The organism is Alistipes sp. CHKCI003, from assembly GCF_900021155.1.
GTDB lineage: Bacteria > Bacteroidota > Bacteroidia > Bacteroidales > Rikenellaceae > Alistipes > Alistipes excrementavium.
The window spans coordinates 1-50,199 of record NZ_FCNT01000042.1; the positions used below are offsets into that span (position 1 = coordinate 1).

General features: G+C 47.7%; 82 protein-coding genes, 2 tRNA genes and 1 pseudogene. 29 read left to right on the forward strand and 56 right to left on the reverse strand.

Annotation, left to right across the window (positions count from 1 at the left end; genetic code table 11):
• The 22 genes and pseudogenes from BN3659_RS05090 to BN3659_RS05195 form a co-directional block, all read right to left on the reverse strand.
• Nucleotides 1–346 (reverse strand): annotated as a pseudogene (locus BN3659_RS05090) (hypothetical protein); the annotation flags it as partial.
• The gene (locus BN3659_RS05095) at nt 343–597 is read right to left on the reverse strand and encodes a hypothetical protein (protein ID WP_091535096.1); all 255 of its coding nucleotides are present in this window, start codon (nt 595–597) and stop codon (nt 343–345) included. The gene BN3659_RS05095 and the pseudogene BN3659_RS05090, both read right to left, overlap by 4 nt.
• Before the next feature lie 4 nt (nt 598–601).
• Nucleotides 602–1,075, reverse strand: a complete 474-nt coding sequence (locus BN3659_RS05100) for a class I SAM-dependent methyltransferase (RefSeq protein ID WP_091535098.1) — start codon at nt 1,073–1,075, stop codon at nt 602–604.
• A 117-nt stretch (nt 1,076–1,192) separates the two neighbouring features.
• Entirely contained in the window at nt 1,193–1,510 is a 318-nt protein-coding gene (locus BN3659_RS05105; RefSeq protein WP_091535099.1) for a hypothetical protein, read from the reverse strand.
• A gap of 79 nt (nt 1,511–1,589) precedes the next feature.
• Nucleotides 1,590–2,468, reverse strand: coding sequence for a phosphoadenosine phosphosulfate reductase family protein (locus BN3659_RS05110; RefSeq protein WP_091535101.1), 879 nt, complete (start codon nt 2,466–2,468; stop codon nt 1,590–1,592).
• A gap of 10 nt (nt 2,469–2,478) precedes the next feature.
• Complete coding sequence (locus BN3659_RS05115) at nt 2,479–3,123, reverse strand: fibrobacter succinogenes major paralogous domain-containing protein (RefSeq protein WP_091535102.1); 645 nt, start codon at nt 3,121–3,123, stop codon at nt 2,479–2,481.
• Entirely contained in the window at nt 3,120–3,977 is an 858-nt protein-coding gene (locus tag BN3659_RS05120) for a radical SAM protein (protein ID WP_317041647.1), read from the reverse strand. The genes BN3659_RS05115 and BN3659_RS05120 overlap by 4 nt, the downstream gene beginning before the upstream one ends.
• Nucleotides 3,978–3,988: 11 nt before the next feature.
• Nucleotides 3,989–4,234 carry a hypothetical protein gene (locus tag BN3659_RS05125; RefSeq protein WP_141682498.1) on the reverse strand — a complete coding sequence of 82 codons (246 nt, stop codon included), beginning with the start codon at nt 4,232–4,234 and terminating at the stop codon, nt 3,989–3,991.
• Nucleotides 4,235–4,324: 90 nt separating this feature from the next.
• Complete coding sequence (locus BN3659_RS05130; protein WP_091535107.1) at nt 4,325–5,203, reverse strand: phosphoadenosine phosphosulfate reductase domain-containing protein; 879 nt, start codon at nt 5,201–5,203, stop codon at nt 4,325–4,327.
• 44 nt (nt 5,204–5,247) lie between these two features.
• On the reverse strand, nt 5,248–5,946 hold the full coding sequence (locus BN3659_RS05135) for a hypothetical protein (RefSeq protein ID WP_091535108.1): 699 nt from the start codon (nt 5,944–5,946) through the stop codon (nt 5,248–5,250).
• Nucleotides 5,947–5,949: 3 nt separating this feature from the next.
• Nucleotides 5,950–6,306 carry a nuclease gene (locus BN3659_RS05140; RefSeq protein WP_091535110.1) on the reverse strand — a complete coding sequence of 119 codons (357 nt, stop codon included), beginning with the start codon at nt 6,304–6,306 and terminating at the stop codon, nt 5,950–5,952.
• Nucleotides 6,303–6,638, reverse strand: a complete 336-nt coding sequence (locus BN3659_RS05145) for a hypothetical protein (protein WP_091535112.1) — start codon at nt 6,636–6,638, stop codon at nt 6,303–6,305. Before BN3659_RS05145 ends, BN3659_RS05140 begins: the two co-directional genes overlap by 4 nt.
• 55 nt (nt 6,639–6,693) lie before the next feature.
• A complete protein-coding gene (locus BN3659_RS05150) occupies nt 6,694–7,587 on the reverse strand; it encodes a DUF4373 domain-containing protein (RefSeq protein WP_091535113.1) in 894 nt (297 codons plus the stop codon).
• Between the two features lie 236 nt (nt 7,588–7,823).
• A complete protein-coding gene (locus BN3659_RS05155) occupies nt 7,824–8,195 on the reverse strand; it encodes a hypothetical protein (RefSeq protein WP_141682500.1) in 372 nt (123 codons plus the stop codon).
• A 163-nt stretch (nt 8,196–8,358) separates the two neighbouring features.
• Complete coding sequence (locus BN3659_RS05165) at nt 8,359–8,655, reverse strand: hypothetical protein (RefSeq protein ID WP_091535119.1); 297 nt, start codon at nt 8,653–8,655, stop codon at nt 8,359–8,361.
• A 2-nt stretch (nt 8,656–8,657) separates the two neighbouring features.
• Complete coding sequence (locus tag BN3659_RS05170; protein WP_091535120.1) at nt 8,658–9,116, reverse strand: hypothetical protein; 459 nt, start codon at nt 9,114–9,116, stop codon at nt 8,658–8,660.
• A 2-nt stretch (nt 9,117–9,118) separates the two neighbouring features.
• The gene (locus BN3659_RS05175) at nt 9,119–9,766 is read right to left on the reverse strand and encodes a Rad52/Rad22 family DNA repair protein (protein WP_091535122.1); all 648 of its coding nucleotides are present in this window, start codon (nt 9,764–9,766) and stop codon (nt 9,119–9,121) included.
• Nucleotides 9,767–9,771: 5 nt separating this feature from the next.
• Nucleotides 9,772–9,939, reverse strand: coding sequence for a hypothetical protein (locus tag BN3659_RS13110; RefSeq protein ID WP_171847709.1), 168 nt, complete (start codon nt 9,937–9,939; stop codon nt 9,772–9,774).
• Between the two features lie 23 nt (nt 9,940–9,962).
• The gene (locus BN3659_RS05185; RefSeq protein WP_091535126.1) at nt 9,963–10,421 is read right to left on the reverse strand and encodes a hypothetical protein; all 459 of its coding nucleotides are present in this window, start codon (nt 10,419–10,421) and stop codon (nt 9,963–9,965) included.
• A gap of 4 nt (nt 10,422–10,425) precedes the next feature.
• Nucleotides 10,426–10,548, reverse strand: a complete 123-nt coding sequence (locus BN3659_RS13595) for a hypothetical protein (protein WP_262480982.1) — start codon at nt 10,546–10,548, stop codon at nt 10,426–10,428.
• Nucleotides 10,549–10,743: 195 nt separating this feature from the next.
• Nucleotides 10,744–11,034: a hypothetical protein gene (locus tag BN3659_RS05190; RefSeq protein WP_091535128.1), complete on the reverse strand. Its 291-nt coding sequence runs from the start codon at nt 11,032–11,034 to the stop codon at nt 10,744–10,746.
• An 833-nt stretch (nt 11,035–11,867) separates the two neighbouring features.
• Nucleotides 11,868–12,998 carry an RNA-guided endonuclease InsQ/TnpB family protein gene (locus tag BN3659_RS05195; protein ID WP_091535129.1) on the reverse strand — a complete coding sequence of 377 codons (1,131 nt, stop codon included), beginning with the start codon at nt 12,996–12,998 and terminating at the stop codon, nt 11,868–11,870.
• Between the two features lie 67 nt (nt 12,999–13,065).
• On the opposite strand from BN3659_RS05195, the gene tnpA reads away from it, so the two are divergent.
• Nucleotides 13,066–13,470 carry an IS200/IS605 family transposase gene (tnpA, locus tag BN3659_RS05200; protein WP_091535131.1) on the forward strand — a complete coding sequence of 135 codons (405 nt, stop codon included), beginning with the start codon at nt 13,066–13,068 and terminating at the stop codon, nt 13,468–13,470.
• A gap of 185 nt (nt 13,471–13,655) precedes the next feature.
• Here the strand turns inward: tnpA and BN3659_RS05205 are convergent, their stop codons facing one another.
• The 8 genes from BN3659_RS05205 to BN3659_RS13115 all read right to left on the reverse strand — a co-directional run bounded on the left by BN3659_RS05205 (nt 13,656) and on the right by BN3659_RS13115 (nt 19,558).
• A complete protein-coding gene (locus tag BN3659_RS05205) occupies nt 13,656–14,096 on the reverse strand; it encodes a Panacea domain-containing protein (RefSeq protein ID WP_091535133.1) in 441 nt (146 codons plus the stop codon).
• Nucleotides 14,097–14,343: 247 nt separating this feature from the next.
• Entirely contained in the window at nt 14,344–14,961 is a 618-nt protein-coding gene (locus BN3659_RS13310; protein ID WP_216092792.1) for a BRO-N domain-containing protein, read from the reverse strand.
• A gap of 147 nt (nt 14,962–15,108) precedes the next feature.
• Complete coding sequence (locus BN3659_RS05215; protein WP_091535135.1) at nt 15,109–15,507, reverse strand: hypothetical protein; 399 nt, start codon at nt 15,505–15,507, stop codon at nt 15,109–15,111.
• Nucleotides 15,504–16,049: a Panacea domain-containing protein gene (locus BN3659_RS05220; protein ID WP_091535136.1), complete on the reverse strand. Its 546-nt coding sequence runs from the start codon at nt 16,047–16,049 to the stop codon at nt 15,504–15,506. The genes BN3659_RS05215 and BN3659_RS05220 overlap by 4 nt, the downstream gene beginning before the upstream one ends.
• A 98-nt stretch (nt 16,050–16,147) precedes the next feature.
• Nucleotides 16,148–16,218 (reverse strand) — tRNA-Gln (locus BN3659_RS05225).
• Between the two features lie 556 nt (nt 16,219–16,774).
• Nucleotides 16,775–18,289 (reverse strand): A1S_2505 family phage non-structural protein, encoded by a 1,515-nt coding sequence (locus BN3659_RS05235; RefSeq protein ID WP_091535139.1) that lies wholly within the window; start codon nt 18,287–18,289, stop codon nt 16,775–16,777.
• Between the two features lie 255 nt (nt 18,290–18,544).
• Nucleotides 18,545–18,814, reverse strand: coding sequence for a helix-turn-helix domain-containing protein (locus BN3659_RS05240; RefSeq protein WP_091535141.1), 270 nt, complete (start codon nt 18,812–18,814; stop codon nt 18,545–18,547).
• Between the two features lie 567 nt (nt 18,815–19,381).
• Nucleotides 19,382–19,558, reverse strand: a complete 177-nt coding sequence (locus BN3659_RS13115) for a hypothetical protein (protein ID WP_171847710.1) — start codon at nt 19,556–19,558, stop codon at nt 19,382–19,384.
• Nucleotides 19,559–19,724: 166 nt separating this feature from the next.
• On the opposite strand from BN3659_RS13115, the gene BN3659_RS12820 reads away from it, so the two are divergent.
• Both BN3659_RS12820 and BN3659_RS12825 read left to right on the forward strand, forming a co-directional pair.
• Entirely contained in the window at nt 19,725–20,312 is a 588-nt protein-coding gene (locus BN3659_RS12820; protein WP_141682502.1) for a TIR domain-containing protein, read from the forward strand.
• A complete protein-coding gene (locus tag BN3659_RS12825; RefSeq protein WP_141682503.1) occupies nt 20,305–20,574 on the forward strand; it encodes a hypothetical protein in 270 nt (89 codons plus the stop codon). The genes BN3659_RS12820 and BN3659_RS12825 overlap by 8 nt, the downstream gene beginning before the upstream one ends.
• Nucleotides 20,575–20,809: 235 nt before the next feature.
• Here BN3659_RS12825 and BN3659_RS13120 read toward each other — a convergent pair whose 3' ends face one another.
• Nucleotides 20,810–20,971, reverse strand: coding sequence for a hypothetical protein (locus tag BN3659_RS13120; protein WP_171847711.1), 162 nt, complete (start codon nt 20,969–20,971; stop codon nt 20,810–20,812).
• A gap of 120 nt (nt 20,972–21,091) precedes the next feature.
• Here BN3659_RS13120 and BN3659_RS05245 point away from each other — a divergent pair, with 120 nt between their 5' ends.
• Nucleotides 21,092–22,294 carry an Ig-like domain-containing protein gene (locus BN3659_RS05245; RefSeq protein ID WP_091535143.1) on the forward strand — a complete coding sequence of 401 codons (1,203 nt, stop codon included), beginning with the start codon at nt 21,092–21,094 and terminating at the stop codon, nt 22,292–22,294.
• A gap of 129 nt (nt 22,295–22,423) precedes the next feature.
• Here the strand turns inward: BN3659_RS05245 and BN3659_RS05250 are convergent, their stop codons facing one another.
• Together BN3659_RS05250 and BN3659_RS13125 are read right to left on the reverse strand one after the other, a co-directional pair.
• Entirely contained in the window at nt 22,424–22,669 is a 246-nt protein-coding gene (locus BN3659_RS05250; RefSeq protein ID WP_091535145.1) for a DUF5053 domain-containing protein, read from the reverse strand.
• A 45-nt stretch (nt 22,670–22,714) separates the two neighbouring features.
• Entirely contained in the window at nt 22,715–22,852 is a 138-nt protein-coding gene (locus BN3659_RS13125) for a hypothetical protein (protein ID WP_171847712.1), read from the reverse strand.
• 262 nt (nt 22,853–23,114) lie between these two features.
• Between BN3659_RS13125 and BN3659_RS05260 the strand changes: the two genes are divergently transcribed.
• The gene (locus BN3659_RS05260) at nt 23,115–23,390 is read left to right on the forward strand and encodes a hypothetical protein (protein ID WP_091535148.1); all 276 of its coding nucleotides are present in this window, start codon (nt 23,115–23,117) and stop codon (nt 23,388–23,390) included.
• A 53-nt stretch (nt 23,391–23,443) separates the two neighbouring features.
• Here the strand turns inward: BN3659_RS05260 and BN3659_RS05265 are convergent, their stop codons facing one another.
• From BN3659_RS05265 to BN3659_RS05280, 4 genes are all read right to left on the reverse strand, one after another.
• A complete protein-coding gene (locus BN3659_RS05265; RefSeq protein WP_091535150.1) occupies nt 23,444–24,034 on the reverse strand; it encodes an NYN domain-containing protein in 591 nt (196 codons plus the stop codon).
• A gap of 334 nt (nt 24,035–24,368) precedes the next feature.
• On the reverse strand, nt 24,369–25,289 hold the full coding sequence (locus BN3659_RS05270) for a P63C domain-containing protein (protein WP_091535151.1): 921 nt from the start codon (nt 25,287–25,289) through the stop codon (nt 24,369–24,371).
• Between the two features lie 92 nt (nt 25,290–25,381).
• Nucleotides 25,382–26,239: a KilA-N domain-containing protein gene (locus tag BN3659_RS05275; RefSeq protein WP_253181065.1), complete on the reverse strand. Its 858-nt coding sequence runs from the start codon at nt 26,237–26,239 to the stop codon at nt 25,382–25,384.
• An 11-nt stretch (nt 26,240–26,250) separates the two neighbouring features.
• A complete protein-coding gene (locus BN3659_RS05280) occupies nt 26,251–26,511 on the reverse strand; it encodes a helix-turn-helix domain-containing protein (RefSeq protein ID WP_171847713.1) in 261 nt (86 codons plus the stop codon).
• 164 nt (nt 26,512–26,675) lie between these two features.
• On the opposite strand from BN3659_RS05280, the gene BN3659_RS12830 reads away from it, so the two are divergent.
• The 21 genes from BN3659_RS12830 to BN3659_RS05375 all read left to right on the forward strand — a co-directional run bounded on the left by BN3659_RS12830 (nt 26,676) and on the right by BN3659_RS05375 (nt 40,073).
• Nucleotides 26,676–26,945: a hypothetical protein gene (locus tag BN3659_RS12830; RefSeq protein ID WP_141682504.1), complete on the forward strand. Its 270-nt coding sequence runs from the start codon at nt 26,676–26,678 to the stop codon at nt 26,943–26,945.
• Nucleotides 26,946–27,104: 159 nt separating this feature from the next.
• Nucleotides 27,105–27,260 carry a hypothetical protein gene (locus BN3659_RS13130; protein ID WP_171847714.1) on the forward strand — a complete coding sequence of 52 codons (156 nt, stop codon included), beginning with the start codon at nt 27,105–27,107 and terminating at the stop codon, nt 27,258–27,260.
• A gap of 8 nt (nt 27,261–27,268) precedes the next feature.
• A complete protein-coding gene (locus tag BN3659_RS05285; RefSeq protein WP_216092793.1) occupies nt 27,269–27,595 on the forward strand; it encodes an SH3 beta-barrel fold-containing protein in 327 nt (108 codons plus the stop codon).
• A gap of 1 nt (nt 27,596) precedes the next feature.
• Nucleotides 27,597–27,815, forward strand: coding sequence for a hypothetical protein (locus BN3659_RS05290; protein ID WP_091535154.1), 219 nt, complete (start codon nt 27,597–27,599; stop codon nt 27,813–27,815).
• Between the two features lie 104 nt (nt 27,816–27,919).
• Nucleotides 27,920–27,990, forward strand: a tRNA-Thr gene (locus tag BN3659_RS05295).
• Nucleotides 27,991–28,005: 15 nt separating this feature from the next.
• The gene (locus tag BN3659_RS05300) at nt 28,006–28,416 is read left to right on the forward strand and encodes an ASCH domain-containing protein (RefSeq protein ID WP_091535156.1); all 411 of its coding nucleotides are present in this window, start codon (nt 28,006–28,008) and stop codon (nt 28,414–28,416) included.
• Nucleotides 28,417–28,529: 113 nt separating this feature from the next.
• Nucleotides 28,530–29,225: a phosphoadenosine phosphosulfate reductase domain-containing protein gene (locus tag BN3659_RS05305; RefSeq protein WP_091535158.1), complete on the forward strand. Its 696-nt coding sequence runs from the start codon at nt 28,530–28,532 to the stop codon at nt 29,223–29,225.
• On the forward strand, nt 29,185–29,904 hold the full coding sequence (locus tag BN3659_RS05310) for a ParB N-terminal domain-containing protein (protein WP_091535159.1): 720 nt from the start codon (nt 29,185–29,187) through the stop codon (nt 29,902–29,904). Before BN3659_RS05305 ends, BN3659_RS05310 begins: the two co-directional genes overlap by 41 nt.
• 23 nt (nt 29,905–29,927) lie before the next feature.
• Nucleotides 29,928–30,374, forward strand: coding sequence for a hypothetical protein (locus tag BN3659_RS05315; protein WP_091535161.1), 447 nt, complete (start codon nt 29,928–29,930; stop codon nt 30,372–30,374).
• 75 nt (nt 30,375–30,449) lie between these two features.
• Complete coding sequence (terL, locus tag BN3659_RS05320; RefSeq protein ID WP_091535163.1) at nt 30,450–31,844, forward strand: phage terminase large subunit; 1,395 nt, start codon at nt 30,450–30,452, stop codon at nt 31,842–31,844.
• Nucleotides 31,845–31,854: 10 nt separating this feature from the next.
• A complete protein-coding gene (locus BN3659_RS05325; RefSeq protein ID WP_091535164.1) occupies nt 31,855–33,261 on the forward strand; it encodes a phage portal protein in 1,407 nt (468 codons plus the stop codon).
• 9 nt (nt 33,262–33,270) lie between these two features.
• Nucleotides 33,271–34,716 carry an LPD3 domain-containing protein gene (locus BN3659_RS05330; RefSeq protein WP_091535166.1) on the forward strand — a complete coding sequence of 482 codons (1,446 nt, stop codon included), beginning with the start codon at nt 33,271–33,273 and terminating at the stop codon, nt 34,714–34,716.
• A 402-nt stretch (nt 34,717–35,118) separates the two neighbouring features.
• Complete coding sequence (locus BN3659_RS05335; protein ID WP_091535167.1) at nt 35,119–35,760, forward strand: hypothetical protein; 642 nt, start codon at nt 35,119–35,121, stop codon at nt 35,758–35,760.
• A gap of 15 nt (nt 35,761–35,775) precedes the next feature.
• The gene (locus BN3659_RS05340; RefSeq protein WP_091535169.1) at nt 35,776–36,339 is read left to right on the forward strand and encodes a hypothetical protein; all 564 of its coding nucleotides are present in this window, start codon (nt 35,776–35,778) and stop codon (nt 36,337–36,339) included.
• Between the two features lie 15 nt (nt 36,340–36,354).
• The gene (locus BN3659_RS05345; protein WP_091535171.1) at nt 36,355–37,461 is read left to right on the forward strand and encodes a major capsid protein; all 1,107 of its coding nucleotides are present in this window, start codon (nt 36,355–36,357) and stop codon (nt 37,459–37,461) included.
• A gap of 4 nt (nt 37,462–37,465) precedes the next feature.
• Nucleotides 37,466–37,792: a DUF6706 family protein gene (locus tag BN3659_RS05350; protein WP_091535172.1), complete on the forward strand. Its 327-nt coding sequence runs from the start codon at nt 37,466–37,468 to the stop codon at nt 37,790–37,792.
• Nucleotides 37,786–38,163 (forward strand): hypothetical protein, encoded by a 378-nt coding sequence (locus BN3659_RS05355; RefSeq protein WP_091535174.1) that lies wholly within the window; start codon nt 37,786–37,788, stop codon nt 38,161–38,163. The genes BN3659_RS05350 and BN3659_RS05355 overlap by 7 nt, the downstream gene beginning before the upstream one ends.
• A complete protein-coding gene (locus BN3659_RS05360; protein ID WP_091535175.1) occupies nt 38,154–38,609 on the forward strand; it encodes an HK97 gp10 family phage protein in 456 nt (151 codons plus the stop codon). The genes BN3659_RS05355 and BN3659_RS05360 overlap by 10 nt, the downstream gene beginning before the upstream one ends.
• Entirely contained in the window at nt 38,606–39,010 is a 405-nt protein-coding gene (locus BN3659_RS05365) for a hypothetical protein (RefSeq protein ID WP_091535177.1), read from the forward strand. Before BN3659_RS05360 ends, BN3659_RS05365 begins: the two co-directional genes overlap by 4 nt.
• A gap of 4 nt (nt 39,011–39,014) precedes the next feature.
• On the forward strand, nt 39,015–39,548 hold the full coding sequence (locus tag BN3659_RS05370; RefSeq protein WP_091535178.1) for a hypothetical protein: 534 nt from the start codon (nt 39,015–39,017) through the stop codon (nt 39,546–39,548).
• Between the two features lie 78 nt (nt 39,549–39,626).
• Nucleotides 39,627–40,073, forward strand: coding sequence for a hypothetical protein (locus BN3659_RS05375; protein WP_091535180.1), 447 nt, complete (start codon nt 39,627–39,629; stop codon nt 40,071–40,073).
• A gap of 415 nt (nt 40,074–40,488) precedes the next feature.
• Here the strand turns inward: BN3659_RS05375 and BN3659_RS05380 are convergent, their stop codons facing one another.
• The 19 genes from BN3659_RS05380 to BN3659_RS05455 all read right to left on the reverse strand — a co-directional run bounded on the left by BN3659_RS05380 (nt 40,489) and on the right by BN3659_RS05455 (nt 48,350).
• Nucleotides 40,489–40,707, reverse strand: coding sequence for a hypothetical protein (locus tag BN3659_RS05380; RefSeq protein ID WP_091535181.1), 219 nt, complete (start codon nt 40,705–40,707; stop codon nt 40,489–40,491).
• 7 nt (nt 40,708–40,714) lie between these two features.
• The gene (locus BN3659_RS05385; protein ID WP_091535183.1) at nt 40,715–41,329 is read right to left on the reverse strand and encodes a hypothetical protein; all 615 of its coding nucleotides are present in this window, start codon (nt 41,327–41,329) and stop codon (nt 40,715–40,717) included.
• Nucleotides 41,330–41,340: 11 nt separating this feature from the next.
• On the reverse strand, nt 41,341–41,799 hold the full coding sequence (locus BN3659_RS05390) for a hypothetical protein (RefSeq protein WP_141682505.1): 459 nt from the start codon (nt 41,797–41,799) through the stop codon (nt 41,341–41,343).
• A gap of 19 nt (nt 41,800–41,818) precedes the next feature.
• Nucleotides 41,819–42,136: a hypothetical protein gene (locus BN3659_RS05395; protein ID WP_091535186.1), complete on the reverse strand. Its 318-nt coding sequence runs from the start codon at nt 42,134–42,136 to the stop codon at nt 41,819–41,821.
• A gap of 60 nt (nt 42,137–42,196) precedes the next feature.
• Nucleotides 42,197–42,529: a hypothetical protein gene (locus BN3659_RS05400; protein ID WP_216092794.1), complete on the reverse strand. Its 333-nt coding sequence runs from the start codon at nt 42,527–42,529 to the stop codon at nt 42,197–42,199.
• A gap of 77 nt (nt 42,530–42,606) precedes the next feature.
• Nucleotides 42,607–44,013: a replicative DNA helicase gene (locus BN3659_RS05405; protein WP_091535188.1), complete on the reverse strand. Its 1,407-nt coding sequence runs from the start codon at nt 44,011–44,013 to the stop codon at nt 42,607–42,609.
• Complete coding sequence (locus BN3659_RS05410; protein ID WP_091535190.1) at nt 43,985–44,722, reverse strand: DUF6291 domain-containing protein; 738 nt, start codon at nt 44,720–44,722, stop codon at nt 43,985–43,987. Before BN3659_RS05410 ends, BN3659_RS05405 begins: the two co-directional genes overlap by 29 nt.
• Nucleotides 44,723–44,726: 4 nt before the next feature.
• Nucleotides 44,727–45,083: a helix-turn-helix domain-containing protein gene (locus tag BN3659_RS05415; protein ID WP_171847715.1), complete on the reverse strand. Its 357-nt coding sequence runs from the start codon at nt 45,081–45,083 to the stop codon at nt 44,727–44,729.
• Between the two features lie 156 nt (nt 45,084–45,239).
• A complete protein-coding gene (locus BN3659_RS05420) occupies nt 45,240–45,566 on the reverse strand; it encodes a hypothetical protein (protein WP_091535194.1) in 327 nt (108 codons plus the stop codon).
• Nucleotides 45,563–45,805, reverse strand: a complete 243-nt coding sequence (locus BN3659_RS05425) for a hypothetical protein (protein ID WP_253181062.1) — start codon at nt 45,803–45,805, stop codon at nt 45,563–45,565. Before BN3659_RS05425 ends, BN3659_RS05420 begins: the two co-directional genes overlap by 4 nt.
• A 3-nt stretch (nt 45,806–45,808) precedes the next feature.
• Nucleotides 45,809–46,156, reverse strand: coding sequence for a hypothetical protein (locus BN3659_RS05430; RefSeq protein ID WP_091535195.1), 348 nt, complete (start codon nt 46,154–46,156; stop codon nt 45,809–45,811).
• A 1-nt stretch (nt 46,157) separates the two neighbouring features.
• Nucleotides 46,158–46,478, reverse strand: a complete 321-nt coding sequence (locus BN3659_RS05435; RefSeq protein WP_091535197.1) for a hypothetical protein — start codon at nt 46,476–46,478, stop codon at nt 46,158–46,160.
• A complete protein-coding gene (locus BN3659_RS13135) occupies nt 46,475–46,648 on the reverse strand; it encodes a hypothetical protein (RefSeq protein ID WP_171847716.1) in 174 nt (57 codons plus the stop codon). Before BN3659_RS13135 ends, BN3659_RS05435 begins: the two co-directional genes overlap by 4 nt.
• Nucleotides 46,649–46,659: 11 nt before the next feature.
• Nucleotides 46,660–46,872: a thioredoxin domain-containing protein gene (locus BN3659_RS05440; protein ID WP_091535199.1), complete on the reverse strand. Its 213-nt coding sequence runs from the start codon at nt 46,870–46,872 to the stop codon at nt 46,660–46,662.
• A complete protein-coding gene (locus tag BN3659_RS12835) occupies nt 46,859–47,122 on the reverse strand; it encodes a hypothetical protein (RefSeq protein WP_141682506.1) in 264 nt (87 codons plus the stop codon). The genes BN3659_RS05440 and BN3659_RS12835 overlap by 14 nt, the downstream gene beginning before the upstream one ends.
• Before the next feature lie 19 nt (nt 47,123–47,141).
• Nucleotides 47,142–47,312, reverse strand: coding sequence for a hypothetical protein (locus BN3659_RS13140; RefSeq protein WP_171847717.1), 171 nt, complete (start codon nt 47,310–47,312; stop codon nt 47,142–47,144).
• A 66-nt stretch (nt 47,313–47,378) separates the two neighbouring features.
• Nucleotides 47,379–47,696, reverse strand: a complete 318-nt coding sequence (locus tag BN3659_RS05445) for an SH3 beta-barrel fold-containing protein (protein ID WP_091535200.1) — start codon at nt 47,694–47,696, stop codon at nt 47,379–47,381.
• Nucleotides 47,697–47,805: 109 nt separating this feature from the next.
• Complete coding sequence (locus tag BN3659_RS05450) at nt 47,806–48,084, reverse strand: hypothetical protein (RefSeq protein ID WP_091535201.1); 279 nt, start codon at nt 48,082–48,084, stop codon at nt 47,806–47,808.
• An 11-nt stretch (nt 48,085–48,095) separates the two neighbouring features.
• Nucleotides 48,096–48,350 carry a hypothetical protein gene (locus BN3659_RS05455; RefSeq protein ID WP_091535202.1) on the reverse strand — a complete coding sequence of 85 codons (255 nt, stop codon included), beginning with the start codon at nt 48,348–48,350 and terminating at the stop codon, nt 48,096–48,098.
• 202 nt (nt 48,351–48,552) lie between these two features.
• Between BN3659_RS05455 and BN3659_RS05460 the strand changes: the two genes are divergently transcribed.
• From BN3659_RS05460 to BN3659_RS05470, 3 genes are read left to right on the forward strand one after another with little or no spacing between them, the layout of a single operon-like run.
• On the forward strand, nt 48,553–48,825 hold the full coding sequence (locus BN3659_RS05460) for a helix-turn-helix domain-containing protein (RefSeq protein ID WP_253181063.1): 273 nt from the start codon (nt 48,553–48,555) through the stop codon (nt 48,823–48,825).
• 8 nt (nt 48,826–48,833) lie between these two features.
• A complete protein-coding gene (fic, locus tag BN3659_RS05465) occupies nt 48,834–49,388 on the forward strand; it encodes a protein adenylyltransferase Fic (RefSeq protein WP_091535204.1) in 555 nt (184 codons plus the stop codon).
• Between the two features lie 18 nt (nt 49,389–49,406).
• Nucleotides 49,407–49,982: an ORF6N domain-containing protein gene (locus BN3659_RS05470; protein WP_091535205.1), complete on the forward strand. Its 576-nt coding sequence runs from the start codon at nt 49,407–49,409 to the stop codon at nt 49,980–49,982.
• Nucleotides 49,983–50,199: the final 217 nt, after the last annotated feature.

A 50,199-nucleotide genomic window follows, 5' to 3' on the forward strand; every position in this document is an offset into this window, starting at 1 on the left:
CCCGAACGAACAGCTTATTGTTCCACCCCGCCGACTGTTTCAGCGTGCCTCGAACATGCTGTACGTCTTTAGGGTCTCTGTCCAAAGCAAAGTCGGAATAACCGAGGTCTTTATAGCTCTGTGCCACAGCTACGATCTCGCCGTGTGCGTAATACGGTTCGATATATTCCCAGAATTCATCCTCAGTACAACCGTACAGGCCGTATTCCAACTCTAAACAGGGCTGCCATAACCGTATCTTCTCATATTTCCGTTTCGAGGCAGCCAACCGCCGCGTCATGGTCTTTCGCCCCTCGATGACCGCCTGCGTCAGCCCGTAGCGGTCGTTGAACATGATCTTTTTCATGCCTCGTTCAGTTTCTTGATAAATCTTTTGCGGAGTTCTTCATTGTCCGGTTCCATCCCACTGAACCATATATCCTCGAATGCCTCTACCGCTTTCCGCTTCATCCTCTCCTCGGTCTCCTGCTCGGCTAATTCGACAGCCCGTTTAGCCTCTCCCAGTTTCAGATCGCATTCTTCCGGACAATCGGGGTACATCATCGCTATCGGTGTTACGACTTTCAACAAGTATTGTTTTGCTCTTTCGCTTTTCATATCCTTATCTTTTCATGAAACACATCCATATTGTTTTTCCGTGGTTGGACGTCGGATGTCCGAACAACGGCTTGTACGGAATAATGTCCAAGATTTGCCGAATCTTGATCTGCTCTTCATTCCATTTGAATATCAGAATCCCTTCCGGCTTCAAAACCCGCATGCATTCGTCGAAAGCCGCCCGAATATCCGTTTCCCATGTAGGCAGTAAGACGCCGTATTTTTGCGCCAACCATGACGTGCAGCCTAAATTCCTGAGGTGCGGCGGGTCCAATACGACCAACCGGAACGATTCATCGTCGAAAGGCATATCCCGAAAATCGCCTATGATGTCCGGCTTCACTTCGATGCTCCGACCGTCGCATGCTGTCAATTCTTCATCCCGAATATCCATAAATACGGCATCGGCACATGCTTTATCGAACCACATCATGCGGGACCCGCAGCATGCATCGAGTATCTTCTTGTCCGTTTTCATAGTCTCAATTTACACCCGTTGGATAAAAGCCACTCGGCCGCCCCGTACAGCAGGTCCATGACCTGTGTCGATTCCTGCTTAAAGAGGTATTCCCGCCCTGCGCCGCCACATAGTATCTCATCGCTTCCAGAGGCTATCCGGAAGTACGAGAGGCGCCAGATACCCCCCCCCATACATCTCTATCTCCATATTGATCCATGTTCCGTCGGGCATCCGGCAACAACCGGGTAACGCTCCCAGCAGATCATTGGCCGTAAAAGCCGGGATATGGTCCGCGTGCACCGCCTGCCGGTGCTTTGTCTCCGTATCCCATATTTTCAGTACCGGATGCGGCGCGGGGGACGTGTTGTCCCACACCATGCTGGCCATCTCTGCCGGTGCGCCCAGCTCCAGCAGCCGCTTCGACTGCTCGATGCTTGTTACTTGATTCGTCATTTGCTTTCGTATTTATCGATCGTTTCGAATATCCGCAGCGCAACCTGCGGAACAATACCGCTGAATAACGATGCATGTGTCATTCGCATAGTCCGTAATAGCTCATACAGCTCGTCGCCGTATCGTCGTCGAATAGGCTGCCCGTCGCGTTCTGCCATTGGACGTAGCGCACGACATCATGAATCGTCGGATATTTCTCTCCGCTGGAGATTGCATGGGGCGGGATTCTATTTGGCCCGAAAAACGAAGAATGCAACTCTCCTTCAAGGTTTGCTATTTCCGCTATACGTTCGGGAGATTGTTTGGAGATATTGAGAATATCGCGCTGGCTTGCCATCACACACGGCCAGCAGCCGACACGCTTGTAGCCCATCCGGTAGAGCGGGTTCGGTTCCAAACCAGCGGCGAGGATGTAATCGATGACCTGTTGCGCCGACCAGTCGAACACCGGTCGCAAGAGGTCGTCAGCATAATGCGACCGGAACACCCGAACATCCTTGCCGCGGTAGCTATACTTCTTCGGCTTTCCGTTTTTGTCGTAGCCGTAAGGCTCGAAATAATACTTGAAATAGGTGCATTGCGTCTTCATCTTGGCTCGTGCCGAGGATTCCGCGGCACGGATGCCCTGAATAATGAGCGTATTATCTTGTACGACGTCGAGGATGTAGTCAGTCATTGGCTTCGTCTTCAGTTCCTCTGTACAGTACCGGGCGCGCGCCGACGGGCAGCGATGCTTCTGCCGGGCAAGATCGACCATACCTGCATACTTCTTCGACTTCAATGTTACCAGATCGAGATGCAGCTTGTCGGCAATGCGATGGATGTATTCGTAAGTCAACGGATGTTCCCAACCCGTGTCGCAGAATACCGTCGTGAAATTCTTGGTGATATGTTCGCGGGTCCACAACAGCGCTGCAAGGCTATCTTTACCGCCGGAAAAAGTAACTATAACTCTCATAATCTATCTGTTATTCTTTGTCCCGAACGCAACGCACGCTGAAGCCGTTGGCGCGATTGAAGTAGTTCAGCGGGTAGACGAAGCCCGAGCGGAAGTAGAGGTTGACCGCGTAGTTGCTGCTTCCGTAGCCCGGCGACGAGGACCAATAGTAGCCGCTGGTACTCGTACCGATCATCTTTGTGCGATAGCCGAGGCCCTTAGAAGAGCTGAGGCCCGCAATAGGCAGGAATAACGAGCCCTTGTGGTCCGAGTCGTGATTACCCCCAAACCAACGGCCCTTGAGCTCATCGTCCCAAGTCGAGCCTAAATCGCATAATGCCACCCATTCATACTGAGTGGGCAAGCGCTTCCCGACGGACCTCGCGGCCTCCATCGCCTCATCCCATGTGTAGTAATGGCGGCCGTCCTTCTCGTAACCGCCGATGGCCAAATTCTCTGTGTCCCACAGCAGGCCGCAAAGCTCGATGGAGTCGGACTCGGGATCGGACGCAGAATCGGCCGCAACCGGATTATCCTCCCTCCATTGAGCGCCGGTAATGAACCCGTCTATCCATTCATTGTGGCAAGCTTCATCTATCATGTTGTAGATGGTTTTATCGTAATCCTCTAAACGATACGGGCAAAGTTCATCGGCTACTTCACGTAATGTTTTCATAATCTGAAATTTTTAAATTCACAGCTATAAAAAACGGACTTCTTGTTGCACCAATGGGCAACCCGACGCTGCTCAACTGTCGGTCTGATCTTGTTATCAAAATCCCTGTAAGGCTGGGCGAATGGGTTGATGTGCATTTCACGGAAAATGTTCAATCTGAACAACGCATCATCAATTTCTTTGACAAGGCAATAGACAAAAAAACGATGTCTGTTGACCCCCCGCTGCTCAAGCTCCCGAATACACTTCAGCACTGGTTCTATCTGGGCGCGTGTATCGCAAGCGAACCGTATGTGTCGAATCCATTTCACCCGTGACAGCAAATCGAGAATGTAAGGGTCATCACAAGCTCGCCGGGCATCCAGCCCTTGGTTGAAGTCCACCGCGATACCCATGCGGACGATTTCCTCGATCTGTTCCAATCCGAAATCGGATGCCAGCACATTGTTGTCGAGCAATACGGCCCGGCGCTTGTTGCCGATGAATTCGCGTATCGGCGATGCCGGACGGATCGAACCCTCCTTGTGCGGCACAATACACCACGGACAATGATTCGGACAACCTCGGGTAAGGAAACCGTAGGCTTCATCCACTCCGTAAAGCGAATAATCAGGGCACATATGCTCGATAGATTCCGGCAGTGTCGTCGTGTAGTCTCGATAACCTGTCCCAGCCTTCACCACTTCGCAAGGGTAATAATCCGAACAGTCGGGCGTGAACGTGAAGACTTTCGACATATACACCCTGTCGTAGCTGCCGAACATCGCATCGGCAAACTCGACCGAATCGCCCTCAGACTTATGCCACGCCGAGAGCTTCATCAGCGCAAGATTCGGGAAGTGATGACCATCCACATCTACTATACCTATTCGCATCGGGGTTCGTAATCGTTTAGCTTCAATTTTTCAATTTCCCTATTCTTGTCATCGATTACCTTGCGGGCTATTTCCTCGCGCTGCTTCGACTCGTCGAGGCAGATTTTCAGTTTGGCTATTTCTGCCTTCAGTTGACGGATTTCCTCTTGGTATTCGTTTTCCGGACCGTATCTCCACTCAGGGAAAGAGTCGTCTGTTTGTAGGTAGCTCATACCTAATCCTGTCATCAGTTTCATATTATCGACTTAATTTCTCGTAAGCGTTGATCGTCTCGAATATCCGCAGCGCAACCTGCGGAACAATACCGCTGAATAACGATGCATGTGTCATTCGCATAGTCCGTAATAGCTCATACAGCTCGTCGCCGTATCGTCGTCGAATAGGCTGCCCGTCGCGTTCTGCCATTGGACGTAGCGCACGACATCATGAATCGTCGGATATTTCTCTCCGCTGGAGATTGCATGGGGCGGGATTCTATTTGGCCCGAAAAACGAAGAATGCAACTCTCCTTCAAGGTTTGCTATTTCCGCTATACGTTCGGGAGATTGTTTGGAGATATTGAGAATATCGCGCTGGCTTGCCATCACACACGGCCAGCAGCCGACACGCTTGTAGCCCATCCGGTAGAGCGGGTTCGGTTCCAAACCAGCGGCGAGAATCGAATCAATCACCTGCTGTGCCGACCAGTCGAACACAGGGCGCAGCAGGTCATCCGAGAACTTTGCCCGAAACGCCCGGACATCCTTACTCCGGTAGGTGTGCTTTTTCGGCTTGCCATTTTTGTCGTAACCGTAAGGCTCGAAATAGTATTTGAAATACGTACATTGCGCCTGCATCTTGGCCCGCGCCGGAGATTCCGATCCACGGATGCCCTGAATCATCAACATATTGTCCTGCACCTCGTCCAGCACGTAGTCGATCGTCGGTTTGGTTTTGAGTTCTATCGTGCAAAACCGTGCCCGCGTCGAGGGCCAGCGTTTCCTTTGCCGCGTAAGATCGACCATCCCGTCGTATTTCTTCGACTTCAATGTTACCAAGTCGAGGTGCAGCTTGTCGGCGATACGGTTAATATACTCGTAGGTCAGCGGATGTTCCCAGCCCGTGTCGCAGAACACGGTCGTGAAATTTTTGGTGATATGCTCCCGTGTCCACAACAGTGCTGCGAGGCTGTCTTTACCGCCGGAAAAAGTTACAAGTACTTTCATGTGAAAATTGTTTTTGAGAAAGCCCCCATTGGATATCGAGTGAATTATTCCGCGAATTTCCGTTCCACGAGGTCCGCAATAGCCAGATACTCGCCGGCCAGACCGTCCGTGCCGTGTGTTTCCCGAACTTTCTCCCGAAACTCGGGCAGGGTACCCAGAAAGCACCCGCAGCGGACGTAAATACCCTGTTCGAGATTGAAGAAGTAGGTTTTGCTGCCCTTGCGTGATCCGGAACCTATCCACGCGGCGAAAGGATAACCCGGTTTCGCGCGGCCGATTCCCTCAAAATCGCACCGATCCCCGAAGCTGCATTGCTCCCCGAAGCTGCATTGCTTCCCGAAGCTGCAACACTCCCTGAAACTGCACAGCGCCCCGAAACTGCACCGCTCCCCGAAGATGCACCGTTTCCCAAAACTGCAATACACCTCAAAGTTGCAACACTTCCCGAAGATGCACTGTTCCCTGAAAATACATTCTTCCCTGAAGATGCACCGCTCCCCGAAACGGCAACACTCCCCGAAGATGCACCAGTCCTCGAAACAGCACATCTCCCCAAAGCTGCATTGCTCCCCGAAGCTGCAACACTTCCCGAAACAACAATACTTCCCGAAACGACAACATTTCCCGAAATTGCACTGCCTCCCGAAGTTCTCGATCTGCGAATAGTCGCCCGTGGGGCAATATTTAACACCTTTTTCATCGCGTTCGAACGCATCGAACTCTGCTTGTGTGTATCTTTTCATTTGCTACAAATTCAAATAGTTTTCAGTAACCATCATTGCTTCTTCCAACGTGCGAACAATCACGTATTTGTTTCCCGCCTGCTCGAAAGAACGCTGCCATGTTTTCTGTGCTTCGCTTTGGCGGCTGCCTTTCGAAAGCGTCTTGAATTCCAATCCTAACGAACCGTAACAGCCCCGAGGTACGAGCAGCAATAGATCGGCTGCACCGGCCGTCATTCCTTCTGCTTTCAGGAGGGCCGCTTCAGTCTTATTTCGCAGTCCGCCGTTCGGAACGCTCGTCAGATTCAGGGCGTAATCAGGGTAACGGAGACGGAACCACCGCACGAAGGCGCGTTGTAAGGTCGATTCGAGGTGTCTCATAGCGCATCGGGCAGACGGTAGCGTATCTTGTCGACTTTCAAGACCCATACGGGCTTGTCGGCATCGCCGATCCTTAGCGGAGCGTAATCGTCCGTGGAGGCTCCCCGCTTCGCTGCGTCGTTGCACATCTCGGCATACGACATCACCCTGCACTTCACATCGAGGCTCAGCACGTCGGCGATTGTCAGCTGCTTGTATGTAAACGTGTCCAGCACCCTGTTCACGGCATAGTCCAGCCGTGCGTCGCTCATTCCCGTTTTGCTGATGCGTTCGGTGAGAATGGAGAAGAATTCCTTCGTCATATCGGGGAAACACACGGACAGCTTGTGCATGGATGCGGCAATATGGGCCGCAGATGCCGGAGGCCCTGCGAATACGGACACTTCCTCACTCCCATTCTTGGCGAGTGTGAGCGCGAGCCCATCCTTCGGCGACGGCGCAAGCGAGTTCATCAGGCGTTGGGGTGCGATTCTTTGTACTTCGTTCATGGTCATTCGATGTTTTCAGTAGAAACAGCCCCGCCCAATTGTTGGCCATCGACTGTTCGACAATCTTACGGGCCCTTCCGGCATCTCCGGAGGAGAGTTCGAGCAGATGCGCATAGAAGGCATCGAAGCCCCGCTGCCGGTAGGTCTGTCCGCGTTCAGACTTATATGCAAGCCAATCCGCCACGATGGGTTGGAACGAAGGTCCGACAGCCGAGAGGTTGAGTTCTTTTCTTTTTCGCGCAACTTTTTCTTTTCTTTCCGGAGACGGCCTATCGCCTTCGGGCGATGGTCCGACAGCCGCTTCCCCCCGAAAGGGGGATTGAGGGGGTATATCTTCGACGTTAGGAGAAGATATATTTCTTTCTTTTCTTTCTTTGCCGCAAACTTCCGGAGTTTTTTGCGATTCTTCCGGAATAATGCGACATTCTTCCGGAATTTTGGCAATCTTGCGTTTTGACCGGTTGCACATTTCGAGGTATCTCCGTTGGATGGATGCCGACGTGATGACCCCACGAGAGAGCAGTTCTTTGTTAAAAAGCCCCACATCACCGCAGTATCTCACAATCTCAAAAACATTCGATTCCTTCAGCCCAAGATATTCGGCCACGTTGAAGGCAGTCACTTCGTCCCACGCAACAAAACAGCCTTGTACCCGGTACACCTCGCAAAGCAAATAGTCGTAAACAGCAAGACCCCTGCACCCGTGATCCTTTACAAGCCGCCGGATGCGAATATCCATATACCGATCCGTATCGACGCTGTAATAGCTCAATCCGGTCTTGTTGCTCGCCATGTCATAGCCTTTTATCTAATCACTACATCTCGCAACCATTTCACTCAATACATGAATCAGGTCTTTGCCATTTCGGGAGTTAAAACAAGAAGGTTAAAGAAATAATCTCTATCATTTTCTGGCTCCCTTATTACGATATTTGAATCGGTATTCCAATATACCTCCACCTCTCTCAAATCCGAATCTTCATCCGAATCTACTATGTGATAATGTTGGGCAAACATATTTTTCGATATTTACAATTTCAATCGTTCTTTCTCGTAACTTATCATCGTGCGCAGGTTGTCGCACTGGTGTTTGCACGCCGCATTGATGCGGTCGAGCCACTTCTCCAGTGCGTTCAGTTCTGCCGCCGAGCTGTTCACCAACTTCACGGCCAGCGACGCCGACAAACTTAAAATCGTCTCTTTCTCATCGTGGAACAATTTCGCCATCGCGGCATCGCGCATTCCGGCAACTTCGGCGAGTAACTCGCCGCTGCGGGCGTAGTAGACGCCGAGTTGGTCCAGTCGTCCGAGCATCGCGTCGATGTCGGCCATGTCATTCAGACATTCCAACATACTTTGAATGTCCTCCGCCTCCTTGCGTATTTGTTCTATTCTTGTCATGACGTTTTAGAATTTTGCGGTACAGTAGCGCTGCCTTACGCAGTGCATTCTGCTCTTTGATGGTGAGGATCGGGGTCTGTCCCCGATTCCTCGGGAGATCGCGCAGGATGCGAATCGCCTCCCGGACCTCTGCGGTCGTCAGCTCGTACATACTCTTCAGACATCAGAAAGGCAGGTCGTCGACCTCATCGGCCGGAGGCATCTGTTCCACGGATTCGGGAGTAATCGGATTAGGCGCGAAATTCACGGCCTTGCCTTTGCCGATAAAGATTCTGTTGGCTTTCGACGCGCGTTCTTCCTTCGTCTGCTGCATAAATACGCAATGCGTGTTCTCGTAGACATCCGGTTCCCGAAGGGTCGATACGCATACGTTGATGTACTTTTTGCCATTGTTGCCCTGCTTGATCCGATCCCGCGGAATATCCGACACGCAGATCGATACATTGATAAAATCCGACATGATTAGTATTTTTTGAATGTTGTTTTGATAATTGTTTTACTGCTGCGGGCGGGCGGATAAACCATCTCTCCGGTCTCCGGATCGGCCATGCCGGACTTCGGCAGCGATTTGAGCATCGTTTCCCGTTCCCTGATGTCGGCTTTGACCGCCTCCAGCGTCTTGTACATTTCCGCCAGCTTGCTGTCGCCGCACATCGAATAATCGTATTTCACGCCCGATTCGGCCTCTTCCAGCCGACAATCGCCGAAGATGTGCGACTTGCCGTACTTCGAAAGCTCCCGCAACGTAATGTCCCGGACCTGCGGGTTACTCTTAAACTGTGTAATCGCAGCCTCTACACGGCTCATATTGATATGCGCCGTAATGGGATCGACCTCTCCGTTCACCACGGCCGAAACAGCCCGGTCGGCCAACTCGGCGACCGAAGCCGTTTCCCGTAACAGTATAATCTGTGCGTCCATGATTATTTGGCGTTTTTACGAGCTTGCCGATAGGATTCGAATAGTGCGGTAAAACGTTCCACGACATCGGCGTCGGCATCGTAAGATTTGAGCAGTTTCGCTCCTGCGTCGAACGTTTGGGAGTATCCCGACGTCGTATAGGCATTATAGGCCCACTTGAGCAGCGAATCGCACATGATCTCGTCCGCCAGCATCTCCGGCGTGATGCGCTTCTTTACCGGAGCAGCGGTCGGTGATTGCGAATTGCGGTCCGTTTTCTGCGGCATTCCGCTCCGCGCGTGCTTTCCTTTGAACACATCGGCACCAACACCCAACCATGATGCGACCTTCGTGATCGCATCCGTCGTGGCGCCTTTGTAGGCATCTCCCAAGTCGGAATTGTCATTCCCGCCGTAACACTCGTAATAAATGCCGTAGTCGGGAATAGAAAATTTGAGTTTCACGACGACCATCTTGTCGGCTCGTTCGATGATCTCGGTTTCAATACGCCATTTTCCTACTCCGAACACTTCGTTCAGTCGTTCGGTAACGTATATGGATTTAATCGACGACAAATATTTTTTCGTAGGATGCGGGCTGACCGCTTCATCCGGAAGCGGTCGGGATAAGGCATCCAGTTGCGTCGAATTAAGCGATTTGAGCTCTGTCATAGCCGTCAGTCGATATAGGTTACTTTCGGGGTGGACACTTTCTTCGGATCGAGATAGCGCAGGCAATCGCGTTTCGCCCGTTCAATTTCCTTGGCCGTCATCCGGCGGTTCTCCTCGTGGCTGGAAACCACTTTGCCTGTGTCCAGACTTTTTACTTCAATACGTGTTTTCATAAATATTCTATATTGTCTCGAAATCAATGAATAAGAAATGTTTTCAACTTGTCGAACGTTGCATCGTTCAGCCTCTCGACCATATCGGGACCGACGTATGTGTGAAGTTCCCACCATACGGGCACAACGTCCTTTACCTCGCTCCAAATCCCATCGGGAGCTGAAACGTTTTCACGATAGATGAATGCCGTTAAAGTAAACCGGCAGGTAATTTCTCCATCGGGCAATTCTATTGTCGTGCTGCACTGGTCCTGTACCTCGATGATCTCGCGCAACTGTTCGGCAAGAGCTTTATAGATTCGCTCTCCGATGTGGATTGCCTTCGATGTTGACGGCTGAAGTTCTTCGTCGATAACCTCGGTCTCCTCCTCCGGTTCGTCCACCTCCGGCGGAACCTTATCCCACGCCACCGAAGGATAGTCGCCGTATTCCACACCATCAATGAAGATCATTGGTTGAGCTGTCTGATGATATACCTCCATATCGCTATTCGAATAAATCATTCAACATCCGGTTGACTTTCTGTTTACGGCGTTCGTTGGAGAACACCCAGCTGAATACCGCCACTGTTACCACGGCGAACATTACGAATGTGATAAGCTCTGCCATAACCTAACGTATTTTGATCCGATAGAGGCGGGGTCTGTTTTCTGTCCGTAACGCATTGTAGACAGCCTTGCTTTGAATGCGCCGGATTTTGGTCCGCAAGCGGTAGCAAAACCGCCACACTTTACCGTAAAGGCGTAGCCGGAGGCTATTCACCTCGATAATCTGAAACTCTTTCATAATGTACTGATTTAGCGGTTATTTCTGCACCTTTTGCTGGACCTTGATATAGGTGATATGAGCAAAAGAATAGCTATCACGGAACTCAATTACAGCACGACCCACGGCCATCAGAGGATGATATTCGTCATAGGTGAGCGACGTCTCGACCTTTACCTTTTCGTAGGTCAAACCGTCGATACCGATAAGGTAGGTATTTGGTGTGTCGGAGAATTCGGCGTTCAGCAAAAACTTTTTGCTTAAAGATTTGTAAATAGGCGTAACAGCCGTACTGTACTTCGGGCCGATACCTTTGATTCGTTCTGGCATGATGTCATCAAAAGTTAGTTAATAGGTATGTAAAAAGAGGCGTTGCCCCTATTTGTTCGCCAGAACGACACTACTGCATGAGCAGAAGTGGACAAGGGACAACGCTTTATCGCGTTTGAATATGTACTTTTGTGATGCAATAGCATCGTTCTGGCACTGCAAAGATACGCAAAGTTTCTGACTTTGCAAATTTTCTTCGCAAAATCGTGGGCGCACATCGCGCGCAAAAGGGCGCTTTCGCTTAGATACTTGTAGGTAAAGGGCGCCTGTGTCGTAGGCGGAACGGCAGGCCGGACGCTTTGCGTCTTGGGGCCGCTTTCAGGGACGTTTGGCATGGTCTGAAAGTTTTAAATTAGTATATAAAAAGAGGCGAGCCTCTCTTGTTTTCGTCGCCAAACGTCCGCCATCTCAAAGAGATGACACCACAAGAAAGACCCGCTTTATCGCGGAACTACTTCAATATGTTCTTTGTCGTCAGATGACGAACGTTTGGCATTGCAAATATACGCATTCATTTTGAATTTGCGAAACAAAAAGCGAAAAAACCGAGGCAAAACCTCGGTTTATCACATTAATGATTATATATATCTCCAAATTCAGCCTCTATATAGACAACCTGAAAAATGTTACCATCTCTGAACCCAAGAAAGGCGTGGTTGTCTCCTGTGGCGCGAAAAGCCAACAGAAACGTAACCTCCCGAGTTAATTTTAAATCTTTCTTTATGGCAGTTACGGGGATTTTTTCGCAACCGATCGCATGACGCTGCGATATGTTAACCGTTTTCCAGTCAGTTCCGCATATTTTTTTGAGCCGCTTTGACATACTCCCACGACTAAAGCGCGTGGGATTCTTGTGTGCAAGCGCGGGACGCCGTATCAGATACGGTCTTACTCCCGCTCCACAATTCGGAGATGCCCCTCCGAAGTATATTCTCAGCCGCATTGAGGTCGCGGTCGTTTACCTTACCGCATTCGGGACATACCCATTCGCGGTCGCTAAGTTTCAATTCTCTGTTCACATATCCACACTCGCAAGTCTTTGAGGACGGATAGAATCGGTCTATCTTGTGAACTGTCACGCTATACTTCCGTGTGACGCATTCAAGTTTGCCGACAAACTCCGCATGGGCCAAATCCGACATCTTGAGTCCCCACATCCGCGTCATGCCGTGCAACGATAAATCTTCAATGAAGATATAATCATATTTGCGGCACAACTCATGTGCGAGCTTCCACTGAAAATCCTCGCGTTTGTGAGTGATGTTCTCAAACTCGCGGCACACATCCTTGCGTCTGCGCTGTCGGTTGTTTGAACCTTTCTTACACTTGGATAGCGAGCGGGATTTGCGCCTAACGTTGTCAAGGTCGGATTTCAAGAACAGTGGATTCCTCACGGTCGTACCGTCCGATAAGGTCATATAGGTCTTTAAGCCGAAGTCAATGCCTACGGATGCACCATCATGTGTCTTTCCGTACGCTTTCGGCTCTGCGTCCGTTGTGATTATCAGATAGTATTCCCCGAGTCGTGAACGCTTGATTGCTATTCGCTTAACCCTGCCTTCATAAGGTCGCGAATAAGAAAATTTGAAACGCTTCTTAATCGTATTGACCGTCAAGACATTTCCATTTAGAGAGAAACCGCCCTGTTTATAGACAATAGAGTAGAAGTCTATTGCTCTTCTGAATTTAGGAGGTCGCTTCGCTAATTTCTTAAAAAACCTCTGATATGCAGTATCAAGGCGTTCGATGATTTCTTGCGTGGTCTGTGAATGAAGCAGAGTTCGCTTAATTCTCTTCGCATAGTGTTTTTGCATCGCATTCTTTGAGATATACTTACCAAAGAGCGAATAGTACCTTTTCTGTAACGCAAGAGCGTGATTCCAGACAAAAGATGCCTCACGGAGCATCGCGTCTAAATGCTTTGTCCGCTTGGTCTGATACAATTTATATTTGTATGCTATCATCTTTTGTTATATCTTTGTTGCAAAGTTAATGAAAATATTCGACATCTGCAATACAAATAATAAATACATGACTACAAAAAAGAGATATTCGGCAAGTGAAACCTGTGTCTACAATCTTGGATTTCATCTAATTTGGTGTACCAAGTACCGTAGAAAAGTCCTTACCTCCGAGATAGAATCACGACTCAAAGAACTGATACGCGAGAAGGCGGATGAGCTTGAAGTGGAGATTGTGGAGATGGAAACGATGCCTGACCATATCCACATCTTTGTCAAGTCAAAGCCCACATACGCTCCACATTTTCTTGTGCAGCAGTTTAAGGGGTATTCATCGCGAGTTTTGCGTGAGGAATTTGCAGAGCTGTGCTCCCGTCTGCCGTCTTTGTGGACGCGTTCGTATTTCTGCGAGTCTGTCGGATATATTTCGGCTGATACCATAATCAGATATATCGAGAATCAGAAAAAACATTGAGGCGCTTTCATCCCACGACTGAAGTCGTGGGCTTTCCCGCGTATCTTTTGTAAATAGTCGATGAAAAAAGATACTTTTTTGCAGTCGGTATAGCTTACATCATGGAGATAGGCAAAGCCGAACGATATGTGATTCTCACACCCGACGGCATTTTCAGTCGGGGATTGCTTGCGGATCTTCATGAGTCATGCCAACTGCTTCTCGAAATAGCGCCGCATTTTGTCTTTGGATATCACGTTCCCCACGCCTCGCGGAGTACTCAGCCACGGCGATTCATTGTGAGTTTTTTCCATGAGGCCTAATGCAGAGAAATTTATATAGGCATTGAATACGTCGTAGAATAAAGCCTCTTCCTCCTCTACCAAGAGGGTGGGAGTTTGGGTTTCGGGGATGATTCCTCCCGCTCCGAATTTCTTGAAATGCTCGTAAACGCAAGGCACGACCGGGCCATACATCCACGCTTCGACCTCTTCAGAAAAAAGCGGAGTGCCGAACGCTGCCAAATGATACCCCTGCTGGTAATAAAGCATTTTTTGCAGCTTCATGTTGGACATGAGCTCCCCTCCGTCATATTCCGTCGCTTTGAGCAACAATTTATTGGCGATGTCTAAAACAGGATAAGTCATAAGTTCAGAATATTAAGGAGTTCTATATAATTCGCAGAAGTAGATATTTATTCTTGTGTTTACAATGCAAATATACGCTATTTTACATATAAATCGCAAAAAATATGCTTTTATTGTGAACCGTATACCGTTTTATTTCTAAAGCACTATCCGGTTCAAAACTTGCAAAGTGTTTGCATTGTGTAATAGCGTAGAAGAAAAAGGCGGGGTTATTAGCCCCGCCGAACACTTAAAAATATTATGAGCATTATTTGCCATACAAGATGGCAAATGCCTTGCGATGGTAGAGATTTACTTCTCCATAGTTCCCATCGAATATCTTTTTGACCTCAAGCCCGTGCTCTGCCGATATAGCTTTCAGAGCTTGCCATGAGACCTTTCGCCAATTTATGCAATGCTCCTTTGCCCAGCGCTTGATCGAGAACCAATCTTTTGCCTCGTCAAGCTGTTGCGTCTTAACTTCGAGCTGGAGTTGGATTTTCTCTTTTGCCTCTACGGCGTCGGCCAACTGCCGTAGTGCTTCCGAATAGGTTTTCGGGAGAGCCATCGTATAGCTACCGGTCTTGCGGATGGAGGGAAGGACTTCGGAGGTTACCCATTTGCGGAATGGTTTGGCATTGGGCTTATTACTTCGGAGAATGAGAGAATATAACCCACTTTCTGTAATGAAAAGCATATTCCCGCCTCGCTCTAACGATTGGTTATACCGTTCGTCCTCATCCACATGATCCGAAATGGCTTTGCTCGGATTGGAGTATCCCAATACATTACAAACATCTGTGGCGGCAAACATCGGTTCGCCATTGACTTCGGTTACTCTCACTTCTCCGAAGCGGTCATTTTGAAAAATCTGTATAGCACTCATATTATAGTTTTATGAGTTCGTGGCAAAGTTGCGAGCGTTCGGCACATTACGCAAGACCTAATCAGATTATTTTTCGAATCTGCAAAAAAAGTATAAAAAAACCGAGGCAGAACCTCGGTCATGAAAAATACGATTCTTATGAAATCGTTATCTGAAATACGTGTCTTTCTCGTACGGAGAGAACAAATCCGAGGCTTTGGCCGCCTCGAGCAACCTGTCCATATCCTCGATATTCAGGCACCCTTTTATCGAAGTCTCCCCGGATGCCAGCTCCTCGGCAAGCAACGACTTGTCGATCATATTCAACTCGTGAGCACCGATAAACGAATCGTACTTGAGAAAGGGGTATTCGTTTCGCTTGATCGGCATCTGCATGTCATAAAAATCCTTTCTGCGCTGCACATAATTGTTGATATTGGAATTTATGAAAAAATAGCCGATAACATGCGTTTCACTTTCCCCTATGATTACGAAGAACTTCGGTTTGGGAGGTGTGGTCGTCTCGAACATCCGATGTAATATCGTACCTCTGCATATACCCTTCATCGGTTCAACTCTTTTACGGCACGAATGTTTTCCGTAACCTCGGCGATGAATTCCTCGTCGGCTCCACTCTCCTGCATGATGTCTTCCACAGCCATCCTGTCGTTCAATGATGTTTTACTCCATGCGAAAGCATGCGATTTCTCCACTATTTCATTCCAAGACAGCTTGCCATATTCAGTCAACGAAGTGTCGAGTTCCGCAACATCTGTTTTCGAAAGATAATACAAATCGGCATCCTGCAACGGTTCGACGTTGTATCTGTTTTTAATTCGAAACATTTTTCTGAACTCACCGATTTGAGGCCATTGATAACCATCCCCTCGAACACCCTTGAAAATGTCATAAATCATGGAAGGAACCGGCCCGTATTCCATAGCCACATACGTATCACCTGTAATAGGACGGCCATACTTAGTCAGATGCTCTCGATCCGCGAAATAGAGCACCTTGAATATTTTGTGAAAATCTTTCCGTTCAAGCCTGTTCGCAACGTACAGAACAGCCTGTAAGGATTTCTCTGGATTGAAAACCGGAGTTGTCATGATTCAGGATCAATATAGTTGTGTATGGCAAATATACGTCATTTATAATAAACTGCAAAAAACATGCTTTTATTGCATTTCACAATACATGAATGTCGTTGCGCCACCCGGATTCGAACCGGGAACAGCAGGACCAAAATCTGACGTGTTGCCATTACACCATAGCGCAATAATATGCGTTCCCTCGTTCGGATACATCCTAAACACAGATAACTGGATATAAAACGCTCTGACAAAGACGGTCCATAAATACCAAGGACTAACCATTTGTCTGTTATTCCCGCCACCGAGGTACTTGCATATAGTCTCAAGCTGCTACTCCGGGCCCGACCACGTCCCGATATACGAAGATCGACACCAAATAGATAGGTTCTTTGGCTACCTCCAGCGCTTCATGCCAAGCAAAAAGGCAAGCAAATAAATATTCATCGGCTCCCTATCGCTTTCAAGGCCGATACGGCTACGACATTCTGTCGCAGGCGTGCGGAGGATGAGAGATTCGAACTCCCGAAACGTCGCCGTCTCCCGAGCCTTCAGGCTATCCTCCGTAAAAAGCTGCCCGGATCTACCACACTCCCACGCCACCACGTAGGGCTTCGATTCGGGCAGGCATCCGCCCGTGGGCCTCACGGATGACGGACGGAAAACTACCAACCAAAAACTTGACATGAAAAAACTCATGCGGACTATTCGCAGGCGTCCGTAACCTGTAAGAAAGAATATTACTATTCAGTCTCAACAAATTCGCCTTTTACAAGCTGATAAAAAACATCCTCTTTAAGCGTAATTCCATCAATTTGGGCGGACTTCACGCACACCGGACTGCCATATTGGTCATACTCGGCAAGAACAATCCAGCTATCTTTCTTCGCTTTGATCTTTGAACCGGGGCCAATGGCAGAAACCACTGCTTTGTATCCGGAAGAACCGATATGGGCCCCGTAGCCTGAGGAACCGATCCGGGCCCCGTTGCCTGAGGAACCGATCCGGGCCCCGTTGCCTGAGGAACCGATCTGTGCCCCGTTGCCTGAGGAACCGATCTGGGCTCCGTTGCCTGAGGAACCGATCTGTGCCCCGTAGCCTGAGGAACCGATCCGGGCCCCGTTGCCTGAGGAACCGATATGGGCTCCGTAGCCTGAGGAACCGATCTGTACCCCGTTGCCTGAGGAACCGATCTGTGCCCCGTAGCCTGAGGAACCGATCTGTGCCCCGTAGCCTGAGGAACCGATCTGTGCCACGTTGCCTGAGGAACCGATATGGGCTCCGTCGCCCGAGGAACCGATCTGGGCTCCGTCGCCCGAGGAACCGATCTGGGCTCCGTCGCCCGAGGAACCGATCTGGGCTCCGTCGCCCGAGGAACCGATCTGTGCTTCGTCGCCCGAGGAACCGATCTGTGCCACGTTGCCTGAGGAACCAATCCGGGCCCCGTAGCCTGAGGAACCGATCTGTGCTTCGTCGCCCGAGGAACCGATATGGGCTCCGTCGCTCGTATCTACATTAACAGTCGGAGCTCTTTTGATACATTTTTCATACAAGAAGTCGATACCCGCTTTTATAAAATCTGAGAAATTGAGCTTGGCTCCGATATGAATTTTTGTCGTGGCCGTTTTGTCATTATCAGAACGGCATCTACCCAGAGCCGTAACGCGGTGAATCGGGATGAAGTTGCAATCATCATCCAGCATCGGACGATAATTAAGCACTGAAAAGGGTGATTCGCAGAAATGAAATCCTTTTTCGCAAACTTTAGGGTTCGCATCTTCTTCATAAGTCTCACCCTCCTCGAATTTGAAGCCGCGACATGTCATATCAGAATCGAAGCCTTTGAAGCCATCGATACACTTTTCCTCCCCGAACTCTTCCGGAAGAATCACATTGTCTCCGAACGATACGTGCTTGAATATTTCTACTATTTCAGAAAGATCGAAACCTGCAATCCCGCATCCTATTTTCGTTACGTAGAATATTAAATCCGGGTGTATTTTGGTGAAGTCCGCGAAATCCTTGACGGAGCGTTCCAAATCCGACAACTCTACTTTGTGCATGTTCTCGTCCAGCGTCGGAATAGCATAAGATCGCCCTTGCAATCCCTCGCCTTGCCCCATAACGGCACCGAACTTGTCGAGGGCGACGCGGGCAGCGCCGCCGACATGATTACCGGCCTTGTTACTACCGAAAACGAAGACCTCATTCGGCTTTAATTCCGTGATGTTCTCGGGAGTAAATACTTTATCTACCATGTGTTCGTAAATTGTTATAATTTAAATTTAAAGAAAAAACATTTGCCACTCGGATCCACCACAACGACTTAGCGTCCTGTATGGAAGTATACAAAATAAAAAAAGAATTCTGCATCGGAAAAATAAGTAAATAAAAAAGGATACCTTAATGGGCTAAGGCATCCTTCAGAGATAGAAATAATAAGCGTTGGCGCGCATGAACGAGATTCCTCATCTTGTTCCTATTTCTGTTTTCTCGTTTGCGAAGATATAACATTATACCGTATTTAGCAAATTTTGCCCATAATTTTTTTTAACATGACAAACAATGTAATCGGTTCGGGAATACTCCTTCACTCGTTGTTGCCGTCCGTCGCGTGTCTCGATTGACACCCAACGCGAGACTATATCCATGCCGCCCTTGCGCAGCCGGCTGACGATACGTCGCAACTCTGTAGTGCCGAACATATCCCACGCCCGTTTCACCGTCAAGCGGCCGCCTTTGCGGAAATAAGCGGCTATTTGTCTTTGAGGATCGTGTGCCATATAATCGAAGTTTTAAGTTAGTCAAAAGAAGCCCGGACCGCTGAGAACTACTAATCTCCGAATAATTGTTTAACTCATACCATGAAATCAGCAGCCCGGGCATAGAGGGACGACTATTGCAAAAATTCATAAATTCAGTTTAGCCAAAATTCAAATTCGGGTCGCAACAGTCATCCCCTTAGCGTCATAGCGGAGACATTCAACCCCGCTATGACATAGTCATTTATCGCCGCCCTTTCGTTCGCTCGTATCATCGCGTTCCTACATTCAGGTGATGGCTCTTTCGCGCATTTCGGCTATTTGCTTACTCGCGGCCGCGTCTTCTCGGTGGCGGCACACAATGCAGATACGTTGCAGGCGTTGGTCGGAATGGTAACGGCTCCGACCGCCGGAGAGTTGGTAACGGCTCTCTGCCGGAGAGTTGGTAACGGCCTCTCAGTGCCGGATCGCTTTCTGCCTTACAGGCTGGGGTTGTATTGCCAGCGATCGAACCCCTCACCTCATAGGGTGGCTATTAGCTCCCGTGTCGGCGGTCAGGCCGGCACGGAACAAGGGTATCCGAAGGTCTTAAAGTTTGATGATTCGGATGCTTTGAACATCGACGGATGCGTCCACTTTATATTGGCCTTCGACGTCGGCAAAGCGTTTCATTTCCTCAGCAGCTAAGACAAATTGGCTTGCCAACTCCTTCATCGCTGATTTCTTCACGCGGCGTCCCCGCCACCATCTCCACACTATTTTCATTACTTATGTGTTTAACAGTCTATCCACCTTGACTTTCTCGTCTCTTTGCCTCCGAGCTCCAACGCCATACGGCGAATACGATCCGGTTGTTCCCCGGTCGTCGTACCTCTCTTATTTGTAAAACTCCACAGGGAAAAGGTTATCGGCCGTCCAGTTGTTGTCGCCCGTGGAAATAACAGGTCAGAGAGAACGGATAGAAAGCCAAGTATATGAATTACAAGAGATACTCCTTTCTAATATTGATCGGTTGTTTGATTCCGGAAAATTACTTTTGGAATTTCCTGAAAAAGATTTATCAATCAACCGAAAAATTCCCAACTACTCATTTTTTGAGAATTTTGGGATTGATATGTGCAACATTCACATTAATGATAAAACGGCATTTTGTTTAATGCCATTTCATAAAAAGTTTGACAAAGTATATGCTACAATAAAAACAGCTTGCCATCAAGTTGGATATACGTGTTTTAGAAGTGATGAACCTTTTAATCCCGGCAACGTATTAAGGCAAATCCTACAAATGATAACTTCAACAGAAATCATCATCGCTGTTCTTGATGGCAAAAATCCCAATGTATTTTATGAGATTGGCATAGCCCACAGTTTAGGGAAAACAGTAATTCTTGTTGGCAATGCTAAAAATCCCGATGATATATCATTCGATCTAAAATCTGAACGATTACTTTTGTATAATGCACCCAATGATTTGCAAAATAAACTAACCAAAAGCCTTCAACAATTACATTATGTTTAGTGATGAACAAAAAAGAATAGTAGCCAAAGCTATCATTGAAAAACTTGGCCAATATGAATGTCCGATGTGTGGGTGCTCCCAATTCTCGATAATAGAAGAATTTGGACTTCATATGATGCGCCCTATGAGCAATCCGATTAACGTATCATGGGGTATCCCATATATAATGTTGGTTTGTGGGAAATGTGGTTATATGTCTCAGCACAATGCCATCTCTCTTGATGTGTTAGACCCTGAAACTACGCAAACTTTAAAAATGTAAGTTTTTAATATTTGCGTAATTCAAATTATATTGATGCCAGCCCCATATAGTTTCACACTTTCAAACCCGTCGATTTCAGTTATTTCTGCGGTTTTTTGTGGTGTGGATGCAAATTGAGACGCCCCACAAGTTTTAGGTAATATTGCTTATATATTTGGGGTCAGGGTCAGGTTTAGATGTACAAAGAAGGATAGCAGGGATAGCGTTGTAAGAATAGTTGACGGGACTTCTCATGTTAATCTTTAGCAGAGTATTTACGCGTCTCCTCAATATCGGAGAACATCTGGCGCATTCGTTTATCGTGGGCTTTTATTGACTTGTTGAAACGATATTCACCAACCATTACCACGATAAACGTAGCGAAAATAACAAGGAAAGAAAACCAAATCAGAATCATAGCTTCAACGTTTTTGCAAACCTCGGAACTCTCGGCATAACTTCAAAAAATCTGCTTATTATTTTGCGGGGGGGGGGAATTTTGTAACTTTGCAGCATCTAACCAATAACTTATTACATTATGAAAAAATTATTTTCAATCACATTATTGTCAATTATATCATTATTTTGTGCTTGCAATAATGAGGATGAATCACAAGCAGAACCACTAAAAGTAATATTTGATGTAAGCAACCTTAATCTTGAGGTAAATGAGACATATACATTGCATACGATCGTCGTAAGCGGAAATATTGTGCGAGAGGATGCAGTGTGGGATTCATCGGATAAAAATGTTGCTACTGTCGACAAAGGAATTGTTACCGCAAAAGCACCCGGACAAACAAGTATTCTTTTAACATATAAAGGACAACTTTGTGCAACATGTGAAGTTACAGTAGAAGAACCCATAGCATTAACTGCAATTACATTGGATTCACATGATCTTAATTTTCTCGTTGGCAAATCCGACGTAATCGACACAGGCACATCCTATATTCTTGATGTCTCTATTGAACCAGAGAATGCCCCAATGCCTGAGTTTGAATGGGAAGCTATGAATAACGATGTCGTAACATTCCGGACTGCTTTTCAGGGAGAGAAATGTGTCGTTTATCCTATAGGAATAGGCACAACCACCATAAAAGTTACAGCCAAAGGAACCTCTCTTTCTGACGAATGTACCGTTACAGTATCCCCCCGACATGTAACAGGAATTACTTGCACAGAAAGCTTATCACTCTTTTTGGGTAGTAGTCGACAATTAGAGGCAAAAGTCATACCCGATAATGTTTGGGATAATTCAGTGATATGGGAATCGTTAAATTCGGATATAGCAACCGTGGATGCAAGCGGCAAAGTTTATGGTAAAACATTAGGAGCAACTGAAGTCGTAGCGAAAACGAATGACGGGGGATTTGAAGCTAAATGTCAAGTTGAGGTTTGTGAAATTGACAAATTCGTTACAGCGAGCAGTGTGTGTGGTACAAATGGAACAACAGCTACATATTTTTATAGTTATTTAAGACTTCACTTCAACACGAACGTTGATAGTCCCGTTCATCTTTTATCTATAGCATTGTATGATGAGTTCGGTAATTTAGCAACCTCTGGACGTCCTGATATAATTTGTAATGAGTATACTAATATATACAGGACGAAAATTCATCCACCTCTTCCAGATGGAAGTTTCGATTTTGACACATACCCAGCCCATGGGTGGAAATTTATAATCACCTATGTTTGGAATGACAAACAGTACGAATTAATTCATATTAACCAATAGGATAAAAGGAAAGTTGCAGATGTTATTGCTCGAAATAATAAATAAATTTTATACATAACGCATGTAGCCAAAAAAAAGTCCCGTTCATAAATGGGACTTTTTCTGTTTACGAGTGGTTGTTATTGAATGTCAAATACTCTCTGCGCATTTATTGATCCTCCGCGATAGATCGTACAAGGCATTACGAAGGATTTCCTTTTCCGCCTCACTAAAATCGTCGGGTTTACCGTTATTCATACCATCCATTTTATGATAAAGCCACGACCGCGATTTACCAAAGTACCGTTCCGATATTTTAGCCCACGATACATCTAATAAAATATCGGACATTTTCTGTTTTACCGTTTTTCGGTTTTGTTTCACTAAAATTTCCATACGATCTATTTTTATACCTCCGACCAATCGGCCGGAGGTGGTTGTTTAATCTCTGTCTAATAATTCTTGCAAAATCATGTTTATATACCATTCTTGCTCCTCTCTTCCATTGGGATATGCCTTATGGTAATTACGAATAGATTCTATCAAATCCCACTCTTTTTCGGTTAGTTCTACATTCATATCGTATCTACTGTTGGGTACTACAAATATAATACACTTTTGCGTATTACGCAAATATTTCTACATCATTTTTCCATTCCGATTGAAAAATGTATATTTGCATTGCTAAAGTTCATGTAGTGTAAATATATCCACCATTTGGATATATTGCATCTATTTATACAGTTTAATCTAACTGCGTCGAGTTCGGTAGCGGAAACGCCCGACGGCTTGCATATAGGGCCGAGCAACTCGTAACGCAGTTTTTTATTGCTAAACCTATATGAAAAAGCGCATCGAACGTATGGGCCGCATCAAGGCGGCAACTCCACCAATGTACTGCGTCCCCAAGCGCAGCGACCTGTCATTAATCGGATCTGCTTTCGAGGCGGCGGGGTTTCGTTGTGTCCGTATCCACACCGAATGCGAGGCAGAACACCGAGCCAAAGGCGGCGATCCCCGCCGGCACGGAATGCTGGTGCTCGACGGCGACCGGGTGATTCTCGAAATCATCCGAAGCAAAAAAGCAGAGTGTAAGACTGCGAGACCCGCCGTATAAGATTGGCTCGAAAAGACAAAAAAGAAAGCCGAGGGAACTCGGCTTTTCTTATTTTATTTAAGGACATAATCGCAATGCCCTCGAAGAGACTGTTTTATAGGATTTCCCATTGAATACAGATAAATTAACAACCCTTCTTTGCGTGCAAATTTAATGGGAGCTATGAAATCCGAATCACCGGCTATGAGCACTATTTTGTCCACCGTATGTTTTGTTGCCATAGTGGCCATGTCAAGACCGAATTTCATATCTACACTTTTTTGCTTGAAATCCGGCTTCATTTGCTTACTGTATATATCTTGTTTCCATCCTGTAAACGACAGCTCGCCCAAACGAAGCGCAAATCTATCCATCGCACACAAGGCGTCAAGATATTTATTTTTCATCGCATAGCCGGTACTTACAGAGTAATCTACACTATTTCCTGCGACATCTTTAATCGTGCCTCCAAAAGGCCTACAGTCGTAATAAAACACGCGGAATAAAATATCCTCCGTTTCGCCGTTTGTTTGTCTCTTGACAAGAGCCATAACGTCATTTACGGTTTGCCAGACATCTTTTGGCTGCGGATTCCTTTTGTTAATTTTTTTGAAACATTGCCAAAAAAAACCTCCGTCGATTAAAATGTTTACTTTGGTCGTCATTTATTTAATATTTTGGTATTTTAATAAAACAATTAAGCCACCCTCGCGAGTGGCTTAACGGCAGACCTATCTGCATCGGATTTTTTTTGCCAGCCTACTGGCTTCGGATTATGGCACAAATATAATGCGCCATATTTCAAAATGCAAATCTTTTGCCGATTTTTTTAAATTGCATATTATTCCCTTTTCTTCCTTATCTTTGAAAATAAAACAGTAATTACCCCTTACTCCTCCAGCTTTATTTTGATCGGCTTGCTGCAATGCGGGCAGGTGATCGCGTTCGTCAGAATTACAAGCAATTTCATGATAAGATGTATAGTTAGAAATTACAGAGCTATTTGCCGATATCCACCCTTACATCATCAGGGAAAAGTAAATCTAATTGTTGATATTGCTTTGGAAATGCGGCGTTGAGCATTTGCATGAATTTAGTCCAATCATACCCCGAGGCCCGTCCTAATGCCTCTACTGCTGCTAAATGCTCTTTCAACTTCGGACGGCCTACCTCTTCGGTTAGATGCTGATGATGGCGATCTTTTTGCGTTCCTTTCCCTGTTTTAGGATTCACCTTTTGGAGCTCAGTTAGCACAACGGGGGCAAGACGTTCATAAACAATATCATTGATCCACGTTCCGACAACACCCGGACGCTTATGGGTCATGGTCCAATTCCATCCATGCATCCGATATATCATTTCGAAGAACGAATCATTGAATGTCTTGACCCATTTGCTGGCTTCCTCCGATATGAATTGCGATAAGAACTGCTGAAGCTCGTCTTTTGCCCTTTTCTTGTCTTCCTGATAACCGGTGGCTTCATCGACAAGGGCTATGATTCCAACCTTTGCAACAGCCCTGATGATTATATCGGCGTTGCGCACTATTGCGTCATTATTAAAAACGCCGGCACGATTCGCGTCAATTACAGTGGAACATATGTCAATAAGTAATGTTACTTCATATCCGTTCGCGCTTGATTGTGAGCCACCTGCGTCTATTCTTTGGAATTTTATAGGCGATGATAGTCGATTGATAATACTATCATCGCCGGCATTCATATAAGCGGAAATGCCGTCCATGTTACAAAAACTTCGCATCCATTGGCCGCTCTTGCTTTCATAACCTATCGCTCTCTGCAATCCTCTACCCGAGAATACTCGCGTGCCATCTTCTAAAACATAGCACGGAATCTCTAAATAACCCAATTTCAACGGTGTCTTCTCAGACCCATAAATAGCCTTTAGGATCTTTGTCATATTATTACTCAAATTTTATTCCCATTCCTTTACCTCCAGCACCGTCCCGCACCGAGGGCACGTGATCATGTTCGTTGCATTATTTGCTATCTTTATTTCATTAGCTTTTTATCTCGTAATTCAATTGCACGAAAATTCTTGTCCGTTTCTTTTAAATTCAAACGTTTCAATTGTTCCTGCGCCATATTCCGAAGTTGCGCATATCGTGCAATCTTATCCAGCCCTTGTTTATTGAGTTCTGAATTCATCGATTCGAGATTTGCAAGGACGACAAGTTCATTTATGCTTGCCATATCTCGAATATTCAGCCCTTGCTCCGCATATTTAGGGTTTGCCTCACGCCATTGTTTTGCCGTACATCCCCAGAGAGCCAAATTCAACATGTCTGCTTCTGTCGAATAGGCGTATAGTTTTTCACTTTCATTCAATGTTGGTATTACAAAATCTCGGACTGCGTCAGTGTGAATAGTATAATTTACTTTACTTAAAATTCGCTTCACATTCCATTCCCCTAAAGAAGGGTGCGATTCTATCTCTTTAAGACGCTGGTATTCTTTAATAAGATAGAGCTTAAAAGCAGGGCTCAACCATGTGCCAAACTCGAATGCAATATCTTTGTGGGCATACGTCCCTCCATAACGCCCGGGTGTTGATACAATTCCAATAGCTCCAGTCTTTTCTATCCATTGTTTTGGGGTAAGTGTGAATGAATTTGCCCCTGCATTATTTCTAAAGGCGTCGAATTCGATGCCTTTAAAATTGGGATTATTTATTTGCTCCCAAAGCCCCAAAAATTCAATCGTCCCTCGCAAACGCATCCAGTTCTGAATGATATAGTTTGTTCGATCTGCATCTTTATAATGAGCCATATCGGTTAAGCAAATATAGTCCTCCCTACCGGCTTGTTGCGAAACCGATACCTCCACGTCATTGACGTTTATTTTTTTAATTGTAACCATACTTATTCCCCTTTCTCTACTTTAATAAGTTTCCCGCAATGCGGACACGTAATCGTGTTCGTCGGTTGAGGGGCGAAAAGCTCCGGAACAGATACATTCAATCCCACGGCAATTTTTTCGAGTGTTTCAAATGTGGGGTTTCCATTAGCAGCTTTTGCCAAGCCAACGGGCGTCATTCCTATTTTTTCAGCTAAATCCTTTTGCGTTATGCCTTTTTGTTTGCACAACTCTAATATTCGAAATTTTGGCATTATACTAATCATTTAATGGCTTTAACTATGTACAAAGGTAGTAAATTTCCCATATAATTATAATAAGATTATAAAAAAATATACTTATAGTGTAGTTTTTATCAATTTTTATTTTGATTTTATTATACTATTAGTTATATTTGCAGTGTCAAAACCAAACCAAAATATAATAAATTATGAAAAAACAATTTTTATCTGAAGAGCAAAAGAAACACAAAAAAAGTCTCATAAAATATTTCTTAGATAATAGTAAATACAATACTGTTGCAGAAGTAAAAAAAGAAATAAGAGAAAAAATTAAGAGTGGTTGCGAAAGTTGGGACGCTAAAATTGTAGTAGACCCTGTAATTATTATGTACAATAATAATCCGCATTTTTACCTTGGTAGATGCTGGTTAATATCGTGTCATCACGTTGCATATGGTCATAGTGAATATATTTTGTAATTATGGTAATATTACATTATTGACGTCAAACTGAATAATGAATACAATAAGTATATAACAAGAAAATTAACCTCTAAAGTTAGCCGTTCGGGTGGCTATAAATAGACCTTAGGCCCGAAGCGTGGCGGCACCTGCCGCCGGTGGTAAAAATAATAAGCTATGAAAATACGCAAATCTACCCCAAAAGTCAGCAGAGAAGCGGCGATTAAAATCACGATGAATACCAACGGCGTATCGCGTGAAATCACCGAGAAATACACCGATAGCGAACTGCGCGAGGTGCTGCGTCTGCTCAAACTCAAAGCGAACTTCTAACCGATATAATGATGAAACGGACCGACCTTTCAACGATCATGCGCACGGCGTGGCAGATATGCCACACGACGGGCGAAGCCTTTGCCGAATGCCTACACAAGGCATGGCAGGTGTTCAAACTGAAGCTGAAGATGCACGCCGGCATCGTGCAGTTCTTCTACCTTAAATCGAGCACGGGCGAACTGCGGCAGGCGTTCGGCACGCTCAAAGAGGACTTATGCCCCGAAACGAAGGGCGCCGACCGCAAGCCGAACAAACACCTCGTAACCTATTACGATACGGTTGCCGAGGACTGGCGGTCATTCAGAATGTTCAATCTTGTAAAAGTCATATAAAATGAGACCGACGAAGTATGTAGAAAAGCGCAGCGACTTGACGCTGCTTAAAGAGACGTTCGAATTAACGGGTGCAACGTGCCACCGCACGCGTCTGAAATGCGGTTGTGAAGTCCGCCAAGGTGCGGACAATAATCGCGACGGGGTGCTGGTTGTCAAGTACGATACAGTCGTACTTGAAATCATCCGCTGCAAAGGGTGCGCGAAGAAAAGACCTTGAAAATTGCGATTCTTCAAAAAAAAAATCGTATTTTTAATAATAATTCGGCGGTAAGACTTGCACAATGTGCCGAACGTGTCCACCTTTGCACTGTACCAATATATGCGGGGTAGTGCAGAGGTTACCACGGCGGGTTAGTGTCCCGCAGGCGCAAGTTCGATTCTTGCCCCCGCTACTAAAATTAAATGCTATGAAAATTTTAACGCTGATCATCAAACAGAAGTGGTTCGACGCGATTCTGTCGGGCGAGAAGTCGGTCGAGACGCGCGAAGTGCGCCCGAAATCGTTGAAAAAATATGCTGTAATCAAAGATTTGTCAACAGGGCGTACATATGATAATTACCCCGATTTGTTTAAGAACGCCGAGCCCAACAATAAGGGTTTCGAGTTTGTACCGCGCGAATATGATGCCATTCAGTTTTGGGTAGGCTATGAAACTAACCGCCCGGGCGCATTGGTGGCGGTAAAGAAGGCTGAATGCGTACCATATTTTTATGAGGACGACGGCGCACCTATATACGAAGAATTTGAAGGACAAAACGTACAACTGTTAGACGTCGACTATCATCTTGGCGACGTTTTGCAAAAAAATAATTGTTAAACCCTCTAAAAATTAAGCTACACTACAGGTTACGGAGCTGGCCGTACAAGTACAGGCCGATTTATGTCAAGAGCCGAAAGGCAGCGTGGTCTTAACAGAGTTTTCGGTGCGAAATGACCCTGATAGATCATGCAAACGAAGTGATTGCCTCTGTCCGTCGAAAAACGGACAGGGTGATCCTTTTTTACTCTTGCGGCAAGGACAGCGAGGTGCTGCTCGATCTTATGGCGCCGCACTTCAAAGAGATCGTTTGCGTGTTCATGTATTTCGTCAAGGGTCTCGACCATATCGACAACTACCTGCGGGCAATCAAAGCCCGCTATTCGAACGTGCGCATCATGCAAGTGCCGCATTGGAATTTGTCGAGGGCCTTACGAATCGGATTCTGCTGTGTCGCCAATCCGAATGTCAAAATCATGTCGTTGAAAGATATTGATGAATCCGTTCGGATGAAAACAGGTATTTCGTACTCTTTCTACGGTATGAAACAAGCGGACGGCATGCATCGTCGTTTAATGTTGCGCGGTTACGAAAACGAGGCCATAAGCAACACGAATAAAGTTTACCCACTATCGCATTGGAAAAAGTCGGATGTACTTGCCTATATAAAAGCGAGACGTCTGCCAGAGCCTATTGCATATACCAACGAGGCGGGAAACGGATTATGGTTCGATGCCAAGTGTTTCGACTACCTGCGTCGGCACTATCCGCAAGACCTCGAAAAGATTTACAAGGTATTCCCCTTGTCCCGAAATATATTACTCAGATATGATGCAGAAAAAGCAGCAGCCCAAATACAGACAAAGTGATACGGTCGTAATCAGGCGGTCGCAAATTAACTTCGCCCCATACAATCCCCGAAAGGAAGATCCCGAGGTCATTCGGAAACTCAAAAAGAACTTCAAGACCGTAGGCTATTTGGGCGGTATCGTATGGAATCGGTTGTCCTCCTATCTTGTGTCGGGGCATAAGCGCGTGCAGACGCTCGACATCATCAACGGATATGACGGGACATCCGAAACGGATTATGAAATCAAGGTCGAAGCGGTAGAGCTGGACAACAAGACCGAACGCGAACAGAATATCTTCATGAACTCACCTTCCGCAATGGGCGAATTCGACATGGAGAAAATGAAAGTACTCGTACCGGAGATCGACTATCAGGCCGCCGGCCTCTCCGAAGCGGACATGAACATATACGGCATATCGGTTATGCAGGATGAAATGAGTGCAGGGCTGGCCGATACGCTGGATGATTTCGAGGAGATGCAGCGGCCCTTCGAAGAAAGAAAAGCGGCGGTCAAGGAGATGAAGGAGCAAATCCGCCAGCAGGCAGAGCAGAAGGCCGAGGACATCGAATCTTATGTAATGATAAACTTCAAGTCCTATCGGGCAAAATCGTCCTTCATGTTGCGCTTCGGATTCGGGCCGGACGACAAGATCATCCCGGGTGAAATATTCGCTGATATGGTCGAACGGGTGGAATAACTACAAAAACTACGCTATAAAAAATGGCAATGCCCTCAAAAAAACCTACTATAGACGTGTTCCGCAAGGTGGCAAACGCCTGCGGTGGTATTTTATCGGATATCGCTGCAAATATCGGCGTAGAGCGCAGCACGGTTTATACGTGGTGCGAGGAGGATATGGCATTCAAGCAGGCCCTCGAAGATTCCCGCGAACGGTTCGTCGATCTGGCCGAAAGCAACCTGCGTAAGCTGGTGGCTGGTGTTCCCGCCATCGAGAAAGACGAGAACGGCGAAAAACGGTTTGCGGGCTGGATCGAACGTCCATCCGAAACCGCGATCATTTTCACGCTAAAGACCCGTGGGAAGAAACGGGGGTATATCGAACGGTCAGAGATTACGGGAGCCGATGGCGCCGATTTAATTCCGCCCCGCACACTCTCTCCCGAGGAAGCTAAGCAATATGGGCTGAAACTTAACGAAGAATATTGACGCACTCCCCCTATTCGCGACATTGACATAGAGCGGACTTTTTGCCTATCCGGTACGCTGAACTTCACCCGTTATATGTTCAAGCATAAGACGGGAATGCGCTTTATTGTCGGCGATCATCACCGCCAAATATGCGAAACTCTCGACAAAGTGGTACGGGGCGATATAAAGCGGCTCATCATCAATATCGCCCCACGATACGGGAAGACCGAACTCGTGTCGAAAAATTTCGTCGCTTACGGGCTGGCGCTAAATCCCCGCAGCAAGTTTATCCACCTCTCTTATTCAGACGACCTCGTTCTCGACAACTCGAAAGAGATCAATGAAACGGTGCAATCGGACTATTATCAACGGTTGTTCCCCGAGGTCAGCGTTGAATCGAAGAACGCGAAGAAGTGGTACACCTCCGCCGGCGGCGGACTGTATGCCGTAAGTGCGGCGGGGCAGGTTACGGGTTTCGGCGCAGGCCAAGTGGATGATCCCGACAGGGAGCGGCGCGAAATGGGCGATTTCATTCCGGCGTGGGAAAGCGACTTTGCGGGGGCAATCGTCATCGACGACCCTATCAAGCCCGAGGACGCCCTGTCCGAAACGATCCGCGAGCGCGTGAACAATCGTTTCGAATCTACAATTCGCAATCGTGTGAACTCCCGCAATACGCCGATTATAATCATCATGCAGAGGTTGCACGAACACGACCTGTGCGGGTATCTGCAAGAGATCGAGCCGGAAGAGTGGACGGTATTGTCGTTACCATGTATTTGGTATGACGAAAACGGGCAAGAACATCCGCTATGGGATTTCAAGCATACGCTGGAGGAACTGCACAAAATCAAGAAATCGAACTCCTACGTGTTCGAAACGCAGTATATGCAGAACCCTAAGCCGCTGGAGGGGCTGATGTACGGAGAGTTCAAGACATACGACATCATTCCCTATGCGGCATCCATGCGCCGCAAGAATTACACGGACACCGCCGATACCGGCAGCGACTATCTGTGCTCGATCTGCTATACGGAAACTCCTATCGGCAATTTCGTAACGGACATTCTCTACACACAGAAGCCGATGGAATACACCGAGCCGGCGACAGCCGAGTTGCTGTCCCGCAACAAGACGGAAATATGCTACATCGAAAGCAACAATGGCGGCAGATCGTTCGGGCGCAATGTTATGGCGCAGTGCCGAATGATGGGTAACAACTTTACATCCTTTAACCCGTTTACGCAGACGGACAACAAAAGGGTGCGCATCTTCACGCGATCGAACGAGGTACAGAACCTCATCTATTTTCCGACAGGATGGGAGCATAGATGGCCGGAGTTCGCCTCACACATCAAATCATACCGCAAGCAACAGGAGTTCAACAGTCATGACGACGCCGAAGATGCCTTGACAGGAATAATCGAAAAGCGGGGTTATTTCGACAATGGAGAAGATTTAAACAAAGAAGATTTAGGAATTTGGTAAAAATACGGACATGGGATTCATCGACAATCTGCTCAATGCGATAAGGAATAAGTATCTGAATGCAGCCGGCGCTGATCGAGACTTGCTTACACTTATCAAGGATAGAGATATCACGCAAGCGCAAGCCCTCATGCAGAACCGAGACATAGAGGTTCTGCAAGCGATTCAGGAGTATAATCCCGAACTTCACCGCATTATGCGGAAAGCCGACAAGGTGCGTAAAGGTCAAGAGCCTTATCGAACCGAGAAACTGCCTCGTGCACGGCAGAAGTATATCAACGAAGTGGAACTGTTCTTCCTGCTCGGAAACCCCATACGCTGGAAGAAAGTAAACAACGAGGGTTCGGACGAGGCTTTCGAAGCATATAATCAATTTTTGCAGGATACCCGATTCGACGTCACCATGCGTAAGGCAAAGCGCATTGCGGGGGCAGAAACTGAATGTGCCAAGCTCTACCACATCTATCGGGACGAGAATTTCCAACCGCAAGTGAAAGTCGTAGTAATCTGCAAGTCGGAGGGATACACCCTGCGCCCGTTATTCGATCAATATAATAACCTCATTGCATTCGGGTATGGGTACTATCTCAAAGAGGGGGCATCGACCGTCGAGCATTTCGACATTCAAACTCCTGATACAATCTACCGATGCAGACGAGGGACACTCAATTGGGAGGTTACGGCAACACCTAATCCAACGGGGAAAATCAATGTGATTTACTACAGACAGGATAAGGCATGGAACGGCCTCAATCCCCGTATAGACCGCGAGGAGGATATAGACAGCAAAATAGCCGACACAAATAACTATTTCGCAGACCCTATCGCCGCAGCAACGGGCGATGTCGTAGATTTTTTGAAAGGTCGAGCCGACAAGCCCGGGAAAATGATTCGGATGACCGGAGCGGATTCAAAATTCGAGTACATCAATCCACCGACCTCCTCCGAGACGCAGCAACGGGAAAAGGAAGACCTCGCGCGGTCTATTCTGTTCGATACTTTCACACCCGAGTTCACGCCCGAGAAGATGGCGGGACTGGGAACTCTCTCGGGCGAAGCAATCAAGCGAGCGATGGTGTTGGGATATATCAAGCGGGAGAACAACAAGGAGATTTACGACATAGCCGTAGATCGGGAGAAAAATCTTATTCTCGCCATCATGATGAATGTAACCCACATTCATCTGCGTTCCGAGCTTGCTGCTCTAAGAATAGAGCACGAGTTTGCTGAACCATTCAATGAAGATGTTACCGCCCGTTGGGCTGCAATCGGCCGAGCAGTACAAGACGGGGTGATGTCGCTTGAAAAGGGAGTCGAGTTAATGGGAACCGCCGACGATGTAACCGCTGAAATCGAGCGTATAAAGCAGGCAAAGGCAGAGGCATCAATGAGTAATATCATAGAGCCGACATTCTAATCTGAACCTATGGCCGGATTAGATTTGAAAGCCGCCCAATGGGAGCAGCAACATCGAGCGCATGTCGAAGAATATCTTCGACAGATCGACGCTTTGTATGATGCAGCTTCGGAGGAATTGGTTCGTTTGGGCATAGGGTATAACTATCAACCCGAGACCGGCCGACTGTTCACCTTCTCATCAAACAAAAGCCGTCGTAGACAAGCTGATGCCTCGTTATCTTCGTTCCGAGATAAGTTGTCCACGATAATTACTGCCGGAATCGCTACGGAATGGGCTTTTGCCAACGATAAGAATGATTCATGGGTAAAACAACTGTCCGACAATCCGAAAAAAGAGTGGATGCTTCATAATCTCGATGCGCTGGAGGCATTCCAGCAGAGGATGACTTATGGACACACGTTGTCCGAAAGGGTCTGGAGTATCGCAAAACAGTTCGAACGACACGTCGAGTTGTCGCTATCGGTCGGCATCAGCGAGGGACGAAGCGCGGCCAATATAAGCAGAGATGCACGCATGTATCTGAATGAGCCGGACAAGCTATTTCGGCGTGTCAGAGATGCGTTCGGCAATCTCACCCTGTCGAAAGCCGCGCAGGCCTACCACCCCGGACAAGGCGTTTACCGATCATCCTATCAGAACGCCATGCGTATGGCCCGTACCGAAATAAACAGCGCTTATCGTGAAGCCGACAGTATCCGTTGGCAGCAACTCGATTTCATTGTGGGTTATGAAGTAAAAACGTCCAAATCCCACGCCGCATGGTTGGCGAAAGCATGGTATCCCCGCTTCAAAAAGGGGCGGGCGCCACTGGAGATATGCGACGCAATGGAGGGGAAATATCCGAAGTCTTTCAAATTCATCGGGTGGCATCCGAATTGCCGCTGTTACGCTGTCCCGATTATCGCTAACGAAGACACAGGCAAGGATTGGTGGGAAGATGCGGAAAACGAAGTTGCGGATGTCCCGCCCCGTTTCAAGGAGTGGCTTATACAGAATGCCGACCGTATCGAAAAGGCGAACAATCGAGGCACTTTACCTTATTGGATTACAGAAAATAAGCAATATACGGATATTTCAGATTACAAGAAGAATCGACGCAAAGAGATATTGATAGAAGCTAAAACACAAAATAATCGAATTTTACATAACCCGCAATTCAGCCATGACATACATTTAACCAATCACGGCATAAAAGAATGGCTTAATCAACCTCACGAATCATATTATACGAAAAATGAATCACTATTGGATATCAAGCGTATTGTTGAAGAATCTGTCTATTGCGGAAGCGGACAGGACTACCATGATACACATGTGATTGCACATCTTTTTGAGACAAAAATCGGTAATACGAAGTCTTGGATTGTTGTTCGTGAATATCCAAACGGTGAAATCAACTTACATAGCGTATCGGATAGTAAGAATATATTGAATATATTGCAAAGAAAATAACCTATCCGAGCAGCTCTGCGGAAATGCAATCCGCAACTTACCCTTATAGGTTATTAACAGATTGGCGCTCTGTCAGGCGAGAGTATAATATAATGCAGCCTTATGTATGTCATAAACACGGACAAATACCGTGCTAAATTTTAAGTTAATACTTTGTTGTAACAAAGGTACGAAATATTTTTAATACACGAAAAATTGAAAGATTTTTTTTCGAAAATCTCTTGCATAATGTGCCGAACGTGGCGAATTTTGTCCCAGAGCCTATGAAGATATAGGCCAACAGCATAGAACGGAATAACTTCGACGTAGTTGTTAGGTTAGGTGGGTCTGTTGGCATTGGCTGACAGACCTTTTTTGATGCGGATATGATGATTTATCCCAAAACATATAGAACGAAAAAACATGAAAGAGAAAATTCTCGCAGCACTGAAAACCAAGTATTCTAATTTGGGGTTCGGTGCAAAGGCTCTCGACGGAGTAGCCTCTATTCTGGAAAAATCCGTCACCGATGAATCGCAGATCGAAACCGCAGTCGGCGGGGTCGAACCTTTCCTGAAAGTTTTTCAGTCCGATGCCGACCGCGCACGTACCGATTACAACGCGCTGAAAGGACAGTACGACGAGCTTAAAGCGAAGGCCGAGGCATCAGCTGCCGCAGGGGGCGGGCAGGGTAAAAAGACCGAACCCGACGATGAGGAGCCTGCGTGGTTCAAAGCCTACAAAAAGCAACAGGAGGAGCGTTACAATGCCATCAAGACAGAGAGCGATACTCTGAAAGCGGAAAAGGCCAAGACCGAACGCATGAACCTAATCACCGCAAAAGCCAAAGAACTCGGTATTCCGGAGTGGCGCATGAAAGAGGGATTCGTCATCGCCGACGACGCAGACGAAAAAACAATCGGCGACTACCTCGCAAACGTACAGAAGAATCTGGTTACCGCAGGGCTGGAGGGGAAAGGTTCGGGATTCCCCATGTCCACACCCGAAGCGCAGGGCAAAGAACTCGCAAAGGCGTGGGCCGAAACACTTCCGGACAAAGAGTAATCAAAACGTAAAATCATGGCAATCGTATTTGAAAAAACAAAAGTAAAAGGCGGTTTCCCCGTATTCTGGCGCGGTGAATTTGCCGTATTGCCGGGGGACTTCAAACTGAAGGGAACCTATCCCGAGGGGACTAAGATTCCCAAAGGTACGCCGATCAAGCTCGACTTCGACAACATGGAATGCTCCGTATGTAAGAGCGCACGTGTTCTGTCGGGCGGCACAACCGCTGCTCCGCATGTCCAAAAGGGCTCCATGCTCCAAGTCGGAGATACGGTCAAGGTTGGCGAGGCAAACTCGACCGTGAAAAGCATCGACACGAAGAATGCGGATTACGACGTGATCACCTTCGCAGCGGCGGTAACGGGAGCGACCGAAGGTGTGGATGTCCTTTCGGACGACAATCTGCCCGATGCAGTTGTCGAAACCGATATGGTCTACTCCTCCAATAACGGATTTCAGACCGTATCGGCCGGATATGCGGGTATCATCCTCAAAGATGTGGCATATCCTGTCCCCGCCGCGTGGCTTCAGGGCTACAGTCTGAAGAACAACCCCGAAATCAAGTATGTACGACAGTAAAAGAGGAGGTGAACAATGAACGACGTGTTTTATTCATCCATTTTCGGCGAACTGACCAAACAGGTACAGATTCGCATCGATGCCGCCTCGGAACTGCGTAAGCGGCTGTTCGACCAGAATATTTACGAGCGATTCCTCGACTGGGACACCCCTACTGTCGGGTTGAATTTCGAAGAGTTGATCGGCTCGTACAATTTGAGCGTCGCCGCTGCAACGCTCGACTCCAAAGGTAAGGAGCCTATCATGGGAACTGAGGGGCTGGAAACGATCAAGCAGAAGGTATTGACCCATCAGATGTCTTACTCGATGCCCATCGAAGAGTATCGGAAGGTGTTGCAGATTCTCGATTCTCGGATGCTGTCCGATTCGGCCAAGACGCAGCAGCTCATCAACCTGATGTGGAACAACGTTACGAAGGTCGTGAACTCCGTACAGTCGAAACTGGACATCATCTTCCTCGGAGCATTGTCGAACAAGGGTGTATTCACGTTCGACACGACTAACAACCCCGAGGGCGGCGTTCGAGGTACGATCGACTACAAAATGCCGTCCGAGAACATTGCCACCGCAAAAACGTTATGGACGGATGGGAATGTCGAAACGGTCGATACATTGGAAGACATTCAAGCTATCCTCGACGCAGCGCAGGACAAAGTTACGTTCGACCGTATTCTGCTCTCGCAGAAACGCCTGTCGTACATCCTCCGCAACAAGAAGATGAAGCTGGCGGTATTCGGCAACGACAAGTCGTCCACTCCGCTGTTGCTGGCGAACCTGAACGAGTTCATGCGTTATAACGGATTCCCGACCTTCGAGGTTATCCGTCGCATGACCCGCATCCAGAACAATGGCAAGCTCGTGGAATATTCGCCGTGGAACGACAAAAACCTCGTTTTCGTGCCGTCGGGCAAGCTGGGCGTCATCAAAAATGCCTACGCCGACAACGAACTGCGGCAGGAGCCGGGCGTAACCTACTCCAACTACGGGCGCATCCGCATCTCGCAGTGGGGCAAGGGCGAAACCGACAACTCCAACGGCGTGGAGTTCACAAAGGCGCAATCGCTGTCGCTTCCGGTTATCACCGAGATCAACGGAATCTATTCGCTGACCGTAGAATCGTAATTCTATGACGAATTTGGAGGCAATATCGGCAAGCCTGTATCCCTATGATGTAGATCAATTTCTCAAAGAAAAGGCTTGCATCGACGAGGGGATAGATGCTCAAGCAGACTATACGGCAACCGACAAAATCAGCGTGGCAAAGGCCGCAATCGCCATCATGCAAAATCTTATTGTTCTCATGAACGAGAGCAACGGGGGCTATTCATTGTCGTACAATACCGACGGGCTTAAAGAGCACATATTCTACCTCGCAAAGGAGAACGGCCTAACCGATATTGCCGAAGAGTTCGATACCCGATCAAGAATCACAGATATTTCCGACCAATGGTAAGATTCCCCTATACGCTCGAAATGTGGTACGAGGAGGACGCCACGCAGAATCCCGACGGTTCGTGGACCGAAGGCGCGCATGAATGGCGTGTCGTCGGCCGATGCAATGCCCGTCAGAACGGACAGGCGCAGCAGATCAAAGGACAAAACGGGGATGCCTTCCTCTACTTTTTCAAGGTTACTATGCCGGCATATACGCAACCCATTCCTATCGGGACCAAGGTGCGCATATTCGACAGCCGAGGATGCAACATCTTCGATCGTTCGCCGCACACCGAAGCAAAACCCAAAGATAGGGATACGGCATCGTATCCGGTTCAGGGATTCTACAAAAGCGGACAGCGTTACGAAGACACAAGACTATGGCTCTGAAATGCACCAACTGGCACGAGGTGGAACTCGAATTCATACGAGCTAAGGAGGAGTATGACCGGAAAGCGGTCGAGTGGCTTTCAGTGCTCGGGGAGCGGGTGGTAAAGTATGCTCGCGAACACGGCAGCTATACCGACCGCACGGGCAATCTCCGCAACTCTATCGGGTATGTCGTGGTGCAATATGGTCGTATCGTAACCGAGGATTTCAGCATCGGGAGTGGACACGGAGAGGCAAAAACGCAAGCCCGTGCCTATGCTCTCGAAGTGGCCCGCAATCTTCCCGCAAACAAAACCTATCTCGTATGGGTGGCCGGTATGGAGTACGCGAAGTATGTCGAGGCGAAAGGTTTCGATGTGCTTGAAGGCTCGGGCAACTGGATCGAATCTACTGCAGAGAAACTCAAAGCGGAATTCGTGCGATTCTTAAAATCGAAGGAGAAATGAATCTGACTTCTACGGAAATATTCAGACTTGTCTGGGATCGCATTCGGGATTCGTCTTTGGGTAAGGCGGTGTCGACAATGTATGCGGACCACTACCCGAATAATCCTTCGGGGGAATTCATCGTCATAGGTTCGTTGTCGAATATCATCGGAGATTCGCAGGTGGCGACGGTAAATGTAAACATTTATGTGCCGGACACAACGCCGACGATCGGTCGAGAAGAACAACGCTATCCCGATCGCAACCGTCTGGATGAACTTACCCGCATCGCTTTCGATTCGCTGGGGCACTACCCCATCGACGAGCGTTGGTTTTTCGACGCGAGCGATGAAACTCTCATCAGTGAGGAGAGCGTCTCCTACACTTTTTCAAACATTAAAGTAAAACTTAAAAAATACTGACATTATGCAACTTGTAGGTCTCAATTCCTGTCATGCAGGCGATCCGTTGCCCAAAGGCGTAAAAGACACTGGCGCCGAAGCATTGCTCAAAGCTCTGAAAAAGATTACCCAACCCTACAACGGTGGCGTAACTCTCAACTTTTCCAACCCGACGAGCAACAAATTCTATCGAGAAGGAGAGGCCGATCCGTTTTTCTCCATGCGCGACCCGACGTCGGGCACCAAGGAGATCACTTGGACCGTTGCCGACTTCGATGATGCCACGCTGGAATTCTATTTCGGCACTACCGAGCCGGCGAAGGGCGAACTGTATGAAGGGACAAAAGCCTTTGTATTCGACTCTAAGAGTGGAGGGTCTTTGGCTTTTGCCCGTCTGAAGTACACAGCGTCACTTACAGGAGCAATGAACACCAGCGACCCGCTCCAGATCGCCGTCTCTGCCGATGTATTGGCCCCCGATCAGGGCGGCGTCGCTTGGTGGCCGATTGCTACCCCTGAATATACTGAAGCTTCGGCCCTCAAAAGCAAAGGGCTCTGAATCCTCTTCATCCCGCCGGAAAGCTGACGACTTACATCGCGGAGCAAGACTGCGGGCGGGAACAAATATTTCAATAAAATGGACGAACAAACTCTCGTTGATAAACGTGCGCTCGATGCATTGACAGAAAACTACGAATCCTTCACGCTTGAAGATAAGGATGGCCATGAGGCTGAACTCCATCTTTATCCACTTCAACTGGGGCGACTGGCTATGATAAGCCGCCGTCTTATCAACCTTGACATGGCGCTTTCTGGAAATGCCGAAAACGATGTGATGAAAATGTGGCGAATTTGTGCCGACAAGCCGCACGAAGTCGCCGAAATCATAGCTATTGCAACCTTACGCACAAAATCGGATGTTGAAAATGAGCTCAAAGCCCGGACAGAACTTATCGAATGGTCCCCGACGATGACTACGCCAGCTCTTTCGAATATTCTATCTTCTATCGTTTTCAAATCGTATTACGGGGATTTTACGATCGCTATTCGCGCATATATAATAATTTTTCATATACCAACATAATATACTATTTATCAACAATATATATGCACTTATTAGCTCTAAACACATTCTATTGCACATATAATTTGCATACAAAGTTCGAATATATGACTTTTTTAGGGTAATATTCCGCTTGTATTTGGGCATGAAAAAAGGCGGTGTTTCCCGCCTCCTTTCATTCATATTCCCCTCCCCACCGACGACGCTCATACCGTTTGCAATATGCGGCACTTTTCAGCGTCATTCGGCGGAGATGTTCACATAATTCCGCCGCTGTCATATTGAACGTCTGTACGCCCTCGGATGCAATATCATCACGCCGGCCGCCTCTCCGTTTGATTGGTCGTTCGTCCATATCCCCGAATTTTTCGTATCTTTGATTGGTCGAGAATCAAAGAATCGGGGAGGGGTGGCCGTTGGGGCACCCTTTCTATTTTCAACCGTTTTTTGCCGTTTTATCGGGTTGCGTCCCGGCCCATTTAAGCGCGCATTCTCGTAACTGTTCATCTGTGATCTTAGGAAATAAATCCGGCTTGTCTGTTATTGCTTTATGTTGCGGGCGTCCGTCGTAATCGGGCAATTTTTCCGCCCATTCCATTGCTGCGCGTTTCGCTTCTTCGTCAGTGCCGGCATCGTATTTTTCCACGTGTTCCATAATCGTATTATTCGATATATTCAAGTGCCTCAAGATTGACGTTGGACACCTTTCCGTCCTCGGTCAGATATAACAAATTTCGATACCCGCCGCCCTCGGCGCCGATTCCTGTATGAATGTATTTATGTTCGGACGCAAATGCGTTGAGGTTGTCGATAGCCTGTTTCACGGCCTCACAAAGAGCCATCGCCCGCCCGCGTTTTTCTGTTGCGGCGATAGTGTATTCATTCTCTTTTTCTTTGATCCACGTATCCGATAATACGACGGCGTGTTCATTGATTGCAAACGCATCGAGTTCAAGCGGATTCGTTGTCCCATATCTAACCGCTCGCTGAACGACTTTTGCAGAATCTTCGATAACTCCCTGTAAATGCGCATACGCTTCCTTAATCGCCTTGTCGCGCATATACGGGATTCGTATCTTTTTGCTATCCTCTCGTGCGAGCCTGTCGGCGGCACTTTTGGTTTCCGCACATTGATTATCGGCAAGGTCTTTAATCACATTGTCGGCAATCTCCAATCCGGAGCTCCTGAGTTGTTCGACCGCAGCCGATAGCGTGGGCAACACCTGTTCGTGTATGGATATTAAATCCTTTAATCCTTGTTTTTTGATTGATTCCATGTTTTCGTGTATTAATATTCGCTTTCAAGTTTCATTAAGTATTCCCGGGCTTCTTCCGGCGTTAGTGTACGCGGCGGTAGAATATCCGCCCCGTTCGCGCCTGTTATTTCCTGTCGCTCCACATATCCGCGCTTCTTGCCCCGTGTCTTTAGCGTAAAGATGATCGCTGTTTCGGATGGCTTTTCGATCCAACCCGCGAACTGCTTTTCGCCGTGATCATCTATTTCAAATTTCGGGACGCCTTGAATCAGCGTCCGCAAACGGTTTTCTGCCATATCGAGTATTTTCTCCCGTGCTTCATCGAATACTGCGCTAAACTCGGGGTCATTTTTAAGCCACCCGTATAGTGTAGATCGCCGGATGTTCAATGCGGCGGCGATGTCGCCTGCGATACCCGCCTTTGCTTCGCATACCTCGCGGAAAATATCGATTGTCGGCTTTTTGCCTCGGTTCTTTTTTATAGTGTCCATTTTGTAAGGTTTGTGCTTTTTATGTGTGTTCAACTTGTATAGTTTGCCTTTTTTCATGTGTCGAAGCTGCAAGCCTCCAAAGTTTACGGGCCAATACTTTAGCCTGTTTCGGGCTGAAATGCAACATAGCACAATCACCCTGTATGAAATCCGTGTCGTATTCGGAACAGTCCGGAACGTACAAAATAATTTCATCGTCGCCCTTGTGCTCGCCGCAACAATCAGTGATCGTGGTTCGCGCCCGGTCGAGTTTTAATCCAATGCCGTTAAGGTTTTCAACCTCTTTAGGTTTGCCCGCCGGTTGCTCTTTTCCATTTTTTTTCAGGTCGTGTGTCATAGATTTTGATTATTAAAACAGTTGTTTTTCTGTTGAATATCGGTTGTTTTCACAAAGCGTTTATGATGCACGGTATCTGCCCGCATCGAATGCGTTCGATATGTAGAATGCGATTTTATCTGCGGTTCGCTTATCATCACCCCGAATACAGAGGGCCGTGCCAAAACCGAATTGTGAACTCGTCGGGTAATATGCGTATAGATTCCCGTCCCTGTCTCTGGCTTTGGGTGCTTTGAACACCTCGTAATAGGTCAGCCCTTCGGAGGTGGTCCGCCTGTAACAGTACATACCGTTGGCCTCGTTGTGGGCGATTTTCACAAACTTGTCGCCGTACTTCGTAAACTCGTCCCGCAATGGCGGGCAAAATTTGCTTTGTCTGCTATCCGTTTTCATATTTTTTCGATTATCTTTCCTGTTGTGGGCACTTGTTCCACCCGGGTGTTTTCATGCGCTGAAATCAAAAAGGTTTGTTAAAACGGCTCATCGTCGGCCACGGCCGCCCCGCCTTCGTAGTCGGTTATGCGGGTCAAGCTCTCATTATGCCGGAAGCAAATATCACCTGTCGCGCCCTCGCGGTTCTTAGCGATATGTAGCACCCCGACCCCCGCGGAGGAAATAGACCCGTATTTTCCCGCCTCGATGGTTTCGGCACCATACACCGCCGGGCGATCTATGAAAATTACCATATCGGCATCCTGTTCGATCGCTCCCGATTCCCGGAGGTGGGACAATTTCGGCGTTTTGTCGTCCCGTTGTTCCTCGACCTTGCGGGAGAGTTGCGACAGCAGGATAACCGGCACATCGAGTTCCTTTGCGAGCAGCTTTGCCGCCCGGCTGGCGGCGGCGATCTCACGCTCGCGGTTGGTGTTCGGGTTGCGCATTGCGGTATCGACGAGCTGGAGGTAGTCGATAACGACCATCCCGCACCGTCCCCGGCGGTGCATCGCCTTGCATTGCGAGCGGATCGAGTTCATCGAAATGTTCGCCCGGTCGTTGAGGTAAACCGGCATCGCCGAAAGGTTCGCGCCGGCCTGTTCGAGACGCGACCACCCCGGCCCGTCAACATTGCCCGTGCGGAATGCCGTCGGGGCTATGCCGGAATCGCCGACCAACATACGCCCGGCCAACTGCTCTGCGGGCATTTCCAACGAAAATATACACACCGGAATCCCGGCAGCAGCAGCGGCCCGGGCGAAGTGAAGCATTACGGCCGATTTACCCATACCCGGACGCCCGGCCAGCACGATAAGCTGGCCACCCCTCCATCCGCCCGTAAGGGCATCGAGGCGCTGCAAGCCCGTAGGAATCCCGATGCATTCTCCGGCCTGCACAGCCCGTTGTCGCCGTTCGAGGTTGTCGATAGTTTTCCGCACGACCTCTGAAAGCGGCGCAATTTCGTCGGCGTGTGCTGCTGTGGCCGCAATAGTCGTTATCTCCGTTGTCGCCCAATCGAGGATACCGTCGGGATCGGAAGAGGCTCGGACGGCAAGCTCATAACCGAAAACAGCCAACCGGCGGCGAATAGCCGTATCGTTAAGTTGCCGGGCGTGGTCCAAAACGTTCACCCCGGAACCCACGGCCGACGTAAGAGAGGCAAGATAGGCGGCCGGGTTGTCGATCTCGGGGAATTGTTTGCAGCGCTGCGCAAGCGTGTAGAGGTCGATTTTCTCGTCTTTGTCATACATCGCCCGCATCACCTCGTAGATTCTGCCGTTTTTCGGGGCGTAGAACGCCGAAATTTCGACGATCTCCGCCACGTCGGACAAGTACTCCGGTTCGAGAATCAAAGCGCCCAAAACGGCTCTTTCGAGTTCGGGCGATTCCGGGAGCGTCAAATCGCCGGAGCGGTTACAGGAAATTGTATTTTCGCGTTTCATGGTTTGGAGTGTTTGCGGGTTTGTTAAATTCGGATTTACGGCGTATCCAATTCCGCGCGGCGGCTTGCCAGTTCTTCATCGGGGATTTACCGGACACTTGCCAGCCGTTCGCCTCGAAATGGTCGTAGAAACTTTCCGCATCCGTATCCGTTCCGTGAATCTTCGAAAAATAATCTTTGACTATTTCGAGCGCGGGGACGACAAACGCCGCGCGTTTGGTAGTCCCTCGGCGCGGCTTGTCCGCGCTTTCTTTACTCTCGTTAGAGAGTTTCTTTATATTCTCATCATCATTATCATTATCATTATCATTATCGGCATCCACCGCATTCGATCGTATGCGACCGCATCCGCTTGTATGCGACCGCATCCGCTCGGTTCGCCAACGTTTGTTTGCATTTTCGGAATTTTTATTGCATACATCCGCATATTTGGCCCTGTCGCGGTCTATTTGAGTGCGCATAAGGCCAAACATCGAATATAACACCTCCCTATCGGTCGGTTCTTCTCCGTAGAGCACATAGCGTTTTACTGCATCGTCGATTTTAAGTCGCAAATCCGCTGGAAACGTTAATAACTGCTCCGCCCAATCTGTGTAATACAAAAAATTCGGCTTTTCTTTCTGTTGCATATCTTCCACTGTACGTCGGTTGATAGCCGGCGTCCCTGCACACTCGCTGCGAGTTGCAGGAACTTTTTCCACCTCCGTCATATCCTCAATCTTGATTTTTGGCACTTTTCGCAAGGTCTGACGCACTTTCGGCTTGTATCCTTACAGAAGAGGTCGTTTGCCGTTCCAGCCACGTCAAAAGCTCCTTTTTCGAGAAAACAAGACGCGGCCCTATTTTCCGGTATGGGATTTCGCCCTGAGACTTTTTGGTGTATATGGTTTGAACCGAGATTTTACAGCCGTTATCGTTCAAGAACGCGGCCGCCTCCTCAATAGTAAGATTGTCATTTTCGATGTTTTCCGGTACCGTGTTTTTCTTGGTGTAGGCTTCAAAGGCTTTCGACACGGCTGCCTCGATAGTTGTCTGCAACTGATCGGGCGTAGTTACGATTATTTCTGTCATAACGTCCATTTTTATCGCAAAAACTATTTTTGCAAATACACTGCAAACGTCGCAACGTTCGGCAGATTATGCAAGTGTTGTGTCGTTTTTTATATGTTATTTTTCAACAATTTATCGACATTTTGAGTGAGGTTGTATTTACACCCGTAAGCGGGTTTATTCTTCGCTCTCTATCAAACTTAACATCATCCAACTAACCCCTATAACCCAAGTTGATATAACTACACATTGGTAAGCTATTATAGAGATTGGCGCATCCGAGTTCATAATATAAAAACTGACGAATGCAAGACCGATAAAGCCAAAAAACATAAGAATCGCTAATGCCGTCAATCCTGCCATTTTTAGACAGTTCTTTATCGACTTTTTGATTACCCGCCTAACAGCCTCTTCGGCCGCTTCATCTACTCGGGCATCGGTATAATCTTTCAGCCCTTGAATCAAAAAGCGGGTGCGGTTTAGTATGTCGTTCTCTCGGTTCATGATTGAGGCGGGATTGTGAGTTGATTATCTTTTTTAGTCGGTCTCGACCGCAATACCTCCAATATCACCCGGTCGCCGTCGAGAATCAGTATTCCGTGCCGGCGGGGATCGCCGCCTTTGGTTCGGTGTTCTGCCTCGCATTCGGTGCGGATGCGGACACAACGGAAGCCCGCCGCCTCGAAAGCCGCTCCGATCAGCGATAAATCGCTGCGTTTCGATACATATACTTGCTTGTTCATAGATCAACCTTTGGATTGCGGGTTCGTAACACTTACCAACTGAAACATTGCCTCGGTAGTATCGGAGAAGATGTTGTTGATATTGGCCAGCAAGCATCGGGGAGAGGTCAACTGAAGTGTCTTTCGGCACTCCATGATATTACCATATGGATCCCAAACGCCTCGTATCTTTACACCTCTTACGACCATTGTACCGCTCACGCCCAACACGGTAGTCTTGGTTACATCGCGCAGCACTTTGTCGATCTTGACGGGCAAACCGCACATCGTGCGATATGAGTTGTCGTCAAACATCGTGTCGAAATCGAACTCTTGTGTATTCACTTCGGGGAAAATCATCATCTTATCCATATTATTTTCTGAATTTATAGGTTTGTTTCTTGAATATTGAATTGTAAATGCCGATAAAAGCGTCCTTTAAGTTTGCATAAAAAATAGCTGCATTAACAAAAGCGCAGAATCCCATAAAGAAAGCAGCAAAGCAAAGTGTCAAGACTTTACCAAAAGGAAGTTCATCCATCAATGAAGGATGAGCGAACCTCAAGCTTACCACGTCATTTAGCGAGAGAGCTGCGAGCGCGCAACATCCGACTGCGAATATCAGGCTTACAACACAACTCCAACCGGACAACTCGAAGCAATCGCCGTCCCAGTTCCGAAACCGTGTTTTCATAATGATTCGGTTTTGAAAGTGGATAATACTTCATTTATCATGTCCCGCAAGCGGATGAGGTCCCGCTCGTCCATATCGACGAAATCATCGCCTCCCAGCGATATGGACCACTTTTCGGTGTCGCCGTGCAGACGGTAGTCGTTCGTTTTCATCAGTTTTATATCTGTCATCGTCTTAGTCGTTATTTGGTTGTCGTATTCTGTTCGATTACGCGCCCCATAAGGGCGTGAAGGGCTTTCAACTCCTCGAAAGTAAGGGGATCGCCTTGAAGCACATCAGCTTCGCCCCACCCGAGGTAATAAATGATTTCGGGCGCTTGCCCCGCCGCACTGTGAATCTCGTCGCGGTAAATCTGGATATTAGCAAGGTTGTCGACGGGTTTATTCTGCATCATGATCGTTAGCTGTTTGAGGGGTTGCAATTCTGTCTAAATCGCACAGCAGAGAATAACTCAGGTAATGATCCTCCAACGTGGAAATTACCACGTCAAGAGGGCCTAACACTTCATTGCGACAGTCAATGACACCACGCGGGTCGGATTCCACTGTTTCGACAAAAGCCGCGCGCAACGATTTCGCATTGTCGAGTACAGACAGCCATTTACGGGTGTTGTCGCTAATCGGGAGAATTTGAATATCGCCCATTGAGGGGCGAGGGGTTCCGTCAGATGCGACGGAGACGACGGGTACGGGCGTACCCTGTTTCTGAGAGTGTAACATTAGATTTAGGATAAATAAAAAAGCCGTCGTAAGGTGTCCTACGCTCTAATGCAAGCGCCGGGGCGTTTCCGCTACCCGCACCATAGACGGCAAATTGTGGATAGAAATAATTCATAGCATTAGATTTAGGATATTGCAAATATAGCCCTTATTTTTGAAACCGCAAGGGCTGGGGCGGTTTTTAATACACCGTTACGAAATTCTCCACCTTGAACGAGCGCCAGCCGCCCGCCTCGACGTCGTAATACCTGACCGTCTGGCCGTCATCGGGGCGCCCCGTCCCTTTGATGGTAGATTCAACATCGTGCAGCGTGCCCGCCGCCTTGCGCAGTGTGCCGTCCGCTTTCTCGTATGCGAACCGGACCACCCCGGCCCGCATCCGCTTCGTCAATCGGTAAAGTGCCCACGCCTTCGAAAGGCACACGGCGAAGGCTTTCCCCGTCGAGCGGAACAACGTCCACGCCCGCCGCATAATCGTTTGTAAATCGTTTCTTTTCATCGTTCTGTTATTGTTTGATTAACGAATATTGCCGCCTCCTTTGAGTGCATCACCGAGCCAGCAAAAAGCCATGATAAGCGATAAAATCAGTGTCATATTGGGATTCGTATTAGTTCAACATCTTATTAAGTAACCGGACCGCCTCTTTGTCCTCGTCTCCGTTCTCATCATATACTGCCTTTACCGTGGTTCTCTCGTATTCTATCCACGAATAGGGAGCTGTCCAATAATCGCCCTTGTCCTCGGCTATTTCGGCCTCGTAGGCAATCACAGCCAAATAGTCGCCGCATACGACCTCGAAGGTCTCGGCCTCGCCGTTCAGTTTCGTAATGTGGTCGGCGGCCTGCTTGGCGATCTGCTGTAATTTGGTGTGCGTTGCGGTGGTCATGGTTGTCGGCTTTATGATAAATGAAAACCCCGTTTTTCGTAAGCGGCCTGCGTATGGTCCTGCAACTTGTCGAAAGAATACGCCCGCACCATAAACATTCTATTGCCCGCAAATCGCACCTTAACTGTATAGCGGCATACTTCATCGCTCGAAAACTTGATTTTGCGGGTTTCGGGATAACGGGCCATAAAGTAGGCCGTAAACTGTTCTTTCTGCTCCGCGGTCAATTTCTTGAAGCTGCGTTTGGTGGTGTTTTGTGTATTCATAATTGTAATATATTTGTATTGCTTTTATCTCTTTTGCTATTGCAAATGTAATATGAATATTTTACATATGCAAACATTTTATCAAAAAAGTGTAAAAAAAATATATTGCAAAAATTAGGGACACCACCCACTATGTAGCACGATTATTTGCATACCTTTATTTTTTGCTTATCTTTGCCGTGTAATATAATCGTATAACATTATGAAAATAGACATCAAAAAGATGTGCAAATCGCACGGGGTTAGTTTGGTATCGTTAGCTGAACGGTTAGGCGTATCGCGTCAGACTATACACTACTACTGCGAACAGGGCGACCGAAACCCCGTATCGCAACTGCAACGCATTGCGGATGCAATAGGATGCAGTGTATCGGATTTTTTCGAGGAAGAGGCGCAGCCGACCCCCCAACCGACAAACACGATCACGTGCCCGAAGTGCGGGACGGTGCTGGAGGTAAAGGAAAAGGACAAATAGTTGCGGTCATGGGAAAGAAAACAGACCAAATAGATGCCCGTAGCCTTGAAAAGGCCCGTACCCTGTTCGAGACGGGAGACATCGACCGTATCGAGGTCGGCACGGTGGCAGGGCTTTGCGAGATTCACCGTTACTTGTTCGGCGGGCTGTACGACTTCGCCGGCAAGGTCCGGACGCTGAACATCGCAAAAGGAGGGTTTCGCTTTGCCAATGCCTTATACCTCGACGCTATTCTGCCCGTCATCGAGAGGATGCCGGCGGGAACTTTTGAGGAAATAATCGCAAAATACGTCGAAATGAACGTCGCCCATCCGTTCATGGAGGGCAACGGCCGGGCCACCCGCATTTGGCTCGATATGATGCTGAAAAAGCGAATCGGTAAGGTCGTGGACTGGCGCAAGGTAGACAAAGACCTGTATTTGCAGGCTATGGAGCGCAGCCCGATCAACGATTTGGAGCTGCGCACGCTGCTCGGCGGAGCCTTGACCGATCGCACGGAGGATCGAGAGGTGATTTTCAAGGGTATCGAGCAATCGTATTATTACGAGGGATACGAGGCATAATATAACAACCCTAACGATATGGAACTACAACCCATCCAAAGCAAGATTTACGAGATACGGGGCCAGCGGGTGATGCTGGACCGTGAACTGGCGGAGCTCTACCAAGTAACCACCAGCGCACTAAACCAAGCGGTAAAACGCAATGCGAAACGGTTCCCGCCCGACTTTATGTTTCAACTTACACATCAGGAGTTTGCAAACTTGAAATCACAAATTGTGATATCAAGTTGGGGCGGTATCCGTAAAATGCCTTATGCGTTTACCGAGCAAGGAGTAGCAATGCTTTCCGGCTTGCTCAATAGCGACGTGGCTATAAATGCCAATATCGCTATTATGCGTGCTTTCGTGGCGATGCGCAACTACATCATGACCACGACGACCGTAACGGCGGAATTATCCGAAATCCGGGCCCGGCTGGCATTATTGGAGCAGACGGGCAAGGACAACGCCGAAGCGGTCAGCGACCTGTCGGAGGATATGCGCCAAGAGCTCGACAATATCTATCAAGCTATTGCGGCATTGTCGATCAAGATGCCGCAAGCCCGAAAGACCGCCCAACCGATAGGGTTCAAGCGAGCGGACACGGAGAAATGATACACACAAGGACGGCACGACGGACGGGGGACCGCTTCGGCGAAGTGAGAGTAACCGAAGTAAAGGGCAAGGCAATGTTCGCGGCAAGCGACGTTGCGCGTGCTTTGGGATATGCACGCCCCGCCGATGCTGTTACCGCCCATTGTAAGGGGGTCGCCATTTTACCGACCCCCTCCACAAACCAGTTTGGCGCGGTAGTCATGCAAGACATGAAGTA

What these genes read in the sequence shown, in the direction of transcription:
- BN3659_RS05095 (WP_091535096.1), bottom strand. Translation starts at nt 597, where the DNA reads ATGAAAAGCGAAAGAGCAAAACAATACTTGTTGAAAGTCGTAACACCG.
- BN3659_RS05100 (WP_091535098.1), bottom strand. Translation starts at nt 1,075, where the DNA reads ATGAAAACGGACAAGAAGATACTCGATGCATGCTGCGGGTCCCGCATG.
- BN3659_RS05105 (WP_091535099.1), bottom strand. Translation starts at nt 1,510, where the DNA reads ATGACGAATCAAGTAACAAGCATCGAGCAGTCGAAGCGGCTGCTGGAG.
- BN3659_RS05110 (WP_091535101.1), bottom strand. Translation starts at nt 2,468, where the DNA reads ATGAGAGTTATAGTTACTTTTTCCGGCGGTAAAGATAGCCTTGCAGCG.
- BN3659_RS05115 (WP_091535102.1), bottom strand. Translation starts at nt 3,123, where the DNA reads ATGAAAACATTACGTGAAGTAGCCGATGAACTTTGCCCGTATCGTTTA.
- BN3659_RS05125 (WP_141682498.1), bottom strand. Translation starts at nt 4,234, where the DNA reads ATGAAACTGATGACAGGATTAGGTATGAGCTACCTACAAACAGACGAC.
- BN3659_RS05130 (WP_091535107.1), bottom strand. Translation starts at nt 5,203, where the DNA reads ATGAAAGTACTTGTAACTTTTTCCGGCGGTAAAGACAGCCTCGCAGCA.
- BN3659_RS05135 (WP_091535108.1), bottom strand. Translation starts at nt 5,946, where the DNA reads ATGAAAAGATACACACAAGCAGAGTTCGATGCGTTCGAACGCGATGAA.
- BN3659_RS05140 (WP_091535110.1), bottom strand. Translation starts at nt 6,306, where the DNA reads ATGAGACACCTCGAATCGACCTTACAACGCGCCTTCGTGCGGTGGTTC.
- BN3659_RS05145 (WP_091535112.1), bottom strand. Translation starts at nt 6,638, where the DNA reads ATGCACAAGCTGTCCGTGTGTTTCCCCGATATGACGAAGGAATTCTTC.
- BN3659_RS05150 (WP_091535113.1), bottom strand. Translation starts at nt 7,587, where the DNA reads ATGGCGAGCAACAAGACCGGATTGAGCTATTACAGCGTCGATACGGAT.
- BN3659_RS05155 (WP_141682500.1), bottom strand. Translation starts at nt 8,195, where the DNA reads ATGACAAGAATAGAACAAATACGCAAGGAGGCGGAGGACATTCAAAGT.
- BN3659_RS05165 (WP_091535119.1), bottom strand. Translation starts at nt 8,655, where the DNA reads ATGTCGGATTTTATCAATGTATCGATCTGCGTGTCGGATATTCCGCGG.
- BN3659_RS05170 (WP_091535120.1), bottom strand. Translation starts at nt 9,116, where the DNA reads ATGGACGCACAGATTATACTGTTACGGGAAACGGCTTCGGTCGCCGAG.
- BN3659_RS05175 (WP_091535122.1), bottom strand. Translation starts at nt 9,766, where the DNA reads ATGACAGAGCTCAAATCGCTTAATTCGACGCAACTGGATGCCTTATCC.
- BN3659_RS13110 (WP_171847709.1), bottom strand. Translation starts at nt 9,939, where the DNA reads ATGAAAACACGTATTGAAGTAAAAAGTCTGGACACAGGCAAAGTGGTT.
- BN3659_RS05185 (WP_091535126.1), bottom strand. Translation starts at nt 10,421, where the DNA reads ATGGAGGTATATCATCAGACAGCTCAACCAATGATCTTCATTGATGGT.
- BN3659_RS13595 (WP_262480982.1), bottom strand. Translation starts at nt 10,548, where the DNA reads ATGGCAGAGCTTATCACATTCGTAATGTTCGCCGTGGTAACAGTGGCG.
- BN3659_RS05190 (WP_091535128.1), bottom strand. Translation starts at nt 11,034, where the DNA reads ATGCCAGAACGAATCAAAGGTATCGGCCCGAAGTACAGTACGGCTGTT.
- BN3659_RS05195 (WP_091535129.1), bottom strand. Translation starts at nt 12,998, where the DNA reads ATGATAGCATACAAATATAAATTGTATCAGACCAAGCGGACAAAGCAT.
- tnpA (WP_091535131.1), top strand. Translation starts at nt 13,066, where the DNA reads ATGACTACAAAAAAGAGATATTCGGCAAGTGAAACCTGTGTCTACAAT.
- BN3659_RS05205 (WP_091535133.1), bottom strand. Translation starts at nt 14,096, where the DNA reads ATGACTTATCCTGTTTTAGACATCGCCAATAAATTGTTGCTCAAAGCG.
- BN3659_RS13310 (WP_216092792.1), bottom strand. Translation starts at nt 14,961, where the DNA reads ATGAGTGCTATACAGATTTTTCAAAATGACCGCTTCGGAGAAGTGAGA.
- BN3659_RS05215 (WP_091535135.1), bottom strand. Translation starts at nt 15,507, where the DNA reads ATGAAGGGTATATGCAGAGGTACGATATTACATCGGATGTTCGAGACG.
- BN3659_RS05220 (WP_091535136.1), bottom strand. Translation starts at nt 16,049, where the DNA reads ATGACAACTCCGGTTTTCAATCCAGAGAAATCCTTACAGGCTGTTCTG.
- BN3659_RS05235 (WP_091535139.1), bottom strand. Translation starts at nt 18,289, where the DNA reads ATGGTAGATAAAGTATTTACTCCCGAGAACATCACGGAATTAAAGCCG.
- BN3659_RS05240 (WP_091535141.1), bottom strand. Translation starts at nt 18,814, where the DNA reads ATGGCACACGATCCTCAAAGACAAATAGCCGCTTATTTCCGCAAAGGC.
- BN3659_RS13115 (WP_171847710.1), bottom strand. Translation starts at nt 19,558, where the DNA reads ATGAAAATAGTGTGGAGATGGTGGCGGGGACGCCGCGTGAAGAAATCA.
- BN3659_RS12825 (WP_141682503.1), top strand. Translation starts at nt 20,305, where the DNA reads ATGTTTAGTGATGAACAAAAAAGAATAGTAGCCAAAGCTATCATTGAA.
- BN3659_RS13120 (WP_171847711.1), bottom strand. Translation starts at nt 20,971, where the DNA reads ATGATTCTGATTTGGTTTTCTTTCCTTGTTATTTTCGCTACGTTTATC.
- BN3659_RS05245 (WP_091535143.1), top strand. Translation starts at nt 21,092, where the DNA reads ATGAAAAAATTATTTTCAATCACATTATTGTCAATTATATCATTATTT.
- BN3659_RS05250 (WP_091535145.1), bottom strand. Translation starts at nt 22,669, where the DNA reads ATGGAAATTTTAGTGAAACAAAACCGAAAAACGGTAAAACAGAAAATG.
- BN3659_RS13125 (WP_171847712.1), bottom strand. Translation starts at nt 22,852, where the DNA reads ATGAATGTAGAACTAACCGAAAAAGAGTGGGATTTGATAGAATCTATT.
- BN3659_RS05260 (WP_091535148.1), top strand. Translation starts at nt 23,115, where the DNA reads ATGAAAAAGCGCATCGAACGTATGGGCCGCATCAAGGCGGCAACTCCA.
- BN3659_RS05265 (WP_091535150.1), bottom strand. Translation starts at nt 24,034, where the DNA reads ATGACGACCAAAGTAAACATTTTAATCGACGGAGGTTTTTTTTGGCAA.
- BN3659_RS05270 (WP_091535151.1), bottom strand. Translation starts at nt 25,289, where the DNA reads ATGACAAAGATCCTAAAGGCTATTTATGGGTCTGAGAAGACACCGTTG.
- BN3659_RS05280 (WP_171847713.1), bottom strand. Translation starts at nt 26,511, where the DNA reads ATGATTAGTATAATGCCAAAATTTCGAATATTAGAGTTGTGCAAACAA.
- BN3659_RS12830 (WP_141682504.1), top strand. Translation starts at nt 26,676, where the DNA reads ATGAAAAAACAATTTTTATCTGAAGAGCAAAAGAAACACAAAAAAAGT.
- BN3659_RS13130 (WP_171847714.1), top strand. Translation starts at nt 27,105, where the DNA reads ATGAAAATACGCAAATCTACCCCAAAAGTCAGCAGAGAAGCGGCGATT.
- BN3659_RS05285 (WP_216092793.1), top strand. Translation starts at nt 27,269, where the DNA reads ATGATGAAACGGACCGACCTTTCAACGATCATGCGCACGGCGTGGCAG.
- BN3659_RS05290 (WP_091535154.1), top strand. Translation starts at nt 27,597, where the DNA reads ATGAGACCGACGAAGTATGTAGAAAAGCGCAGCGACTTGACGCTGCTT.
- BN3659_RS05300 (WP_091535156.1), top strand. Translation starts at nt 28,006, where the DNA reads ATGAAAATTTTAACGCTGATCATCAAACAGAAGTGGTTCGACGCGATT.
- BN3659_RS05305 (WP_091535158.1), top strand. Translation starts at nt 28,530, where the DNA reads ATGACCCTGATAGATCATGCAAACGAAGTGATTGCCTCTGTCCGTCGA.
- BN3659_RS05310 (WP_091535159.1), top strand. Translation starts at nt 29,185, where the DNA reads ATGATGCAGAAAAAGCAGCAGCCCAAATACAGACAAAGTGATACGGTC.
- BN3659_RS05315 (WP_091535161.1), top strand. Translation starts at nt 29,928, where the DNA reads ATGGCAATGCCCTCAAAAAAACCTACTATAGACGTGTTCCGCAAGGTG.
- terL (WP_091535163.1), top strand. Translation starts at nt 30,450, where the DNA reads ATGTTCAAGCATAAGACGGGAATGCGCTTTATTGTCGGCGATCATCAC.
- BN3659_RS05325 (WP_091535164.1), top strand. Translation starts at nt 31,855, where the DNA reads ATGGGATTCATCGACAATCTGCTCAATGCGATAAGGAATAAGTATCTG.
- BN3659_RS05330 (WP_091535166.1), top strand. Translation starts at nt 33,271, where the DNA reads ATGGCCGGATTAGATTTGAAAGCCGCCCAATGGGAGCAGCAACATCGA.
- BN3659_RS05335 (WP_091535167.1), top strand. Translation starts at nt 35,119, where the DNA reads ATGAAAGAGAAAATTCTCGCAGCACTGAAAACCAAGTATTCTAATTTG.
- BN3659_RS05340 (WP_091535169.1), top strand. Translation starts at nt 35,776, where the DNA reads ATGGCAATCGTATTTGAAAAAACAAAAGTAAAAGGCGGTTTCCCCGTA.
- BN3659_RS05345 (WP_091535171.1), top strand. Translation starts at nt 36,355, where the DNA reads ATGAACGACGTGTTTTATTCATCCATTTTCGGCGAACTGACCAAACAG.
- BN3659_RS05350 (WP_091535172.1), top strand. Translation starts at nt 37,466, where the DNA reads ATGACGAATTTGGAGGCAATATCGGCAAGCCTGTATCCCTATGATGTA.
- BN3659_RS05355 (WP_091535174.1), top strand. Translation starts at nt 37,786, where the DNA reads ATGGTAAGATTCCCCTATACGCTCGAAATGTGGTACGAGGAGGACGCC.
- BN3659_RS05360 (WP_091535175.1), top strand. Translation starts at nt 38,154, where the DNA reads ATGGCTCTGAAATGCACCAACTGGCACGAGGTGGAACTCGAATTCATA.
- BN3659_RS05365 (WP_091535177.1), top strand. Translation starts at nt 38,606, where the DNA reads ATGAATCTGACTTCTACGGAAATATTCAGACTTGTCTGGGATCGCATT.
- BN3659_RS05370 (WP_091535178.1), top strand. Translation starts at nt 39,015, where the DNA reads ATGCAACTTGTAGGTCTCAATTCCTGTCATGCAGGCGATCCGTTGCCC.
- BN3659_RS05375 (WP_091535180.1), top strand. Translation starts at nt 39,627, where the DNA reads ATGGACGAACAAACTCTCGTTGATAAACGTGCGCTCGATGCATTGACA.
- BN3659_RS05380 (WP_091535181.1), bottom strand. Translation starts at nt 40,707, where the DNA reads ATGGAACACGTGGAAAAATACGATGCCGGCACTGACGAAGAAGCGAAA.
- BN3659_RS05385 (WP_091535183.1), bottom strand. Translation starts at nt 41,329, where the DNA reads ATGGAATCAATCAAAAAACAAGGATTAAAGGATTTAATATCCATACAC.
- BN3659_RS05390 (WP_141682505.1), bottom strand. Translation starts at nt 41,799, where the DNA reads ATGGACACTATAAAAAAGAACCGAGGCAAAAAGCCGACAATCGATATT.
- BN3659_RS05395 (WP_091535186.1), bottom strand. Translation starts at nt 42,136, where the DNA reads ATGACACACGACCTGAAAAAAAATGGAAAAGAGCAACCGGCGGGCAAA.
- BN3659_RS05400 (WP_216092794.1), bottom strand. Translation starts at nt 42,529, where the DNA reads ATGAAAACGGATAGCAGACAAAGCAAATTTTGCCCGCCATTGCGGGAC.
- BN3659_RS05405 (WP_091535188.1), bottom strand. Translation starts at nt 44,013, where the DNA reads ATGAAACGCGAAAATACAATTTCCTGTAACCGCTCCGGCGATTTGACG.
- BN3659_RS05410 (WP_091535190.1), bottom strand. Translation starts at nt 44,722, where the DNA reads ATGACGGAGGTGGAAAAAGTTCCTGCAACTCGCAGCGAGTGTGCAGGG.
- BN3659_RS05415 (WP_171847715.1), bottom strand. Translation starts at nt 45,083, where the DNA reads ATGACAGAAATAATCGTAACTACGCCCGATCAGTTGCAGACAACTATC.
- BN3659_RS05420 (WP_091535194.1), bottom strand. Translation starts at nt 45,566, where the DNA reads ATGAACCGAGAGAACGACATACTAAACCGCACCCGCTTTTTGATTCAA.
- BN3659_RS05425 (WP_253181062.1), bottom strand. Translation starts at nt 45,805, where the DNA reads ATGAACAAGCAAGTATATGTATCGAAACGCAGCGATTTATCGCTGATC.
- BN3659_RS05430 (WP_091535195.1), bottom strand. Translation starts at nt 46,156, where the DNA reads ATGGATAAGATGATGATTTTCCCCGAAGTGAATACACAAGAGTTCGAT.
- BN3659_RS05435 (WP_091535197.1), bottom strand. Translation starts at nt 46,478, where the DNA reads ATGAAAACACGGTTTCGGAACTGGGACGGCGATTGCTTCGAGTTGTCC.
- BN3659_RS13135 (WP_171847716.1), bottom strand. Translation starts at nt 46,648, where the DNA reads ATGACAGATATAAAACTGATGAAAACGAACGACTACCGTCTGCACGGC.
- BN3659_RS05440 (WP_091535199.1), bottom strand. Translation starts at nt 46,872, where the DNA reads ATGATGCAGAATAAACCCGTCGACAACCTTGCTAATATCCAGATTTAC.
- BN3659_RS12835 (WP_141682506.1), bottom strand. Translation starts at nt 47,122, where the DNA reads ATGGGCGATATTCAAATTCTCCCGATTAGCGACAACACCCGTAAATGG.
- BN3659_RS13140 (WP_171847717.1), bottom strand. Translation starts at nt 47,312, where the DNA reads ATGAATTATTTCTATCCACAATTTGCCGTCTATGGTGCGGGTAGCGGA.
- BN3659_RS05445 (WP_091535200.1), bottom strand. Translation starts at nt 47,696, where the DNA reads ATGAAAAGAAACGATTTACAAACGATTATGCGGCGGGCGTGGACGTTG.
- BN3659_RS05450 (WP_091535201.1), bottom strand. Translation starts at nt 48,084, where the DNA reads ATGACCACCGCAACGCACACCAAATTACAGCAGATCGCCAAGCAGGCC.
- BN3659_RS05455 (WP_091535202.1), bottom strand. Translation starts at nt 48,350, where the DNA reads ATGAATACACAAAACACCACCAAACGCAGCTTCAAGAAATTGACCGCG.
- BN3659_RS05460 (WP_253181063.1), top strand. Translation starts at nt 48,553, where the DNA reads ATGAAAATAGACATCAAAAAGATGTGCAAATCGCACGGGGTTAGTTTG.
- fic (WP_091535204.1), top strand. Translation starts at nt 48,834, where the DNA reads ATGGGAAAGAAAACAGACCAAATAGATGCCCGTAGCCTTGAAAAGGCC.
- BN3659_RS05470 (WP_091535205.1), top strand. Translation starts at nt 49,407, where the DNA reads ATGGAACTACAACCCATCCAAAGCAAGATTTACGAGATACGGGGCCAG.